Raw genomic sequence first — 55341 nt, forward strand, 5'->3', positions numbered from 1 at the left:
CCCGCGCGGCGCTCGACCGCCTCGCCGCCCTCTCGCTGGTGCGGCCGTCGCCGGACGGCGGACCCGGCCGGGCCGTCGATCCCGAGGTCGGCCTGACGTCGCTGCTCATCGACCAGGAGGCCGAAGTCCTGGAGCGCCAGCGGCAGATCACGGCGAGCCGCCTCGCGGTGACCCGGATGGTCGCCGACATCCGCGCCTCCAACAGCGGGGCCGCCGAGGTGCACAAGCTCCGGAGCATGGACCAGATCCAGTCGAGGATCGAGCACCTCGCCGACACCTGCACCACCGAGATCGCGGCGTTCGTGCCCGGCGGCGGGCAGAGCGAACGGCACCTGGAGGCCGCCCGCCCGCTGGACCTGGCCGCCGCCGACCGGGGCGTGCGGCTGCGGTACGTCTTCCTGGACAGTGCCCGCAACTGCCCCGCCACCCGGGCGTACGCGCAGTGGCTCACCGGACGCGGCGGCCAGGTGCGCACCGTGCCGCGGCTGCCGCCGCGGATGCTGATCTACGACGGTGCCACCGCGATCCTGCCGATGGACCCGGCCGCCGCCGATCTGGGCGCCCTGGTGCTCCACGGCACCGGTGCGGTCACCGCCCTGATGACCCTCTTCGACCAGATCTGGCAGCAGGCGTGCCCGCTGGGCGAGGCCCTCGCGACGCGGGCCGACGACGACCGGCCGTCGCCGCCGGAGCAGGCCGTGCTCGGACTGCTCGCGGAGGGGATGACGGACGACGCGATGGCCCGCCAGCTGGGGGTGTCGGTGCGTACCGTCCGGCGCATCACCGCCGACCTGATGCAGCGTCTGGGCGCGCGCAGCCGGTTCGAGGCGGGCGTGCTGGCACACAGCAAGGGCTGGGTGCAGCGCTGACGTCCCGTCCTGCATGCCCGGTCACCGTCCCGTTCTCCTCGTGCGGCCGCGTGCCCATGGTGTCAGCGGTTCCTACTTTTCCTCTGCACCGGCCAACTGCAGGGTCTCCCGGTCGGCCCCGGCCTGCCCGCGGAACCATTCGATCGTCTCGATCAGACCGCGCTCGGTGCCGAACTCGGGTGCCCATCCGAGCTGTTCGCGTGCCCGCGTGATGTCGGGCCGCCGGACGGAGGGGTCGTCGACCGGTCTGGGCACATGGGCGATGCCGGAGGTGGACGCGGTCAGTTCGCGGATCCACTCGGCCAGCCTGAGCACCGGGATCTCCTCCTGGTTGCCGAGGTTGACCGGTCCCGCGATCCGCGCGTCGGTCATCCGCACCAGGCCGTCGACGAGGTCGGACACGTAGCAGAGCGAGCGTGTCTGCGAGCCGTCGCCGGCCACGGTGATCGGCTGCCCGGCCAGCGCCTGCCGGATGAAGGTGGGGACGGCACGGCCGTCGTGGGCGCGCATCCGGGGACCGTAGGTGTTGAAGATCCGCACGATGCCGGTGTCGACACCGAGGCTCCTGCGGTACGCCATGGTGAGGGCCTCCGCGTACCGCTTGGCCTCGTCGTACACCGAGCGCGGGCCGACCGGGTTGACGTTGCCCCAGTAGCTCTCCGGCTGGGGGTGCACCAGCGGGTCGCCGTACGTCTCCGACGTGGAGGCGAGCACGAACCTGGCGCCCTCGGCGCGGGCGAGGTCCAGCAGGTGCCGGGTGCCCTCGGACCCCACGCGCAGCGTCTGCAGCGGGAGTTCGAGGTAGTCGATGGGTGAGGCGGGCGACGCCAGGTTGAGTACGGCGTCGACCCTCCCCGCGATCTTCGGCGCCCCCTCGACGATGTCGGCCTCGATCAGCCGGAACCCGCTCTCGCCGGCGAGATGGGCGACGTTGCGGGCGCTCCCGGTGACGAAGTTGTCGACGCACACGACCCGCCAGCCGTCGTCGAGCAGCCGCTCGCACAGATGCGAGCCGACGAACCCCGCGCCACCGGCCACCACCGCTGTCCTGGTCATTCGGATCCCTCCCTGAATCCCTGCGGAATATCCGTGTGCAGGGCTGCCCGTGATACTCGCGGGGGAATTCGGTGAAGCCCCCGGGCGTCTCGGTATTTGACCGCACGGGGAATTCTGGCGCAACGCTGGGTTCTTCACGGACGACGGCGGTGTGAGTTCCTCATGCCGGGGGTGAAGAACTCATGCCGGACGCCGGATGGTTTCTTCATGTGAAATCGGTGAGGCAAGCACTACCGAATGTGCGGGGCCGCGTCACAGAATCGGTGCACCGACAGCGGCAGAAAAGGATCCGGGTCACCGGACCGTTGGATGGAGATCCGGCCGCACGCCACACGAGGAGCAGCCCGCATGACGCAGAACGCGATCACCGCAGCGAACGTCGAAGAGCTCATCGCCAAGAACATCACTCAGCGGTTCGACAACGACCACGAGGTCCTCAAGCTCTCCCAGCACTTCCGCCGCGAGGGTTACGTCAAGCTGCCCGGCCTGGTCTCCGAGGAGGTCTTCGAGGCGGTCGCCGCCGAGACCCACCAGCTGATCGACACGCACCAGAAGCGCATCGACATCCGCCTCAAGGAGACCGGCGACTCGCCGCGCTTCATGTCCACCGTCGGCCAGAAGGCGATCGCCACCGACGGCTCGCTGATCCCGGCCGTCTACGAGTCGCCGGCGCTCAAGGGCTTCCTCTCCCGCCTCGCCAAGGAGGAGGTCATGGACTGCCCGTGGGACGAGGAGAAGTACATCATCACCCGCCAGCACCAGAAGGGCGACACCCACGGCTGGCACTGGGGCGACTTCAGCTTCACGGTCATCTGGCTGATCGAGGCTCCCTCCCTGGAGTACGGCGGCATGCTCCAGTGCATTCCGCACACCGACTGGAACAAGGACGACCCGCGCGTCGAGGAGTACCTGCAGCAGCACCCGATCCGCTCGTACGGCCACGCCCGGGGCGACCTGTACTTCCTGCGCTCGGACACCACGCTGCACCGCACGGTCCCGCTGAACGCCGACAGGACCCGCATCATCCTCAACACCTGCTGGGCGAGCCGCAACGACAACCAGAAGGCGACCACCCACGAGACGATGAACGCGATGTTCGACTGATTCGCCGAGGACGGGAGGAAGAGCGGGGAGCGGAGGATGACCAGAATGCCTGCCATGCTTTCCATCACCGCGATGGTGCCCTGTTACAACGAGGAGGAATGCATCGAGCGGGCATATCTGGAAATCAGCAGGGAGATCTACAGGTACGAGGATTCAGAAATCCTCTTCGTCGACGACGGAAGCACCGACGGGACGCTCGACATCATCAAGCGGATCGCCCGCGAGGATCCACGCGTCCGGTACCTGTCCTTCGCTCGGAACTTCGGCCTCGAATCCGCCTTCACCGCGGGCTTCGCGTACGCGTCGAAGGAGTGGACCGTGCAGCTCGACGCCGACCTGCAGTCCCCGCCCGCCGAACTCCACAAGCTGGCGCAGCGGGCCGTGGAAGGCGGCTACGACGCGGTCTTCGCGGTCCGCGCCGGCCGGCAGGACCCCTGGTACCGCCGCCTGGGAACCTATGGCCACCAGGCCGTCGCCACCCGCATCCTGGGCATCGAACTGCCCGTGCGCGCCTCGGTGTTCCGCGTGGTGCGCACCGTGGTGGCCCACAAGGTCGCCGACTGCGAGGTCAGCACCCCCTACTTCCTCGCCACCCTGCCGCTGATCGGCGCCCGCTACACCACGGTGGAGACGGCGCACGCGGCCCGGGTGGCCGGGCGGGCCAAGTGGTCGCTCGGCAAGCTGTTCCGGCACGCCGCCGACCTCTTCGTCGGCTTCTCCTACCGGCCGCTCTCCCTCGTCTACCTCGCGGCGGCCGTCGCCGCGGTGGCGGCCGGGGCGCTGACGCTGCTCCAGGGCGACGTGCGGCTGCTCGCCACGGCGTCCGTGCTGCTGCACGCCTTCGGCCTGGGAGCGCTCGCGCTGCTCGCCCGCTACCTGGTGCGCATCATGCGCGGGAGCGAGGGACTCCCCCGCTACCAGATCCGGGAGGCCAACGTGCCCGTGCGGCCGCGGGACGACCTCTACGCCCACCGCCACGCACCCACCGGCCGGGCCGTGCCCGCGCCACTGCCGCAGACAGGGAACCTGCCATGACCAAGCCCCACATCCTCGTCCTCGGCGGGGGCGAGGACCAGCTCCCCGCCTACCACGAGGCCCGCCGCCTCGGTTACCGGGTCATCGGCGTCGACCAGCGGCCGGAGGCGCTGGGCGCGGCGGCCGCCGACCTCTTCCTGTGCATGACCACCCGGGCCCCCGAGGAGATCGCCGCCAGGATCAGCCACCTCGACGTCGCCGCGGTGATCTCACCGGCCAGCGACGCCGCGCAGGAGGCGGTGGCCGCACTCAGCCGCATCCTCGGCACCCCGCACCAGCCGGCCCCGGACGCGGTGCGGGCCTCCGTGGACAAGGGCTGGTTCCACAGCGTCCTGGAACGCGTCGGCCTGCCCGGCTACGGCCACCTGCGGTCCAAGGACCCCGTCGAACTGCGCCTCGCCGCGGCCACGCTGCCGCTGCCCGTCATCGTGAAGCCGAACGACTCCTCCGGCAGCAAGGGCGTCCAGGTCGTGGCCGACCCGGCGGCCCTGCCCGCGGCGCTGGCCGAGGCACGGGCGCACTCCTTCTCCGGCGAAGTGATCGTGGAGGAGATGCTGCTGGGCAAGCACCTGTCCGCCGAAGCGTTCCTGCGCGACGCGAAGCTCGCGACCATCGCGGTCACCGAGCGCGCCACCACCGGCGCACCCCACATGATCACCACGGCGCACACGGTGCCCGCCGAGCTCACGCCCGCCACCGAGATCCGGCTGCGCTCCATGATCATGGACATCTGCGTCGCGCTCGGCCACACCGACGGCCCGGTCAACTTCGACTTCGTGGTCGACCGCACCGAGGAGATCCGCTTCATCGAGATGGGCGCCCGGCTCGGCGGCAACGGCATGCCGCTGCTCGTCCAGCACGCCTACGGCATCAACACCTACGAGGCCGCCCTGCGCCTGGCGCTCGGCCAGGACTTCGACCTGGCGCCCCGCCACGACAAGAAGACGGCCCTGCAGATCCTGAGCACCGACACCGACGGCACCCTGCGCACCGTCGAAGGCGCGGACGAGGTCCGTGCGCTGCCCCAGACCGCCGAGCTGAGGCTCTTCGCGGGCCCCGGCAGCCAGGTCCGCCGCTACACCCAGGCCGGCCGCAAACTCGGCTACCTCCTGCTCGTCGCGGACAGCTACACCGAGCTCCGGGCGGCACAGGCGAAGGCCCGTGCCCTGCTGCGCTTCGACGTGGAGCCCGCCGCGCCCGCCCCGGCCCGACGCCCCGAATCCCTTACGGAGAACGTTCGTTGAACACCGTACGGCGCAATGCGCCCTTCCTGGTCCTCGCCGCGCTCGCCGCGGTCTTCGCGGGCATCGTCTGGTTCGCCATGCCCCACGACCGTGAGGTCAAGAACCTGGGCGTCCTGCTGTTCAAGCTGGTGCCCTTCGTGCTCGCCACCGAGGCGATCGCCCAGCTCGACCCGGCCTGGGCCCAGCGGATCCGCCTCCACCTGGTGGTCCCGGTCTGCTTCCTCGTCTACTTCCTCTACTTCGTGCCGAAGATCTTCTTCGTCGCCGAGAACCACCCCGAGCTCTACTACTACGTCCTCACGCTGACCCCGTTCGTCATCCTGAGCCTCGTCCTCGCCTTCCGCATCGGCGGCGGCGCCTCCGACCTGGTGCGACGGCTCTCCTACGCGATGATCCTGCTGATGCTGTCCGGCCTCGAGGACCTGGCCTTCCTCACCGTGAACGAGCACACCGACCCGGCGTGGCAGACCATCCCCGAGGTGTGGACCTGGGCCTCGCACATGACGGTCCGCCTCGGCCACCCGGCGAGCAAGTACGAGGCGTTCGCCTTCATCGCCGTGCACGTCGTGCTGGCGCTGTTCGTCCTGCTCGCCCCCAAGCGCTGGTTCGCCCCCGTCACCCGGGTCTTCCGCCGCACCCCCGTCCAGGCCCCCACCGCCGGCTGACCAGCGAAGGACCGCAGAAGATGTTCCTCCGAGAGGCGCTGTACGTCCCCGTCTCCTGCGTCCGTCAGTACGGCACCCGTGCCGCCCTGCGCCGGCGCCAGCTCACCGGGCTCAACCGGATGCTGGCGCACGCCAGGGCCGAGGTGCCGTACTACCGCGACGACCCCGCCTACCGGACCGGCCCGCTGCGCTCCCTCGACGAGGCCGCGAAGCTCCCGGTCCTGAGCAAGGAGGTGCTGCGCAGCCGCCCCCTGGAGGAACTCCTCGCCGACGGAGCCGATCCGGCCCGGCTGCCCACCTTCCGCACCAGCGGCTCCACCGGCCGCCGGGTGACGGTCGTGCACGACCACCACAGCCACGACTACCACATGGCCGCCTGCGTCCGCCGGTTCCTGGCGACCGGGCGCTACCTGCCCACCGACCGCCTCTCCCACATCAGGCCCTTCGCACCGCCCTCGCGGCGCTTCGAGCGGTTCGGGCTCTTCCGCCGCCACGTCCTGCTCACCGACCGCCCGATGGACGACATCAAGGCCGAACTCCTCGCCGCGCGCCCCCAGGTGCTCATCGGCTACCCGGTCCACCTGCGCGCCCTGCTGCGCGCCCTGACCACGGCCGAACTGGCGCTGCTGCGCCGCACCCTGCGCCTGGTCATGACCGAGTCCGAACTCCTCGTCGACGCCCACCGGGCGCTTTTCGAGGAGGAGTTCGGGGCCCCGGTGCACGACGAGTACTCGGCCTTCGAAGTACTCAACATCGCCTACGAGTGCAGACACGGGCGGGCCCACCTCGCCGAGGACCGGCTCCTCGTGGAGATCCTCGACGCGGACGGCCGGCCGCTGCCGGACGGCGCCGAGGGCCGGGTGGTGGTGACCGCGTTCATGGAACGCGCGATGCCCCTGATCCGGTACGACCTCGGCGACGTCGGCCGGATCGAGCCCCGGCCGTGCCCGTGCGGGCGGCGCTTTCGCACACTGCGGCTCACGGTGGGCCGGGTCAACGACTCGGTGCTGCTGCCGACCGGACGCCAGCTCTACCCGGACACCTTCCTGCACCTGGCGGCGACCTTCCCGGGAATCGCCGAGTGCGCCGTGCACCAGGACCGCACCGGAGCGGTGCGCCTCGACGTGGTCCCCTCCGGACCCCTGGACCGGGACGGGTGGGCGACGGTGGCCGAGGCGGTGCGGGAGCACCTGCACACCGTGGCCGGCTGCGCCTTCCCGCTGGAGGTCGTCCAGGTGGACCGGGTGGAGATCACCGCGGGCGGCAAGGGCCGCTTCGTCACCTCCGAGATGGCGGCGGCGCAGCCCGAACCGGCAGGGCCGGCGTGAGAACGGCGCCGGCCACCGGGGCGGCGACGTCCTGGCGCCCCGGCCCCCGCCGCCTCGCCTCGCTCCTCGCCGGGCGCACCGCCTTCCGGCTCACCCTGCTCGGCGCCAACACCGCGCTCCTCGCGGCCTGGGGCCAGGGACCGTACGAGCGGTACGCGGCGGCCATGGGCACGGCCCAGGTGCTCACCACCATCACCTCGCTCGGCATCGAGAAGTCCGCGCTCAAACTGGTGCCCCGGGCCCGCCGCACCGGACCCCAGCTGATCACCGTCTTCCTGGGCTGCGCGAGCCTGCTCACCACCGCCGTCGTGCTCTGGCTGGCCGGCACGGCGCTGCTGAACCCCCCGCGGGACGGCGCGGTGGCGCTGCTGGCCGGCCTGTACATGGCGCTGCTCGGCCTGAACACCGTCCTGGTCGGGCTGTGCCGGGCGCTCGGCCGTGACCGCGCCGACATCGCCAACTTCACGGCCCTGTCGCTCGTCGTGGTGACCGGAACCGGCGGGGTGACCCTGCTCGGCTGGGGCCCTGAGGGCTTCACCGGCTGGATCCTCGGCGGCACCGCGCTGCTCAACCTGGTCCACGTCCCGGCCCTGCTGCGCTCCGCCGCCCGCCCCGTACGCCGGGGCACGGCCGTGCCGGCGGTGTCCACCTCGGCACTCATGGCCTGCGGCGACGTGGCCGCGGCCGGCACCGTCAGCGTCCTCTTCGCCCTGCTCGGCGCCTCCCGGCACCACGAACAGACCGGCCACCTCTACCTGATGGTCCTCGCCTCCTCGGTGCTGCTCAACGGATTCGGCTACGTCCTGCGGCTGTTCCAGCCGCACGTGTCGCTGACCCTGCGGACGCTGGACGCCGCGACGCTCGACCGCCGGGTGGTGCGCCGGCTGCTCCCGCTGGCGGTGGCGGGCACCGCGTGGACCGGCGCCGCCCTGCTGCTCGCCCGCTTCACCCAGGACTCCGGCCTCCTGCCGCCCCCCGTCGTGGTGCTGCTCCTGTACGTCCTGTGCATCCCCCTCGTCTTCGCGATGGGGAGCCTCAACTACCTGCTCGAGAACGCCGGCGCGCACACCCTGCGCGCCACCGCCGCCGGTGCCGCCGCGGGCCTGGCCTGCGCGGTGCTGGCCGGGATGTTCCTGGTGCCCCTGCTCGGCGCGATCGGCGCGGTCGGCGCGCTCGCCGCGGGCGAGGCGGCCCACGCGCTCGCCGCCTGGCTGCTGCTCGGACCCCCCTCCCGCACCCGGCGTCCGCCGGCACCGGCCACGCCGACGGCACCCGTCGCGCCTGCCACGCCGAGGACGCCTGCCGCGCCGACGGCACCCGCGGCCCCCGGCGCACCGGCCGGATCCGTCGCGCCTGCCACGCCGAGGACGCCTGCCGCGCCTGCCGCGCCGACGGCACCCGCGGCCCCCGGCGCACCGGCCGGATCCGTCGCGCCTGCCACGCCGGCCGCGCAGGCCGGACCCGCGGTCCCCGCCACGCCGACAGCACCCGCCGCGCCGGCCGAACGCGTCGCACCCGCCCCGGCCCCCGACAACCTGGGAGTCCCCCGATGAACGACGACCGCACCCGCCGCACCGGACCTCCCGCCTGGCGCGGCATCGTCTACCCGCTGCTGATCTCGGCCGTCGCCCTGGGCGCCCTCCTCGCCGTGCTCGGACTCGGCATCGGGGCCCCCGATCCGGTCGCGACGGAGACGGCGCGCGGCGGCGCCCCGCCTGCCGCCGCCGCGCACGCCGGTGAGACCGTCCTCAGGGTGGTGGCCGCCATCGCCGCGGTCGCCGCGGTCGCGGTCGGCGGCGGTCTCCTCGCCCGCCGCCTCGGCCAGCCGCCGGTCATCGGCGAGATCGCCACCGGCCTGCTGCTCGGCCCGTCGTTGCTGGCCGGACTGTGGCCCGCCGCGACCGAGCTGTTCTACCCCGAGTCGGCGGAGCCCGTGCTCGGCCTGCTCGCCCAGGCCGGTCTGATCCTGTTCATGTTCGCGGTCGGCTCCGAGTTCGACGCCTCCCAACTGCGCCGCAGCGGCCGGGTGGTGGGCGCCGTCAGCCAGGGCAGCATGCTCGTCCCGTTCGCCCTGGGGGTGGTCTCCTCGGGCCTGGTGTACCGGGAGTTCGCCGCCGACGGGATCGGGTTCGTCCCCTTCGCGATCTTCCTCGGTACGGCGATGAGCATCACCGCCTTCCCGGTGCTCGCCCGGATCGTGCAGGAGTCGGGCCTGGCCCGGCACCCGCTCGGCACCATGGCCATGACCTGCGCGGCCGCCTGCGACGTGATCGCCTGGTGCGCCCTGGCCACGGCCCTGGCGGTGGCCGGAGCCGGCAGCGTCTGGGGCGCGGGCGGCACCGTGCTCCTCGCGGCGGCGTTCGCGGTGGCCGTGCTGGTGCTCGGCCGGCCGCTGGCGCGGGCCGCCGACCGCTGGGCGGACCGGGTGGGAGTGCCGTCCACGGCCCGCCTGATCGCCCTGCTGCTGCTCGCCTTCTCCCTCGCCCGGGTCACCGACCTGATGGGCGTCCACTCGATCTTCGGGGCGTTCCTCGCCGGGCTGCTCGTGCCGCACCGCTCCGGCAGTGAGCTGACCGCCGTGCAGCTGCGCCTGGACACGCTCAACCGGCGGCTGCTGCTGCCGCTGTTCTTCGTCTCCGTCGGCATGACGGTCGACCTCACCCGGGTGACGGCGAACGGCGCGCTGCTCGTCGCCGGGGCCGTCGCCATCGTCACGGCCGTGGCCGGAAAGCTCGTCGGGACCGGCCTCACCGCCCGTTCCTGCGGCCTGTCCTGGCGGATGTCGCTCGGCCTCGGCGTGCTGCTCAACGCGCGGGGCGTCACCGAGGTCGTCGTGCTGCGCGCGGGGCTCGACGCCGGACTGATCAACCAGAACGCCTTCACCGTCCTGGTCGTCATGGCCCTGCTGACCACGGTGATGACCGGCCCCGCGCTCCATCTCCTCAAGGTGACCCGGCGGCAGCCGGCAGCCCCCGTCGCCCCCCTCCGCTTCGCCGCCTCCCCCCAGCGGGAGCAGTTGGAAAGGAACTCCGCATGAACACCGTGACCCCCGCCTCCCCCGTCTCGCTCGTGACCGGAGGGGCTGGTTTCATCGGCTCCCACGTCACCCGCGAGCTCCTGGCCCGCGGCCACCGCGTGATCGTCCTCGACGACCTCAGCGGCGGCACCGCCGCCAACGTCCCGGACGGCGCCGAGTTCCGGCACGGCAGCGTCTGCGACCCCGAGGTCGTCGACGCCGTCTTCGCCGCCCACCGCATCGACTACGTCTTCCACCTCGCCGCCTACGCCGCCGAGGGCCTGAGCCACTTCATCAAGCGCTTCAACTACATGAACAACGTGGTCGGCAGCGTCAACCTGATCAACGCCGCGATCAACGCGGGCACCGTGAAGTGCTTCGTGTTCACGTCGTCCATCGCGGTCTACGGCGCCAACCAGCTCCCGATGAGCGAGGACCTGGTGCCGGCACCGGAGGACCCGTACGGCATCGCGAAGTTCTCCGTGGAGCAGGAACTGCGGGTCAGCCACGAGATGTTCGGCCTCCCGTACGTCATCTTCCGCCCCCACAACGTCTACGGCGAGTACCAGAACATCGGCGACCGCTACCGCAACGTCATCGGCATCTTCATGAACCAGGCGCTGCGCGGCGAGGAGTTCACGGTCTTCGGCGACGGTGAGCAGACCCGGGCCTTCAGCTACATCAAGGACGTGGCGCCGGCCATCGCCCGCTCGGTGGAGCTGCCCGGGGCGTACAACGAGATCTTCAACATCGGCGGCGACCAGGTCTACAGCGTCAACCGCATCGCCGCCGCGGTCTGCGAGGCCATGGGGGTGGAGCTGCGGGTCAACCACCTCCCGGAGCGCAACGAGGTGCGCGACGCGTACGCCACGCACGAGAAGGCGAGCAAGGTGTTCGGCACCCCCGGACCGCCCGTCGGCCTGGAGGAGGGCATCGGGCGGATGGCCGCCTGGGTCAAGGAGGTGGGCCCGCAGGAGCCGTCGGTGTTCTCGGGCATCGAGGTGGTCCGCAACCTGCCCCCGTCCTGGCGGGCGGCCCTGGAGGAGCGGCGCACCATATGAGCGCGGCGGTGCGGTCGTGAAGGGGACCCCCCTTCACGACCGCACCGCCGGGGGCCCGCGTCAGTCCTTCCCCCCGGCCAGCACCTTCACGATCTTGATCTTTCCGTTGGGTTCCGGGGTGATCTCCTCGACCCGGTGGACCACCACGTCGAAGTCGGGCACCGCGTCCTGCACCGCCCGCCGGATCCGCCCGGTCACCGAGGCGTCCGCGCCCGGCGCGAGCACCGTGCGGACGGTGACCTGGGCGGGCCGCTCCTGCACCAGCTGCATGCGGGCGACCTCGGGGAAGTCCTGCACCTTGTACGTGAGGAAGTCGGCGTAGAACTCCCGGCCGTCCCGGCCCCGGAACCGGTCCTGGCTGCGGCCCTGCACCCGCTCGACGACCGGGGTGCGGCGTCCGCAGCCGCACGTGTCCGGACCCACCGCCACCCGGTCGCCGAGCCGGTAGCGGATCAGCGGCATCGCCTCGCTGTGCAGCCGGGTCACCAGGATCTCGCCCTCCACCCGGCCGCTGCCGTCGGCGAGCACGGCGGTGCCGTCGTCCTGCTCCAGCTCGACCACCACGTCCGCGGAGCGCAGGTGCAGCGCGCCGCGGCGGCAGGTGCGGGCCACCGTGAACACCTCGACGGAGGCGTACACCTCGTGGAAGCGGGCGCCCAGATGGCCGAGCACCCGGGCCCGCGCGGTCGGAGTGAGCCGCTCACCGCCGAACAGCACGTGGTGCACCCCCCGGTGCCGCTCCCCCCGCCGCTCCAGCTCCTCCACCACGGAGGCGATCACGTTGGGGAAGCCCACCAGGAACGTGGGGCGGGCCGCGAGGAACGCCTCGACCTGCTCGTCCAGGGTCCCGCTCGTGTCGATGTGGAAGGTGCGCAGCAGACCGAACCGCTCCAGCGGGTGACGCAGGAACGGATTGACCCGGAAGTAGGCCATCCGGTCCCAGGGCCGCAGCCCCGACGCGAGCATGTCGTACAGGTACGAGGCACGCAGGTACCCCAGGTCCCGCTCCGAGTTGCGGACGGTGATCGGCACACCGGACGAGCCGCTGGTGGTGCCCGCCTTGGTGTTCCGGGTGGTGAACCCCTCGGCGAGCAACCGCTCGGGGGCGCTGTCGTGGAACTCGGTCCGGTCGAGCACCGGCAGCGCCGGCAGGTCCTCCGGCCCCCGGAACGCGGCCGCCGTGCCCGGTGCGATCAGCTCCCGGTAGCGCGGCACGTGCGCCTGGGCGTGCCGGACCAGGCGCACCAGGAGCCGCCGCTGCTCGGCGGCGAGCCGGGCGGCACCGGCCCGCTCCAGGCGGTGGGCGCGGAACAGGCTGCGCAGCACGGGGGCCAGGCGCATGACGGGGGAGACGGACGAGGTGGTGGAGGTGGTCGAGGTCATCGTGCCTCCCGGACCGGCCGCAGGACGGGGCTGCCGTGGCGCGGACAGCGCTCCGGACGGAACGCCCCGCCGCCCTCCGGCTCGGCGTGGACGAACGTGGGACGGCGACGCCTCAGCAGGGTCAGGACGGTGCTGCCGTCCAGCGGGCGGGCGTGCACCCGGGCCGTGTCGATGTGCAGCTCGCCGCAGCCGGCGGCCACCGCGCCCAGGTAGCCGAGCCACGGCTCGTACCAGAGGGAGCCCGGGGCCGGCGGGGCGCCGGCCGCCGCCGCGAGGCTGAACCGTGCCACGGTCACCACGCCGTCCGGCCACGGGCCGTCCGCCCGCCCCGGGTCACCGACCACGAGCGCGGGCCCCCCGGGCAGCGCCCGCCGCCCCGGCCGGCCGTCGGTCTCGGCGGTGGCGTCCAGCAGCACCCGCCAGGTGGTCCCGTACGCCCTCACCGGGTCCCGCAGCGCCCGCGTCACCTCGTACACGTCGACGCCCCGGACGGGGTGCCCGGCGATCCGGAGCGCCTCGCGCAGCTCGGCGACATGGTCGCGCGGCGGGCGGCCGGGGTCCCGGCGCGGCAGCAGCGCCGCGTCGAGCGGCATCAGCAGGTGCCGCCGCAGCCGCGCCTCGTCGCGGGTCAGCGGCGGCAGCGTCCCGGTGGCGGCGTACCGCTCGCGGTAGTGCGGCACCGTGCGCAGGGCACGGTGCACGGTGCGGTCGTACGGCTGGGTGATGCGCATCTCAGCACGAGGTGTTCTGGTCGTGGACGAGCAGCCACTCCTCGCCGCAGCGGGCGAAGACCAGGCTGAGCAGATGACGCAGCGCGTACGGCCGGCCCTCCGCGTCCAGGTCCCGGTAGTCGACCGCGAGGACCACGACGGCGGTGTCCGCCAGCTCGAGGGTGCGGACGGTCTCCGTCGTCATGCTCCAGTCGGGGTCCTGGAACCAGCCCTTGTGGAAGGACCGGATCTCGTCGGTCCCGGTGACCGTCTTGCCGTTGGGCAGGATGAGCGTGGCGTCGGCGTGCACGGTGCGCACGTAGCCGTCCAGGTCGCGGTCGCGGATCGCGGTGAGATGACGGTCCAGCGCGGTGGTGAAGTCCATGGTGCTCTTTCTCGTTCGTCGGTTTTCCGGACGTCCCGCGGGCGCGGGGTACGGAGCGGAGAAGCGGTGGTGCGGGAACAGCGGTGGCGCGGGGGAAGCGGTGGTGCGGGAGGAAGCCGTGCTGCGGTGGCGCGGGTCAGAACGGGGCCGCCACGGCGTACCGGGCGACGGCCGCCGCGCCGAACGACTCCTTGAGCCGGGCCATGCCGGGGCCGAGTTCGAGCGCGGGCACCCGGAGGGCGATCATCCGGTCGATCTCCCGCAGGTACAGGTCGAAGTAGAGGTCCCGGGCGCCGTCCGAGCCGGTCACCGTCGTCGCCCAGCCGCCCGGTGTCCGAAGGACCAGGTCGAAGGAGACGGGCAGGCCGCCCCGTCCGTCCAGGTGGACGAAGTAGGAGGCGCCCGGATGCGCGTTGAGCCGTTCGAAGTACACCGGGAGCAGGGGCACGACCCCGGCCGGACGCCCGGTGTGCTTCATCCGGGTCAGCTGGTCGAGCCGCCCCGCCCGTACCGGGTCGATCGCCGGGACACCGGCCTGGACCGTCAGCCCGGCGTCGTCGTCGATCCGTTGCCGCAGCGCCGTCAGACGGCGGCGTCTGGCGCGCGGCAGCCCGGCGAGGTAGGCGTCCGTCGACCCCCAGCGGTTGTGCAGGACCATGCCGGGCGCGGTGGGGCGGGTGAGCCGCAGCGGGCCGCCGAGCACCCCCAGCTCCCGGGCCTCGGCGTCCAGGTGCAGCACACCCAGGCAGCGCGCCCCGAGCCGGCGGCGCAGGGCCCGCTCGAAGGCCCGGGTCGCGGCGCGCCGGCCCCCGGCGTCGAGCCCGGGGGCGTACAGCCGTCCCGCGCTGAAGCTGTTCGGCAGGTGGACCTGGAACCAGCCCGGCGTCAGGGCCCGCCCGGCGGGCCGGTACCGCGGCAGCACCGGCCGCACCCCGAGCCGCCCGCAGAACGCGGCCACCGGTTCACCCGCGTCCCGCACCAGAGCGCCGTACACGGGCCGCGGGCTGCCCAGCGCGGCGGCCTCGAGCAGTGCCCCGTCCCACAGCGCGGGCCCTCCGAGGGAGCGGACGAAGGCGTCCCAGCCGTCGGGCACGGGCCCGCCGCCGGGCGTGAAGATCTCAACCCGCACGGACCACGACCTCCTGTCGCACGGACGCGGACCGCGACGGAACGGCATGCCCCGCGGACGCGAACAGGCGCGCCCTCAGCGGCCGTTCACCCCTCTCGCGGTAGGCGGTCAGCGCGTCGGCGACGGCCTCGGCGGTGAGCGCGTCGACGAGTGTGTCGAGCCGCGGCCCGCGCTCCGTGCCGAACAGCGCCCGGTAGATCTCCCGGAACTCCCCGACGGTGCGGTCCGCCCGGGGCGCGCCCGGACCGGTGTGCGCCCGCAACTGCTCGATGAGCACGTCGACGGCGCGGCCCGGCGTCGCGGCCGGACCCGCCTCGCCCCCGTAGCGGCCGGCTCCGTGCGTGGCCAGCCAGGCGCCCGCGTGCGCGACCCGCTCGGCCAGCAGCCCCCGGTCGCAGCCGCGGTGCCGCCGCGTCAGGTGGGCCAGCGCCCGCTCCGGGGCGCCGCCGTGGGCGTACAGCGCCCCGACGACGGAACGCATCCGGGGCAGGGCGGCGCGGTGCGCCGGATCCTCGTCGCTCAGCAGCTCCCACAGCGCCCGGGCCCGCCCGTCACCGGGCACCGCCCGCAGGAACCGGTCGAACGCGTCGTACGCGCCGAAGAACACGTCCGCCCCGAACCCGATCCGCAGGTCCGACAGGCAGTTGCGGTGCGCGTACAGCCACAGCACCATCGGCGCCGGATGCACCGCGAGCAGGTCACGCACGTACGGCCCGTCACCGCTCGATCCGGAGATCTTGCCCGTGCCGCGCTCGCCGCGCACCAGGCCGTAGGGGACGATCACCGGCTGCGCCACGCCCAGGTACCCGTCGTAGACCGGCCGGGTGCGGTCCATGGTGCTGCCCGCGCTGCAGTGGTCCTGGCCGGCCGGCTCGCAGTCGATGCCCTCGTGCGCGACCCGCAGCGTCCAGTCCAGGGCCCAGGACGGTTTGACCCGCTCCGGTCCGGTCAGGGTGACCCGGGCGTCGCAGCACCGGCAGTGGTAGTGCGCCGACGCCGCGCCCAGCCGGTGGATCTCGGTGGTGCCGCGCCCGCACTGCACGCAGTACACCGCGAACAGGTCCCGGCCGTCCGCCCTGCCGAGCAGTGCGGCGAGCCGCCCCGCGTCCCGCTGGTAGCGGCGCTGGATCTCCCGGTAGACACCCGCCCGGTACCGCTCGTACTGGTAGTGCGTCTCCCACGCGCCGCCCGGCGGCATCCGGCCGTCCACGTCGGCCCCCTCGGGCAGGATGCCCACCGCCCGCAGCTCGGCGACGTAGGCCCGGCAGATCCGGGCGGCCCGCTCCCGGTGCGCCGCGAGCGGCCGCCCGCCGTGGCCGGACAGCTCCGGGTCCCGGACCGCCTGGCTCTCCCGCACCGGGTCGTAGTCGTCGAAGCTGAGCAGGATCGCGGACCGGCGGCCCATCCGGGCCAGCGCCCGGTGCACCAGGTGGGCGCAGACGGTGTCCCGGAAGTTCCCGACGTGGAAGTAGCCGGTCGGCGACATGCTGGTCTGGATCAGGATGCGGTGGTCCGGCGGATGCCGGTCGGCGAGCCGCCGCGCGTAGTCGAGCGCCCAGTGCGGCGCGGTACGGTCCTGCGCGTGAAGGTCGCGACGGCGGCCCGCCCCCTCGGCGACCGCGTTCCGCCCCCGCACCCGTCGTGTCCTTGGCATGGCGCCAGTAGAGCCCGCCCCCCGATAAACGGCCTATACGGCACCGCCCGGCTCAGGCCAGCCAGCCGTTGTCCCGGGCGATGCGCAGCGCGTCGACCCGGTTGCGGGCGCCGAGCTTGTTCACGACCGTGGTGAGGTAGTTGCGCACCGTGCCCACGGAGAGGCTGGTGGTCGCGGCGATCTGCGCCGTGTCGGCCCCCTCCGCCACCCGGGCGAGCACCTCGACCTCCCGCTCGGTGAGCGGACTGTCGCCGATCTCCCAAGCGGCCATGGCCAGTTCGGGATCGATGACCCGACGGCCCGCGCCGACCCTGCGCACACCGTCGAGCAGCTCGTCGGGCGAGGCGTCCTTCGGCAGGAACCCGGCCACCTGCGCGTCCAGGGCCCGCCACAGCGTGCCGGGCCGCGCCATCCCCGTCAGGATCAGCGTGCGGCACCCGGGCGCCTGGTCCCGCAGCAGCGCGGCGGCGGCGATCCCGTCCATCCCCGGCATGTCGATGTCGAGGACCGCGGTGTCCGCCCCCGTACGGAGCACCGCGGGCAGCACCTCGCTCCCCCTGCCGACCTGCGCCACGACCTCCAGGTCCGGCTCCAGATCGAGCAGCGCGGCGAGCGCCACCCGGATCATGTGCATGTCCTCGGCCAGCACGATCCGCTGCACGGATTCCCCCTCCCGTCGCACGGCTCCCCCTCCGTCCCGGGGCCCCGCGCCCTGTCTACCACCGCGCCGACGGACCTGCCGGGCCCGTATAGCTCAGTGATAGCGGGCAGGGCGAAGCTCCCCCGGGAAAGCCGCGTCAGCCGTGCACGCGGCAGAACGGGGGAGACATGCCCAGGGCATCCGAGACCGCGGCGGCCGCCGTCGTGACCGATCCGCGCCGCATCGTCGTACGCGAACGGCTGCGCTTCGCCCGGGACCTGCACGACCTGCTCGGCCCGCGCCTGTCCGCGATCACCCTCCAGTGCGAGCTGGCGCACCGTCACCTCGACGGCCGCCCGGACACCGCGCGCGACCAGCTGACGCAGGCACTCTCAGGACTGCGCGACATCATCGAGGAGACCCGGCGGGTGGCCCACGGCTACCACTGCCTCTCCCTGGAGACGGAACTCGCCTCCAACCGGGAACTGCTCCAGTCGGCCGGCGTCGAGACCGAGGTCACGCTGCCGGAGACGGCGCTGCCCGCCCCGCTCCAGACGGTCCTCGCCACCACCGTCCGCGAAGCCGTCGCCAACGTCCTCAGACACAGCCGCGCCCGCCGCTGCCGCCTCACGGTCGCCACCGGGCACGGGGCGGTACGCCTCACCGTCACCAACGACGGCGCCCCCCGCACCACCCCGCCGACCGCCCCCGGCCTGGGCCTGCGCAGCCTGACGGAACGCATCACCGCGGTAGGCGGCACCCTCACCCACACCCGCGTCCCCCCGGCGCACTACCTCCTCGAGGCCCACTTCCCCCTGCCGTGAACCGCGGTGTGCCCCGCGGGAGGTACCGCCCCGGCGCGCGGGTGCGAGGCACTCCCGTCGACGGCATCGGCTCGCCCCGCACTCCCCGAGGGCACGACAGCGGGACGGGATGATGCCGGGTCAACACCAGGCGCTGCCGTCATGGCTGGCCGTGACCTCCAGGCCGTACTCGTGAGGGCTGTCCCCGAGATCGCCGGGGAACCACACGGAGAGATGGGCGGTAGTGCCCGCGACGGGCTTTTCGAAGCAGAGCGCCGAGGTGTCGATCGCGAGGCCGTCGGGTGCCGGGGATGGTGCGGGATCGGCGCCCTCGAGTCGCCAGCCGTCCTCCGCGGCGGCCTGGCGATAGAAGGCCAGCACGTCGGCACGGGAGATCGTGAGCCGGTAGTTCTGCCCGGCGTAGGCGAATCCGTCGTCCTCGTCGCATCCGGAGTACCGCTCGTCCTCGGGCTGCGTCCGGCTCGGGTGCGCGTCGAGGACGGACAGGGATGCCAGTGTGGGGGCGAGCTCTTCGTCAGCCCGGGTGCAGCCGTAGAGCCCACCCGACAGTGCCCACACACCGGTTGCCGCGATGACGGCCATGCCGCCCGCGCCGACGGCGATCACTGTGGCCGCTGCCTTCAGCTTCATGGCGCGGAGCGTAGCGCAGTGGATCCGGCCCTCTCATGGGGAACCCTCCGTGCCGGAGACCCTCCGCAGCAGCCCCTTCTCCATCGCCACCACCACGGCCCGCGTACGGTCGTTGACGTCGAGCTTGGCGAACAGGCGGAGCAGGTGGGTCTTCACGGTCGCCTCGGCGATGACGAGTCGCCGCCCGATCTCCGCGTTGGTCAGGCCGTCCGCCACCGCGTTGAGGACGTCCGCCTCGCGGGCCGTGAGCGGGGCCTGGGCGGGCTGCCGCATCCGGGCGACGAGTCTCTCGGCGACCCGGGGTGCCAGCACCGTCTCACCGCGGGCCGCCGCGTGGATCGCGTCGGCCAGCTGCTCGCGGGTGGTGTCCTTGAGGAGGTAGCCGATGGCCCCGGCCTCCACTGCGCGTTCGATCTCCGCGTCGGTGTCGTAGGTGGTGAGGATCAGCACCCGGGTGGCGGGAAAGCGCGCCACGATCTCGGTCGTCGTGGCCACGCCGTCGAGCACCGGCATCCGCAGGTCGACCAGGGCGACGTCGGGCGCGTGCCGTTCGACGAGGTCGAGGGCCGCGCGGCCGTCGCCCGCCTCGCCGACGATCTCGATGGTGTTCTCGGAGGTGAGGAGAGCCACCACTCCCGCCCGCATGACGGTGTGGTCGTCCACCACGATGATGCGGATCGCCTCACCGGTCACTCCCGCGATGCGCCGGCCGGTCACGTCTCCGCCCCGCTCTCTCCCGCCACCGGCATGGGGGCAGCCAGGGGAATCCACGCCAGTACGCGCGTTCCGTCACCCAACGAACTCGTCACCGTCAGTCTCCCGCCCAGCTCCGCCAGCCGTTTGCGCATTCCGTCCAGGCCGAAGCCCGCCGACTCCCCGAGCACGAATCCGGTCCCGTCGTCGGTGATCTCCAGTTCCACCCCGTACGCCTGCCGCGCCAGCACCACGCCGACCGTGGAGGCGCGAGCGTGCTTGCGTACGTTGGCGAGGGACTCCTGGGTGCAGCGCAGCAACGCGATGCGGGTCTGCTGGTCGCACACCACGTCCCGCAGATCGGCGTCGACGGTGAGCCCGGTGTCCTCCGCGAAGCGGTCCAGGGTCCGGCGGAGCGTCTGCGCCACCGAACCCGCGGCGGCCTGTCCCGGCTGCTGCGCCGAGCCGACCAGTTCCCGGGCCTCGGCGAGGTTCTCCCGCGCGGTGGACTCGATCGACCGCAACTGCTGGGCACTGCGCGCCGTGTCGGAGTGGAGGCCCGCCCGGGCCGCCTCCGCGAGCACGACGATCGAGGCGAATCCCTGGGCGAGCGTGTCATGGATCTCCCGCGCCATCCGCTCCCGTTCGTCCGCCGCTCCCTGACGCTGGTGCGCCTCGGACAGCTGCGCCTGCGTCTGCTCCAACTTCTCGATGAGCCGTGCCCGTTCGGTGCTCTGCGCGACCACCGAGTGCGCCCACAACCCGATGAGCACCCCCACGGCGACGACGATCAGCGTGGACACGAGCGTCTCGCTGAAGAACTCCACCGACCAGCCGTCCTGCCGCAGGACGCTCCCGATCAGGGTGCCGGCCGTGGCGAGCCCCAGGAATCCCATCGACGCCCTCGGCGTCCGCCCGAACATCCAGTAGTGCGGCAGCGTCACCATGAACAGCGCCGCGTAGTTGCCGCGCAGGTACGCGAGCCCGCCCAGCGCCACCACCAGCACCGAGAGGTACACGTACGGCCGTACGACGGGGTTGTCCGGGAAGCGGTCGAGGACCGCGTAACACAGCACCACACCGCCCAGCAGTGCGAGCGCGGCGTACTTGCTCCCGCCGGGCCGGTCGATGGCGGCGAGCCCGACGGCCATCACGGCGAACAGCAGCCAGCACACCGTGTTCCAGCGTCGCAGTGACGAGGCCCAGAAGGCGTCGGCGGTGGGCCCGGCGAGAGCGGTCATGCCGATCAACGTACGTCGGCCACCAAGCGCGGGCCCGTGTTTTCTCCGGGGTCGTCCGGCGGGGTGGCCGCCGCCCGCCGCACACCGCGCGTGGGCCACCAACTCGCCTCGCCCAGCAGCAGCATCGCCGACGGCAGCACCATGATCCGGATGACGAAGGCGTCGAGCAGCACGGCCGCCGCCAGCACGAAGCCGATCTGCTTCATCTCGATGATGTGCAGGAAGACGAAGCTCGCGAACACCGTCGTCATCACGACCGCGGCGCTGGTCACCACGCTCGCCGAGCCGCGGATCCCGTCGAGTACCGCCTGACGCGTGGGGACCCCGGCCAGGGCGGCCTCCCTGATCCGGCTCACCACGAACACCTGGTAGTCCATCGAGAGCCCGAACAGGATCACGAGGAGGAAGAGCGGGACGCGCGATCCGATCGATCCGGTGGAGTGGAAGTCCAGCAGCCCCTCGGCCCAGGTCCCCTGGAAGACCAGGACGAGCAGTCCCAGCGCCGCCGCCGCGGACAGCAGGTTCAGCACGACGCCGATCAGGCCGAGCACCACCGAGCGGAAGGCGTACACGGTCATCGCGAACGTCACCAGGAGCAGCGCGCCGAGGACCATCGGCAGTTTGCCGTTCTGGTGGGCGGGATAGTCGGCGTAGCGGGCGACGTCGCCGCTCACACCGAACTCGGCTCCGTCGACCCGGCCCGCGGTGGCGGGCAGGTAGTCGTCCCGCAGGCGGTCCAGGGAGTCGTACGCCTGATCGGAGTTGCCGAGGTGGGGCACCTTCAGTTCGAGGACGCTGGTGCGGCGGTCGGCCGACGTCCGTATCGGTGAGGCGCCGGCGAACAACCGGTCGGCTTCAGCGAGTCGGGCCGTCTCGCGCAGGGCCGAGGCGACCTCCGCGGCCTGCGAGGCGTCGGCCCGTACGACGACCTGGTGGGTGACCCGCTGCTCGGGGAAGGCGTCGTTGAGCCGGTCGTACACGCGCATCGCGGGGATGTCGCGGGAGTGCGTGTCCCGGCTCATCTCCGTGATCTTCAGTCCGGCGAGCGGCGTGACGAGCGCCAGCAGACCGAGGACCGAGACGCACAGGGTGGCCAGGGGATGCCGGGTGGCGGGCCGCAGCAGCACGGCCCACATCCGGCCGCCCGCTTCCCGCCCCTTCGGCCGGCGGACCGGCTTCCCGCTCCGTGCCCGCCGCAGTTCCCTGCGTTCCGCCTGCTTCCCGAGCGCGACGAGGAGTGCGGGCAGGGCCGTCAGCGAACTGGCCACCGAGACCAGGACGACGACGATGGTGCCGGTCGCGAGGGAGGAGAAGATCACGTCGGAGGCCAGGTACAGCGTCGCGGTGGAGGCGACGACCGCGAGCCCGGAGACCACGACCGCCCGGCCCGAGGTGGCGGCCGCCAGTTCCACCAGCGCCTCCGAGCCGAGCCGGCCGCCGGAGCGGGCCCGCTCCTCGCGCTCGCGCTTGAGGTAGAAGAGCGTGTAGTCGACGCCGACCGCGAGGCCGATCATCAGGATGACGTTGGTGCCGACCCCGGCGTCGGGGGAGAGGTGCGAGACGACCATGGACAGCCCGATCGCCGCCGCGATCGACGACAGCGCCAGCAGCAGCGGCACCCCGGCCATGGTGACCGACCCGAACACCACCAGCAGCGTGATCAGCGTGACCGGAAAGGTGATCGCCTCGGAGAGCGCCAGGTCGTCGCTGCGCTGCCGGTCGACCCCCTTGCTGATGGAAGGGCTTCCGGTCTCCTCCAGGAGCAGACCGGGATGGCTCCGCTGCACCGCCGAGGTCTGCTCCACGAGCGCGTCGACCTTGTCCTTCGCGTCCCGCTCCTCGCCCTTCAGCGACACCTCCACCATGAGGATCGCGCGGTCGTCGGAGAACAGCGGGGCGGCGACGCCCGCGACGTCGGGCAGCCGCTTCATCCGGGTGGTGAGGTCCGACGCGGCGGCTCGTGCGGCGGCAGGGTCGAGGGCGCCCGACCTGGCGGAGATCAGCACCTGCTCGGTGGATCTGCGCTCCAGGTGTCCTTCGGCGGCCAGGGCCTCGGCGCGGCCGGCCTCACCGACCCGGTAGTCCGCGGTCTTCGCGCTGTTCGTACCGACGGCGCTGCCGACTCCCAGGCACAGCGCCACGAACACCAACCAGCCGGCGATCGCCCACCAGGGGTGTCGCGCACTCCAGCGAGCCATGCTCACAGAGATTGTCTTCATGCCCGAGAGCCTTGTTGAACGGGCCGGTCACCGGACAGAGGTACTCGGTTGAACCCGTTGTCCACCACTCGGTGGACAGCGCCCCTGGGGCGAACCCCACACGCGCGGTTTCCCGACTCCCGCCGAGTCGTCGCGACCCCCCGGCTCCATGCCATCCGATGACGTGCGGGACCCCGACCCGCGGACGGCGGCCCGGACCCGGGTACGGGGTGGGGCCCGTGGGGGCCCAGGAGCCTACCGAACGGTCAGCAGTTGTCCCATCGCCGCCAGCACCGACGGCTCGACCCGGTAGTAGACCCAGGTGCCGCGTCGCTCGGAGGTGAGCAGTCCGGCTTCCTTGAGCTTCTTCAGGTGGTGCGAGACGGTCGGCTGGGAGACGCCGACGTCGGAGATGTCGCACACGCAGGCCTCGCCGCCCTCGTGCGAGGCGACGGCCGAGAACAGTCGCAGCCGTACCGGGTCGCCGAGGGCCTTGAACATGCGGGCGGTCCGCTCGGCCTCCTCGGCGGTGAAGGGGCGCTCGCTCAGCGGCGGGCAGCACGGCACCGCGGCGGTGGGGGCGTCGGACCGTTCCACAAGCGGCAGTGCCTTGACGTTCGACATACGTCTATGTTGACACACGTCGAACCAGAGCGGCCAGGGTCGGCGAACGGCAGGCCGGGCAGGGGGCTGTGGGCCGCGGGGGAGAAGAGGCTGAGGCTGTCGTAGTGGCGCGGCTGTGATTTCGATGAACGTCTATGTTGACGCTCCTCGAAACAGGTGCCATGCTGGCAACGCAAGGGATCGACAGATGTCGAAGCAAAGGGGAGTGTCGCCGCCGTGTCCGACTCCAGCGCGTCCACCACCGACCACCAGCGGCCCGTCGTCGTCATCGGCGCCGGCCCCGTCGGCCTGGCCGCGGCCGCGCACCTCGTCGAGCGCGGCATCGAGCCCCTGGTGCTGGAGGCCGGCCAGTCCGCTGCCACCGCCGTGCGCGAGTGGGCGCACGTCCGCCTGTTCTCGACCTGGGCCGAGGTCACCGACCCGGCCGCCGAGAAACTGCTCGCTGGCATGAAGTCCTACGGCCGCGCCCCCACCTTCCTCGCCCTGACCGGCTACGAGCAGGTCCGCTCCATCACGGCCGCCCTCGCCGGCGACCACGAGGCGGCCGAACGCGTCGAGCTGACCCTGCCGGAGACCGGCGTGTGCGGCGGCGCGGGCCTGCTCGACGAGCCCGACACCGCACAGGGCGGCGGAGGCGGAGGTTGCTGCGCCGCCCCCGCCACGCTGCAGATCGGCACCGGCGCACCGGCCGCCTCCGGTGGCTGCTGACACACCGACCCCGCTCCCAGGAGGTTCACCATGTCCCGCGTGCAACTCGCCCTACGGGTACCGGATCTCTCCACATCCGTCGCCTTCTACACGAAGCTCTTCGGCGTCGGGCCCGCCAAGCTCCGCGACGGTTACGCCAACTTCGCTATCACCGAGCCCCCGCTCAAGCTCGTCCTCATCGAAGGCGAGGCGGACGCGGCGACGCGCATGGACCACCTCGGTGTCGAGGTCGACAGCACGGAAGCCGTCCACGCCGCCACCACCCGGCTGAGCGCGGCGGGGCTGGCGACGGCCGAGGAGAACGACACGGCCTGCTGCTACGCCCTGCAGGACAAGGTCTGGGTCCACGGCCCCGGCCAGGAGCCCTGGGAGGTCTACGTGGTCAAAGCCGACGCCGGCACCCTGACCAAGCAGAGCACGAGCACGGGCCCCGCCGACACCGACGCCGAGGATACGGCTGACGCCCCCGGATGCTGCTGATCCGCCGATGACCCACCTGAAACACCAGCGAGCCGTGACCGGAACAGGGGACCGGTCACGGCCTCGCGCCGCCCTGCCGGCCGCGGCGATCGCCTCTGGCGGAGTGCTCGCCGGACGGCTTCGGCGTCGAGTCGACGCCCCGGTGGTCAGGCCCGGCGGGTGGGCGCCGCGGCACTGGGCGGCACGGGGATCCTGGCGGCTTCCGCCCGCCAGGCGTCGGCGAGTTCGGCGGGAAAGCGTCGGCCGCTGCGGGTGAGGACGACGCCGGGTGCGAGTTCGACCTCGTCGCCGGGGCGGAAGGGACGGTCGGTCTGCGGGGGAAGCTTCTCCCAGGGGCCGAACGCGCCGCGCCGGCCGGCGCGGCGCATCCGGGTGCCGTAGCTGCTGATGTCACGGATCAGGACGGTGCCGCTCCGGGCGGAGACGGCCACATGCATGCGGCTTACCTGCCGGGCGATCTGCGGGGACAGCAGGCTGTGCAGGGCGATGCCCGCCTGCCCCGGCAGTCGGCCGACGTGCGCCTCGGAGCCCTCGTCGAGGGTGTACCGGGCCACGCAGGTGCCGTCGATGACGGCCTTGAGCTGGGTGGTGCCCAGGCGCGGACCCTCGTCCTGGAGAGGTGTGCCGTGAAGCTCGCAGGTGGGAACACCGCGCCGCATGCGGGGCAGCAGGATCCGGTCGCCCTTGCGGATGTCGTAGAGGGAGCAGCGGGGCTCCGGGCAGCGCCAGGTCCGCATGATCACCTCGGTCAGCGGCGTCCGCGAGGGGCCGAGGAGGCCCTGCTTCTTCAGTGCGGACAGTTCCATCCTGCGGGAGATCTCCGCGGCCGAGTGCACACCCATGTCCATCGGCACGAGAGCGACGGACCCGTCGGGGCGGCCTTCCGGTTTGAGGAACTGCCAGGTGTTGCCCTGGATCCACGGGTGTTCGACGCGGTGGTCGACATACCGGTCGCCGGTGACGACCGGGGACGCGGTCATGCGGGCCAGTTCGAGGACGCGCTCATCGGCGTCGTCGACCTCCTCGACCAGCCCGTCGGCCACCCAGCGGCGCAGCCGCCGGACCTCGGCCCGATCGCCGAACTCGCGGTGCCCGCCCAGCAGGCTGGTGTCGGCGACCAGGTAGACGGAGACATCGGGGTCCCCGGTGAGCTCCATCAGGGCCCTCAGGACCAGACCGAGGCGGCGCAGGGACCGCGGGCCCTGTCGGCCGAGGGAGGTGTCGCGTACGACGTTGGAGAGCTCCACGAGGTAGTCGGCTCGCTCCGCCGACGCGGCCAGATGATGTTCCACGGACGCCTCGCTGTCCGACGGCAGGGGGTGTCACTCTAAGGCCGCCCGCCAACATCCGTCATCAGGGCGCGACTTCCCGACTCTCCGGAATCTCCGCGAAGTCCGCTGATCTTCCTTGATCTCCTCAGATGTCTACCCCTGACGCGGGCACGTCGGTACGATCACGCCGGTGACGGAAGGGTCGAGACCTTTGAACAGCACTGGGAACGATGACCAGTTGAGCCCGCTGGACCCCGACGATCCGCGAGAGGTGGCCGGTTACCGCCTGCTCGCGAGGATCGGCGAGGGCGGCATGGGATGCGTCTACCTCTCCCGCACGCGCGGCAACCAGCCGGTCGCCCTGAAGGTGATCCGTCGCGAGTACGCCCAGGACGAGGAGTTCCGCCGCCGCTTCGAGCAGGAGGCGACCTCCGCCCGCCGGGTGCAGGGCTACCACATCGTCCCCGTCGTCGACCACGACACCACCGGCTCGCAGCCCTGGCTGGCCACCACCTACGTCCCCGGCCTCGCCCTGGACCAGCTGCTCGCCAGGCACGGGATGCTTCCGCTGACCACGGTGCTGCAGCTGATCGGTTGCGCGGCGGAGGCACTGCACGCCGTGCACAAGGCCGACGTGATCCACCGCGACATGAAGCCGAGCAACATCCTCATCGGCTCCGAAGGCCCCTGGATCATCGACTTCGGCATCGCCCGGGCCGCCGACTCCACCCAGCTCACCCGTAGCGGCGGGTTCATCGGCACTCCTCAGTTCATGTCGCCGGAACACGCCAACGGCCAGGACCTCACACCGGCGACGGACATCTTCTCGCTCGGTTTGATCGCCGCCGTCGCCGCGACCGGCCGCCACCCCTACGGTGACGCCGGATCCATCACTCTGGCCACCAAGATCGCCAACAGTGAGTTCCGCCCGCCGGACCTGACGGCGTATCCCGACCCGCTGCGTGCCGTCCTGGAACGTACGCTGGCCGCCGAAGCGGCCGCCCGCCCCACGCCCTCGGAACTGGCGGAGCTGTGTCATGAGCTGAGCGGGCGGCCGCTGCGCGACTTCACCGGCTGGCTGCCCGCGCCCGTCGCGGCGGACATCGCCCGCCGGGAGCAACTCGCCCGGCAACAGGCCGGGACCGAGCCCGGAGCGGCTTCCGGGGCCGCGACCGTGCCCCCACCCTCCGCGGCGGGTGCCGCGACCGTGCCCCCACCCTCCGCGGCGGGTGCCGCGACCGTGCCGCCGGTTGCCGGGGCGTCCGGCGGATACACACCCACCCATGCTCCCCGGCCCGGTGAGCAGCCGCACCACGGCGGGGCGCAGCCGCCGACCGGATCCCCTGCCCCGTTCCCGCAGGGAGCACCACACCCCCCCGGCCCGCCGTCAGCGGCCCGCAGCCGCACCCCGTTGACGGTCGGCGCGGCCGTGCTGGCCCTGGTGGTGGTCGCGACGGCCGCCTATGTCTTCACGCGCGACGACGACACGGACGACACCCAGGCCGGCGGCGGACGGACGACCTCGTCACCGACCGGCGCCTCCCGGGCTCCCGCGAGTACCGCGCCGGGCACCGGCGGCGCGTCGCCCACCGCGAACGCGGTGCCGGACGGCTACACGGAGATCTTCAAGGACAGGCCGCTCACCCTGCGCGCCCAGCTCACCTCCAACCGCCTCTCCTACACCAACGTCGACTTGGACGCACCGAAGATCGACGCGAACGCCCTCAGCAACGGGCAGGGGAACGAGCTGCAGTACGAGGAGTTCGGCGGCACCTACGTCCTGCACTTCCTGACCACCATGGGAAAGAGCGCGGGGACCTCGCCGGAGGAGTGCGCCGAGGGCGCCGCGGCCGACGCGCTGCCCTCCGAGCTCGACAGCGACGCCCAGGGCGAACACCTGACCCCGGGTACGGTGCTGTGCACAGTCACCGACGAGGACAACCTCGCGATGCTCAGCATCAAGGACGTCGCCGCCCGCAAGGACAAGGACTCGGGCTTGAAGGCGCGCGACTACGTCACCGAGCTGACCCTCTGGAAGGCGCCCTGACCCGTCCACCGGGCAAGAAGGACACGCCCCGACCGAGCTGAACCCGAGGGCGCTGTCGCGGCCGGCCTCGGGCGCGACGGCCTCGCGCGGTGCGTGACCCCCAGGGCCGCGGTGCGTGGCCCTCAGGGCCGCGGTTCGTGAGCGCGGGCTCGTCCGCTCATGGCGCGCCGGGGAGGCCGGTGCCGCTCGTCGGCGACCGGCCGAGCCACGTGACGGCCCGGTCGCCGGTTCCTGCCGTGCCTGGGCGGCAGGCTCCCGGCAGTGCTGGCACATGCCCCGTGGGACCGACCCGGGCAGGGCACCGATGTACTGCGAAGCCGCCCGGCCGCAACGCCGCGCACAGGCGCGGGAGACCGACGAACGTGGCCCGCGGGGGCTGGCGCGGGCGGATTCCGTGCGCGCAGACGCCCGTTATGTTGATCGGAACATCTGACAGGCGGAGCTGGCATGCAGACAACAGAAGAACGGGCTGGGGAGGACGAGACCGCCGACGCGGTCGGAGCGGTGGAGGACGACGCCACCCCCGCCTGGCTCCGGTTCTGGCCGCTTCTGTTGCTGGGCGCGGCCACGGTTCCCGGAGCGGTGCTCTACCTCGGCGGCCGGTACCTGGACACGCCCATGGTGCAGGCGTGGCGGACCATCTGTCTCGCCGTGACCGTCCAGGCGCTGCCCTTCCTCCTGCTGGGGACGGTCCTGTCCGGCGCCATCAACGCCTTCGTGCCGGCACGGGTGTTCAACCGTGTGCTGCCCCGCCGGCCGGTGCTCGCCGTGCCGGTGGCCGGTGCGGCGGGCGTCGTGCTGCCGGGCTGCGAGTGCGCGTCGGTTCCGGTGGCGAACCGCCTGATCGGGCGGGGCGTCACACCCGCGGCCGCGTTCGCGTTCCTGCTGTCGGCGCCCGCGATCAACCCAGTGGTGCTGACGGCCACCGCGGTGGCCTTCCCCGGGAACCCGGCCGTGGTCGCCGCCCGGCTGCTGGCCTCGCTGGGGACGGCGTTGGTGATGGGCTGGCTGTGGCTGTGGCTGGGGCGGGCCGAGTGGCTGAAACCGGCCGTGCGGCGCGATGGGCATCAGACGGGTGGCAGCCGGTGGCGGGAGTTCCGGGCCGGCTTCCAGCACGACTTCCTGCACGCGGGCGGATTCCTGGTGGTGGGCGCGATGGCGGCGGCCACGTTCAACGTGGCGGTGCCCCGCTCCGTGCTGGACACGTTCTCCGGTTCGCCCTGGCTGTCCGTGCTGTTCCTGGCCGGGCTGGCGATCGTACTGGCGCTGTGTTCGGAGGCCGACGCGTTCGTGGCCGCGTCGCTCACCGGATTCTCACCGACCGCGCGGCTGACGTTCATGGTCGTCGGTCCGGTGGTCGACATGAAGCTGATCGCCCTGCAGGCGGGTACCTTCGGCAAGGCGTTCGCGATCCGGTTCTCCGCCGCCACCGTGGTCGTGGCGGTTCTGCTCAGCGTGCTGATCGGAGGAGTCCTGCTGTGAGACGTCCGCTCCAGGCGACCCTGCTCGTCCTCAGCGGCATCGGCCTGCTGCGCGTGTCCCTGTTCACCGACCTGTACCTGCGGTACGTCAAGGAGGGGATGCGCCCGATGCTCATCGCCTCCGGAGCCCTGCTGATCCTGCTGGGCGTGGCGGACGCGGTGTCGTACGCCCGACGGCGCGACGGCGACGGACACACGGACCACGGCGACAGCGCCCACGGGCACAGCCACTCCGGCGCACCTCGTACCGCGTGGCTGCTCTTCCTCCCGGCGTTGAGCCTGTTGTTCTACGCTCCGCCCGCTCTCGGCGCGTACACCGCCTCCCGCCAACCGCCCAAGACCGTCACGTACGAGGACGACTTCGCCCCGCTGCCCGCGACCTCACCGCTTGTGATGACCCTGTCGGACTTCACCCGCCGCGTGCAGCAGGACCGCACGCGGGCCATCGAGGGGCGCACGGTCCAGTTGACGGGATTCGTCACCTCCGGCGAGCGGGACGACCACTGGTTCCTCAACCGGATCGTCATCTCCTGCTGCGCGGCGGACGCCCAGTCCGTGAAAGTACGCATCCACCGCACCTCGGCCCCGCCGGCCGACACCTGGGTGACCGTCACGGGCACCTGGCACCCCGGTGGAACCCTGGGCACGAGCTCCGCCTCCGCCGCGCTCGACGCCCGTTCCGTGGAGAAGATCACCAAGCCGGCGAACGCGTACACCGACGCCCTCCCGCTCGACCCCACGAGATGAACCGGCGCCCTCCCGTGATCCGTGCAGGCCACCACCTGCTCGTGGTCACGCCGGGTCGTCCGCCCGCGTGGGCCATCCGGAAGAAGGAGTGGACCGTCTGTCAGACCTGCCTGGGAGGCTTCGGACATGGAGATGACAGTGCAGCTGACGATCGACTGCTCCGATCCACAGAGAATGGTGGCGTTCTGGGCCCGGGCCCTGGGCTACGTGCCCGAGCCCGCGCCGGACGGGCACGCCACGTGGCGCGCCTACTGGGAGGCGATGGGGGTGCCCGCGGAGGAGCTGCCGACCGGGGCCGGCGACGTTCCGGAGTCGATCGTCGATCCGGCGGGGCGCGGACCACGCGTGTGGTTCCAGCAGGTTCCGGAGCCCAAGACCGCCAAGAACCGGTGGCACTTCGACCTGAAGGTCGGTGGCGGCCGTGACGTCCCGCTGGACGTCCGCGCGCGGCGGGTCAGGGCCGCGGTGGACCAGCTGGTCGAGGCCGGTGCCACCGTGCTGAGGATCAAGGACGAGCCGGAGGCGGGGCTCTACGCCGCCGCCATGCAGGACCCCGAGGGCAACGAGTTCGACGTCGTCTGAGGACCTCGTAGCGGACCGCGCGCTTGCCGTAGCGCGTGGCGGCACAGGGGAGTGTCGGGTGTGGCTTCCTGGCCGTCATCGCACGGCAGATGCTGGCATCATGATGCTCATGACCTCGTACCGAAAGGCCGATGCCGCGTAGACGGCCCGGCGCGCTACGCGCTGAACAGTCTCCTCGTGTCCCTCGGAGCCTGCCCCCGGACCGGATCCACGGTCTCTCGTCCCGGACCAGCGTGGCGATAGATCGTGTAGAGAGATTCTCGGGCGACTACTACCTCTACCCCGGCGCTACCGACCGCGCGCTGCGGCGATACGAAGCGTTCCTGCACACACCGGGCCGACGACCCCTGTATCCGCAGGAGACGGGGTGTTCATGCCGTGGCTGTTCCTTCGAGGACGTCCGACACGCCCGCGATGTGCTTGAGGAAGTCCTGCGGCAGTTGCCCCCCAGGCCACTGGCCGAGCTCAGGGACCGAGTGCGTCCCCTGGACGTCAGGTATCTCGAGCGCACACTGCCGGATCAGTTCGCGGCTCATCGTCAGTGGCGCTCTGACCGCTGGTGGCGGCGCCGCCTGGCCGACGGTCCGGAAGGCCGGTGAGGAGTCGGGCTGAGCCCGCGCTGCGTCGGCAGGCTCGTGACCGCCCTGCGCCGCGAGGGAACGGAAGGGGCCCGCCGAGTCCGGCCGTGGAGCCTGCTGCGAGGCAATGCACTCGGCCGCGGTGATCTACCGACGCTCGTGTCAGGCGTAGTGGCGCCCCTTTCACATGGCTCGTCTCCTGCCGGCGGTAAAGGGACGATTCGCTCCCTGGCTCCAGGTGATCCACTCTAAACTGGGCCGAACAAGAATCACGCGCGCACGCATGCACGCGCCGAGATATACCTGACTGATCATCGGAGGTTCGGCATGCAATTTGCCGGAATAGCCATTTCCATCCTTGCGCTCGGAATCAGCATTTTCTCGCTCATCGATCGAAAGAGGCTCGACAGGAGAGACCTCACTCTCAAGCTGCACGAGACGCTCATCTCCCCCGAACTGCAAGCCGGCAGGCACATTCTCTTCAACCTCGACAGAGAGGTTTCGGAGCTCAGTCCAGATGAGTACCGGAGTGCCAATAGAGCATTGGCTACTCTCGACGTCGCTGGTTTCTACTGCGCCAAGGGGTACGTCAACGAAAAGGACTTCCTCGACCTTTGGTCGCCCTCTTTGGCCAAGCTCAAATACAAGGCGGCCCCTTTCTTGGCCCATCGGGACGCGGAGAGGTCAGCCGGACTGCCGGCTTGGCCTTATTACAGAAAGCTTGTCGACAAAGCCGAGATGAATCTGAGATCCCGCTGACGTCCGGCAATGCCCCAGACCGGCACGCGGACGAGGACCGGCAGCGTGAGGTCGCCGCCGGGCTGGACGACCTCGTGAGCAACGCCCGTGCGAAGCGCCACAGTGACGCCGTGCGCACCACACGGAGGAGCCGTCGGCGAGCCGGGTCGGTTCGCGCCGATGTCGACCGTGGGTGTCCGCTCCTACGGGCACGCCATGGGTAGGGGGCGCGACGACCGAGCCGACCCGATGCCGTGCCCCCGGCACGCGTCACCCACCGGTCTCCAGTCAGGGGGCGCCTTCGCACATGCGCAGAGCCTGAGCGGAACGGGGCAGCTTCGGGTGAAAGGGCGGCGCTCCCTTGGTTCACTTGCCGGCTGCGGGCCCGTACCACTGGAGCGCTTGGCCGGTGACGGCGGCGATGCACTCGAAGTCCCGGTCGCGGTGGAGCAGTGTCAGTCCCTGCAACTCGGCCGTGGCGGCCACCACGAGGTCGACGGCGCCGGCGCTGCGGTGCTGCCCGCGCTGAGTGAGGACCTCCTGGACCCGTCAGGCGCGATCGTAGGCGCGATCGTCGACCGGCACCCGGCCGAAGAGCAGGCGCATGTCCTCGATGCCTGGTGTGCGGTCGGCAGTGGAACGCGTGCTGTAGAAGAACTCCGGCTCGGTGATGGGGCAGGTGGCGACGAGCCCGGCGGCTGCCGCCTGGTCCCAGCCGTACTGCTCGGCGTTCACCGGCGGTAGTTCCTCTTGTCCTCGAAGAGATCGAGGTCGAAGGCGCCCTCCTCCGCCGACGCCCGCAGACGGGTGAGCGCCAGGGCCCGCCGCCGGTTCTCCGCTCCTACCAGGCGACTTGCCTTGCCATGTTGCGAACGCCCTTTCCTGGCATCGCTCCCGCAGATCGGTCCAGGCCGCATCCTCGCGTTCCGGTCCGGGAACGGTCCTGACTCCCGGCTCACGGCAGAGTGCCTGCTCACCGGCCATCCCTGTGATCAACTCCGTTTGTTCCATTGACATTTCACTCATCGGGCCTACCGTTGGGAGCGCTCCCATTGCAGCTTGCCACTGGAAGGAGTTCCCCCCACATGCGCAAACAAAGTTCGTCGACCGGGCGTTCGCGGTCGCCCCTCCGCCGGCCTCTCCAGGTGCTCGTCATGCTGTTCGCCGTAGTTGTCGGCGCACTGACCTGGTCGGCCCCCGCCCAGGCTCACGGCACCGTCGTCGGCCCCGCCACCCGCGCGTACCAGTGCTGGAAGACGTGGGGCAGCAACCACACGAACCCGGCCATGAGGACCGAAGACCCCATGTGCTGGCAGGCTTTCCAGGCCAACCCCGACACCATGTGGAACTGGATGAGTGCGCTCCGCGACGGCCTCGGTGGCCAGTTCCAGGCACGGACCCCCGACGGGACGCTCTGCAGCAACAACCTCTCGAGGAACGCCAGCCTGAACACGCCCGGGCAGTGGAAGACCACCACCGTCGGCAACAACTTCTCGGTCCACCTGTACGACCAGGCGTCCCACGGTGCCGACTACTTCAAGGTCTACGTCAGCAAGCAGGGTTTCGACCCCAAGACCCAGACCCTGGGCTGGGGCAACCTCGACTTCATCACGCAGACCGGCCGTTTCGCCCCGGCTCAGAACATCACGTTCCCCGTCCAGACCTCGGGCTACACCGGACACCACATCGTGTTCGTGATCTGGCAGGCCTCGCACCTCGACCAGGCCTACATGTGGTGCAGCGACGTGAACTTCGGCTGAGCCGGGAAGCGCCGCCCACGGCACCGGCCTCTGCCAGAAGCCGGTGACCCGCCGCCCGACCGAGCCCCGTCGGGACGGGGGACCCATGTGGTCACCCTGCCCCGACGGGGCTTCCTGCCCTCCTTGCGCTGTGACCGGGAACCCTTGCCGGACCGCTCGTTGTGCTGGATGTCAGGACGGCGTGGGGCAGGGGCGGGCAGGGCATCACCGGTGAGGGCCCGCGGGGCTGACCTGGAGGGGCCCGTCACGACCGCGTACACCGGAGCCGACATGTGGACCGGTCGATGTTGATGGGAGCACCGCCGAAGCGCCGTAAGCGACCCGCTCGATCGGCCGTCCGGTCGGTGCGCTTTCCCGACCGGTCCCCCGGGCGGATCAGCGCAGTCCGGCGAAGAGATCATTCTCGGGCAGGGCCGCGCCGGTGGCGTCCTGGACACGTACGAAGGTCTCCGTGCCCATCAACTCGCCGAACCTCTCCTTCCCCATCCTGAGGAAGAAGATGTTCTCGCCCTGACTGGCATGCGCGGCCAACGCGTCGAACTTCTGACCGCTGAACGCTGTGGTGTCCACCCACGTGGTGACCTCATCGTCAGGGAGGCCGATCTCGGCCATCGCGGCGGCCTCGGCGGGGTCCGGCTCCGGCATGTCCGGATGGAACTCGCGCATGATCTCGCCGAACCGCTGCATCCCCGAGCGGGGCATCGTGGTCCAGTACACCTTCGGTGTCAGCGCGGTCATCTCCAGCGCCGCCATCGTGATGCGGTGGGCCTGGATGTGGTCGGGGTGGCCGTAGAAGCCGTTCTCGTCGTAGGTGACGACCACATCAGGCCGGTAGTGCCGCATGAGTTCCGCGAGTCGGGCCGCGCCTTCCTCCACGGGGGTCTGCCAGAAGGATCCGGGGGCGTCGTTGCTCGGCCAGCCCGCCATCCCGGAGTCGGCATAGTCCAGCATCTCCAGATCGCTGACCTCCAGGACGTCACAGCTCGCTTTGAGTTCTTGACGACGCATCAAGGCGACCGCCGCCGGGTCGTGCCCGGGATCGCCCGGCTTGACACCCCCCGGCCCGTCACCGCAACCACCATCGGTACACGTCACGAGAACCGTGCGGATGCCTTCCGCCGCGTACCGCGCCAGGACACCTCCGGTTCCGGTGGCCTCGTCGTCGGGGTGGGCGTGTACTGCCATGAGCGTCAAGGGCCGGTCAGTCATGAAAAGTCCTCCTGCTGGTATGACCCGAGTACGCGGCGGGCGTGCCGCGACACTGGAGCCCGGATCCTGGTAGGGCGGATGACCTTGCGGCCTCAGTGCTCCCGCCGTCCGGCGCCGGCCCCTCGGTCGGTGCAACCGCGCCGGACGCACCGGCTGTTCCCCGCGCGGCCACTTCGCCTTCGAGCGTCGGCGTTCCACGCGACCGCGGAGAATCGAACTCGCGCTCTCAGCTCGGGAAGCGACGGCGCTTGGGCGGCCATCGGCTTCTGACCTGCAGTCTCGCGGAGTGCGACCTGTACCGCCGGTGCCGGGACTCACCGCTGCGGACCGTGATTGTCCGTCTGTACGGGCACGCGGCTCGGCGGCCCGCTGAGGAGATGGCGGAGTGCTTCGAAGCGTCTGTTCCGGGCCGGGGAGTGGGCGGGGCGTAGGAGCCCGGTTGCGGCTGCGCACGGTCTGTCCTGGACGTCAGACGTCCCGGATGATGACGCGGTCACCGCAGAGTCTGGTCCAGTCGTCCCTGTCCGAGGTGAGGACGAGGGCCGGGGCCGGGGAGCGCAGGGCCATCGCGGCCACCAGGGCGTCGATCGCGTACTTGTGCCCGTGCAGTCCCCCGGCCTCCTTCAGCAGCTTCACCGCCTCGAGCGAGTCCTCCGGTGTCACGGCTTCGAGCCGGAGGCGGGAGAGGTACCAGTGCAGGCGAGGCATGTCGGTCTTGCCGTGCGCCGCCTCGACGACGGTCAGCGCCGAGACGCGGACGGGCAGACCCGCTCTGCGGGTCGCCTCGATGCGGGCCGTCATTGCGCGGTCGCTGCGCAGGAGCAGCGACAGCGCCTGCGAATCGAGGACGACCGAGCGGACGGCGCCCTCCTTCACGCAGCGTGCCTTCCTTCGCTTCCGGCGTCGCCGAAGAGCTCCCGGGCCGCGGCTTCGATCTCCGCCTCGGTCAGAGGACCGTGCTCGGACTCCTGAGCGACGACGATCTCCGCCAGGCCGTCCATCTCGAGCTGATGCCGGACAGCCTCCGTGATGTAGGAGGACAGTCCGCGCTTCCCGGTCCGCTCCCGCAGCACGGCGAGCAGGTCGGCAGGCAGGGAGACGGAGACGTTCTCGGTGTTTCCCGCACGCTGGGTAGCCATGGCTGCAATGTACGACAGCAAGTAATACAGCGTCCATCGTAGGGGCGGCCTGGCCTACCGTGCGCCCTGGGGCCCACCCTCATTGGTCCGACAGCCACGGCAAGGGGTGCTTGCGTATCGGCAACCTTCTCTTTCCATCTCGGAAACTCTCCGCCACGCTTTCCGGAGGGAAACAAACGCGGCGCGAAACATGCCGGAGCAAGCTCGTGCCGCCTTGACCGACGCCGATCGGATCCGGGTCTCGACCGAGGCGTTGTCGGCCACTCCAAGGCCGACCTGGCTCTTCGTCTCGCTGACGCTCTACATCGCCGCGATTCCGATCTGTGTCGGAGGCGCCAGGGCCAGCAGGGAATGGTTGCTTTCGCGCTTGGCCTGGATGGGCGTGCTGGTGGCGGTCATCACTGTGCACGGAGGGCTTCAGGCTGTCGCGACGCGGGCCTGGCGTGACCGTACGGGGGTGGCGCTGCGGCTGGACGTGCTGCCGAGGCGGGCGATCGTTCCGATCGCGGCCGGCTTGCCCGTGCTGATGGTGGGGGCGCCGTTGGCCTTTCGCGTCACCGGCCGCCCGATCTGGCTGATCGCGGCCTCGCTGACCGGCGTCGCCGTCTCCGTTGGCTGTCACCTCGCATTCGTGCGCCTGCACCGCAATGCCGCGGGAGTGCCGGAGGACGCGAGCTGATGGAGGGCTTCGACGTGGTTGTCCATGCCCCCAACCGGTTGCGCGTCTGCGCCCTGCTGGACGCCGCAGGCGAGGCCGAGTTCGGTCTGGTGCAGCAGCAACTGGGCGTCTCCGCCTCCGTACTGAGCAAGCATGTCGGCGTGCTGATGGACGCCGGCTACGTCGAGCAGCGCAAGGCCCTCCGTGACACCCGGCAGCGTGTGTGGCTTCGGCTGACCCGGCAGGGCGAGGACGCGTATCGCGGCCACCTCGCGGCACTGCGGGCGATCGTGGGCCCGCCGGGTACGACTCTCTGATCACCGACGAGTGCCGATCGATGTGCGCGGCACTGCACCGAGCCGGTCACCCAGGTCGACGTTCGTCTGGAGACCGGACGACGGGAGGTCAACGGCGCCGCCCGGGTCGCCCTTTGTCTTCACCGTCGCTCGGCCCGAGTCGTTCTCGTCGTCCTCAGGGCACGCGGAGGGCGCGGTGCCCTGAAAATGGTCTAGACAAACAACAAGTCCCGGGTCGCTGACCTGGGGCTTCACCATGGAGCGGGTGACGAGAATCGAACTCGCGCTCTCAGCTTGGGAAGCGACGGCGCTTGCGCGGCCGCGTAGCTGCTGACCTGCACGGATTCGTATCGCGACTGTAGGCGTGAGTGCTTGGTGGCACCGCTGGTGACCGTGGTTGTCCACTCTTAGGGCACGCTGTGGGCATGGGAGCGACCAGTAGCCGGGCCGCACAGCGCTCAATGCCTGCACCGGACGGACCGCATCGTCTCTGAGGCTGGTCTGGAGGGCCCGTCGCGACTGCAACACCGGGAGCCGACATGTGGACGGCGAATGTTGGTGACGTATTCTTCTATGTACATCACCAACATTGTGCGGGAGGCGTGATATGTCCGTGACCCAGATCGACATCGACGACGACGCCCTGGAGCGAGTCATGGCGCTGGCCCACGTCCGGACCAAGAAGGAGGCGGTCAATCTCGCTCTGAACTTCTACGCCGAGCAGCAGGAGCGTGCGGCGCGCATCAGCCGTCACTTCGAGCGTGCCCGCGAGTGGGGTGCCGTCGAGGACGCCGAGCGTCTGCACAGGGCGGAGAAGCACAGCCGGTGATCTACCTGCTCGACACGTCCGGCCTGGTCCGGCTGCTCCGCGATCCGAAACTGCAAGTGGCCTGGTACGACGCGATCGATGCCGGGGCCATCGCATCCTGCTACGTGCAACGCACCGAGTTCCTGTACAACGCTCGGAACCGCCGCGAGTACGACGAGATCGCGGAAATGTTCTCCGACCTCTATCCCGATGCGGCGGTGCCGAAGAACGCAGGGCGTTGGATCAGCGCGGTGCAACACCGTATGGCTCAGGCCGGGGAGCATCGCAGTGCCTCGGCAGTAGACCTCGTCATCGCAGCCACTGCCGCCCACCATGGCCTGGCTGTCCTCCACGACGATGCCGACTACGGCACTGTCGCCCGGCACGCATCCGACCTGACCGAGCACAACATCCACGACATCGTCTGACGTGCCTTTGCCGCCTGACAGGTGGTGTTCCGGGTGGTGAGGGGCTGTCGTAAGGACGGGTGAATCCGCTGATCGGACCGGGTTCGGCAGGAGTGCGAGCCGTCCGCATCCCAGCGGGCGAACCGCTCGTAGACGGTCTGCCACGGCCCGAACCGGTCGGGAAGATCCCGCCACGGAGCCCCGGTCCGCAGCCGCCACAGCACCCCGTTGACCACCTGCCGGTGATCACGCCACGGACGGCCCCGTCCGTCCACCTGGGGCAGAAGGGGCTCTATCCGCCTCCATGCCGCATCCGTCAACTCACCTCGACCTGCCACAAGATCAATTATCAGACCGGCTATAGAGTCCTGCCCGTGGCGAATCATCTGGACGAGACCAGGACGGCCTACGAGGGTGTCGTCGAGCTGTACGCATCGCTGTTCGCAAACCGGCTGGAAACACAGCCTTTCTCCCGGGCCATGATCGGCACCTTCGCCGAACTGGTGCGCGCGACGGGCAACCTGCGGACAGCGGACGTCGGGTGCGGGCCCGGACATCTGACAGCCATGCTGCACGAACTCGGCCTGGACGCCTTCGGACTAGACCTTGCCCCGGGCATGGTCGGCCACGCCCGGCAGGCCCATCCGGCGCTGCGCTTCCAAGAGGCGCGGATGGAATCCCTGCCGATCGAGGACGCCGCGCTCGGCGGCGTGCTGGCCCACTACTCAATGATTCACACCCCTCCGGGGGAACTACCGGAGCTGCTCGCCGAACAGGTACGCGTCCTGGCACCGAACGGTCTGCTCCTGGTCTCCTTCTTCGGGACCGACGGACAAGTACCGGTCCGGTTCGACCACAAGGTGGCGCCCGCCTACAGCTGGCCGGTGGATCGCCTCGCCGAACTGCTGGGCGATGCTGGGCTCGATCCCTTCGCCCGGCTGATCCACGATCCATCCTCTGATCGGGGCTTCCTCGACACCCATCTACTGGCCCGCCGTTCGTAGCCACTGCCCAGTCCCCCCAGCCGATCGGCGCACCTCCGGATTGCCAGCTCAGCCGAATCTCGCTGATCAGACCGGAATTGTCAGACACCCCCTAGTTGACCGGCTGAAGGGATCGGAATTGCATCACCTCAAGGAGCTGAGGCCGGGGTCAGGTGGCCGGTCCGAGATCCGGATCATCTTCGCCTTACCCCGCAGGACTGGGAGACCCTGGAGCAGGATCTGTACTCGGCCGGTGTGGATCCCGCTGAGGTGGAAGCCGGTTCACCTCGACTGCTGGCGGAAGCCCGTGGTCATCAACTCGCTGAGACGCGCGAGCAGTACGGGCTGGCCCAGAGGGATGTGGCTGCCCGTATGGGTGTGAGCATCGCTCGCGTGTCCCAGATCGAGCACGGCGAGGGCGCCACTCTCGATGTCATCGCACGTTACGTCGAAGCGCTCGGTGGCAGGTTGGACCTGGTTGCCGACTTCGGTGATCACACGCTGCGGATGCCGGCAAGTGGTGGTCAGGGCAGTGCGGCGGCGTAGCCGGCCCGAAAGCTTTGTGTGCGGTGCATGCGACGCACCGTCCGGCAGCATTTTCCGGGGAACATCAGGCTGAGGGCTCTCCCCGTTCGATCTTGCATAGCTTGACGTGAAACCGCAGGTCAGCAGTGTGCACTGACGTGAGGAGCAGTGGTTGACGGGCCTCAACTGAGTATCCGTTCCCTCCGTGTGCCCCATCTTCGAGTGCATGAGGGTACGAAAAGCACCGAAGAGTCAGAGAACGCTTCTCATCCTGTGGCTCGCGGGCGATGACGGCTGACGGTCGGGGGCCGTGACGCGGCAGGGCTCCTGGTCGTTGCGGCTGGTGATCTCACTCGCCAACGCCTCGGCACCGGAGCCCTGTTGGTCCCGTATCGGGTCATGCCCGACGTCCCTCACGAGGTCGTTGAGCACGTTTCCTGGCTCATCTGCGCCCGAAGGTGCGAGCTGAACTCCCGCCGGCGCAGGCTGGGCTGCTTCCGGCAGGCTCTGCTGGTCGTGGTGCACCTGCGCAAGAACGAGACCCCGGCCCAGGTCGCCGCGGGGTTCGGCGTCTCCACCGCCACCGCCGGCCGGTACGTGAGCGAAACGGTCGACATCCTCGCCGAACGCGCCCCGAGTCTGCACGAAGCCCTGCGCGAACCGCCGCCGGAGGGGTTCGTCATCCTCGACGGCACCCTGATCCCCACCGACCGTATCGCAGCGGACGAGCCGCACCACTCGATGAGGCACCGCCGCCACGGGATGAAGGTGCAGGTCGTGGCCGCCCCGGACGGAACACCGCTGTGGTTCTCCCGGGCTCTGCCCGGCCGCACGCACGACCTGACCGCGGCCCGCGCACACAGGGTGATCCAAGCCTGCCCGTCCCGCCGGCTCCTCGTCCTGGCCGACCGCGCCTGCCAGGGCGCCGGCGCCACTGTCCGCACTCCCTACTACCGCCACCACGAACTTCCCGAGCACTACCAGCGGTACAACCGCCACCACGCCCGGCTGCGAGCGCCGGGCGAACGCGCCTTCGCCCGCCTCAAACAATGGCGGACCCTCCACAAGGCCCGGTGCACCACCAATCGCATCGGCCGCACGGTCGCCGCCATTCACGCCATCGACATCGCCTGGCGCTCAGGATGAGAAGCGTTCAGAGACGAAGAATAAACCCCAGGTCGCTGACCTGGGGTTTCTCATGGAGCGGGTGACGAGAATCGAACTCGCGCTCTCAGCTTGGGAAGCTGATGTTCTACCATTAAACTACACCCGCGAAAGATCCAGACCCCGCCGTACGAGCGGTGTCCGGACGCTCGCTCACTCTACCCCATGGCAGGCTCCCGGTGTTCAAGGCCCGGGGGCCTGATGGTGTTTCAGGGATTGGAAGCGGCTGCGGGGGGCAGTCGTCGGGGCGTACGGTGGAGCGGCGGTGTGGGTGCGGGGTGCCGCCTGGAGGGTCGTTCCTTTGATCCCGTAACGTGGCTTTTGTCGTCAGGGCAGCAAGCCAGGCGCGGTTCTTGGGGAAGGGACTCTTGGACTTGATGGAGCGCACCGTCGTCCGCTGTGCCGATGGGCACGTGTTCACCGCCACCTCGTTCCCGATGCAGCAGGCCGAGCGACTCGGCCCCGGCCGGCTCTTGCGGTGTCCGCGCTGTGCGCGGCTTCGCAGTGTCGTGCCGGTGAGCCTGCAGAGGCAGTAGGACCGGCGGAACAGGCAGAAGGCGCGGGCGCGCGGGGCGGCCGGTGGTGGGCGTTCCGCGCGCCTTGCGTATTCTCGGGGCGTGCTTCTCTCAGACAAGGACATCCGGGCCGAGATCGACGCCGGGCGGGTGCGGATCGATCCCTACGACGAATCCATGGTGCAGCCGTCCAGCATCGACGTACGCCTCGACCGCTTCTTCCGGGTGTTCGAGAATCACCGGTACCCCCACATCGACCCGTCGGTGGAGCAGTCGGACCTGACGCGGCTGGTGGAGCCGGAGGGGGACGAGCCGTTCATCCTGCATCCCGGTGAGTTCGTGCTGGCCAGCACGTACGAGGTCATCTCGCTGCCGGTCGATCTGGCGTCGCGGCTGGAGGGGAAGAGCTCCCTCGGGCGGCTCGGGCTCGTCACGCACTCCACGGCCGGGTTCATCGACCCCGGTTTCTCCGGGCACGTGACGCTGGAGCTCAGCAATCTCGCGACGCTCCCCATCAAGCTGTGGCCCGGGATGAAGATCGGGCAGCTGTGCATGTTCCGGCTCAGCTCGCCGGCCGAGCACCCGTACGGCAGTGAGCGGTACGGGTCCCGGTACCAGGGCCAGCGGGGGCCGACGGCCTCGCGGTCGTACCTCAACTTCCACCGGACCCAGGTGTGAGCGGCGTGCGGGAGAACCTCAGCTACGAGCAGTTCGGCGTCGCGGTCCGTGAACTCGCCCAGACGATCGCCGACGACGGGTACCAGCCGGACGTGGTGCTGAGCATCGCGCGCGGTGGGGTGTTCGTGGCGGGCGGGCTCGCGTACGCGCTCGACTGCAAGAACATCCACCTGGTGAACGTCGAGTTCTACACCGGGGTCGGCACCACGCTGGAGATGCCCGTCATGCTGGCGCCGGTGCCCAACGCGATCGACTTCACCGACAAGAAGGTGCTGATCGCCGACGACGTCGCCGACACCGGCAAGACGCTCAAGCTCGTCCGCGACTTCTGCCTCGACGCCGTCGCCGAGGTGCGCAGCGCGGTCATCTACGAGAAGACGCAGTCGCTGGTGAAGTGCGAGTACGTGTGGAAGCGGACCGATGAGTGGATCAACTTCCCGTGGAGCGTTCAGCCGCCGGTGGTGCGGCGGGACGGGCAGGTGCTCGACGCCTGAGGGCGGCGGCAGGACGAGAAGGGGCTCCCCGCGGTGCGGGGAGCCCCTTGTCGCTGTGGCCCGGTGGGTCAGAAGGTGCCGAGCTTCACGATCGACAGCAGGGCGATGAGCTGGATCGCCGAGGCGCCCAGGGCCTTGGGCCAGGGGAGGTCGTGGGAGCGGCTGACCATGACCGTGAGCAGGGCGCCGGCCGCGACCCAGGTCGCCCAGCCGAGGAGCTGGACGAAGGAGGCGTCGCCGCCGGCGAACATGGCGACGACCAGGCGCGGCGCGTCCGTGATGGACATGATCAGCATGGAGAGGCCGACCGTGGGCTGCCAGGCGCCGGTGCCGCCGAGCTGGCGGGCCAGGGTGTGGGTGACCACGCCGAGGATGAAGGCGCTGAGGACGAGGGCGACGGCGGTCGTCAGGACGATCGGGACCGCGTTCGACAGGGTGGCGTTGATGGCGTCCTCGCGGGCGCCGTCGAAGCCGAAGACGGCGAGCAGGCCGTAGAGGAAGGTGACGACGAGGGCGGGGCCCCACATGGCGTAGTCGCGCATCTGGAGGAACGTCTGCGCGGGGGACAGGACGATGCCCTTCAGCAGGTCCTTCCAGCGCAGGCGGGGGCCGACCGGGCCGGGGGGCGGGGCGGAGCCGGCGTGGTAGGTCTCGCCCTGGGTGTAGGGGTCGTCGTTGATCGAGAAGGCCTGGGTGTGGCCCGGGTTGTTCGCGGCGTACGGGTCGTGGGGGGCGCCGTGGGAGCCGGGAGGGTAGGCGCCGTCGCCGAAGTACTCCGGCTCGCCGTAGCCGCCCGGGCCGCCGTGCCCGTGTGCGCCGCGGCCGCCGTGTGCCTGCGGCCAGGGGCTGCCGCCCCCGCCGCCCGGTCCGTACGACGGCGGCTGTGGCGCCTGCGGGTAGCCGTACGACGGCCCCGGCGGCGTCTGCTGCCCGTGCGGGGGGTGTTGCGGTCGCGCGTTGGGAGCGCCGTTGTTGTTCCGGCCGCGTCCGATCCTGAATCCAGCCACGTCGTCGAACGTACCTGCTCCCGGGCTGTCGCGTGCCGGGCGCAGGCGTTCGGGCGGGGCATTGCGGCCGAGCTGTGACATCCCCTAAGGGGTCGTCAGCCGGGGTGTCCGTCGTGCGGAGGGGGCGGGGAGGAGCGTGTCCTCCGGGCGAGGGACAGCCGGAGAACACGGCGGGGAAGGGTGGGGCGGACACGGCGAGGGAGGGCCGGGGGTGGACACGGCGAAGGGGCCGTCCGGTCGGACGGCCCCTTCGCTTCACTCACCCGCCGCTACTTCACCGGCTCGGGTTCGGGAGCGGGCTCGCTCTCGTCCTCGCCGGCCGGGTCGACCGGGGTCTTGACGGACTCCAGCAGGAGCTGGGCGACGTCGACGACCTGGATGGACTCCTTGGCCTTGCCGTCGTTCTTCTTGCCGTTGACCGAGTCGGTCAGCATGACGAGGCAGAACGGGCAGGCGGTGGAGACGATGTCCGGGTTGAGGGCGAGGGCCTCGTCGACGCGCTCGTTGTTGATGCGCTTGCCGATCCGCTCCTCCATCCACATCCGGGCGCCGCCGGCGCCGCAGCAGAAGCCGCGCTCCTTGTGGCGGTGCATCTCCTCGTTGCGCAGGCCCGGGACCTTGCCGATGATCTCGCGCGGGGGCGTGTAGATCTTGTTGTGGCGGCCCAGGTAGCACGGGTCGTGGTAGGTGATGAGGCCCTCGACCGGGGTGACCGGGATGAGCTTGCCCTCGTCCACCAGGTGCTGCAGCAGCTGGGTGTGGTGGATGACCTCGTAGTCGCCGCCGAGCTGCGGGTACTCGTTGCCGAGGGTGTTGAGGCAGTGCGGGCAGGTGGCGACGATCTTCTTCGCCGACTTGGGCTTCTTCGACTCCTCGGTGACGTTGCCCTCGTCGTCCGTCTCCTCGCCGAAGGCCATGTTCAGCGCGGAGACGTTCTCCATGCCGAGCTCCTGGAACAGGGGCTCGTTGCCGAGGCGGCGGGCGGAGTCACCGGTGCACTTCTCGTCGCCGCCCATGATGGCGAACGTGACGCCCGCGATGTGGAGGAGCTCCGCGAAGGCCTTGGTGGTCTTCTTGGCGCGGTCCTCCAGGGCGCCGGCGCAGCCGACCCAGTACAGGTACTCGACCTCGGTGAGGTCCTCGATGTCCTTGCCGACGACCGGGACGTCGAAGTCGACCTCCTTGGTCCACTCCAGGCGCTGCTTCTTCGCCAGGCCCCAGGGGTTGCCCTTCTTCTCCAGGTTCTTGAGCATGGTGCCCGCCTCGGACGGGAACGCGGACTCGATCATGACCTGGTAGCGGCGCATGTCGACGATGTGGTCGACGTGCTCGATGTCGACGGGGCACTGTTCGACGCAGGCGCCGCAGGTGGTGCAGGACCACAGGACGTCGGGGTCGATGACGCCGTTCTCCTCGGCGGTGCCGATGAGCGGGCGCTCGGCCTCGGCGAGGGCCGCGGCGGGGACGCCGGCGAGCTGCTCCTCGGACGCCTTCTCCTCGCCCTCCATGGTCTTGCCGCCGCCGGCCAGCAGGTAGGGGGCCTTGGCGTGCGCGTGGTCGCGCAGGGACATGATCAGGAGCTTGGGGGAGAGGGGCTTGCCGGTGTTCCAGGCGGGGCACTGCGACTGGCAGCGGCCGCACTCGGTGCAGGTGGAGAAGTCGAGAAGGCCCTTCCAGGAGAACTGCTCGACCTGGGAGACGCCGAAGACGTCGTCGTCACCGGGGTCGGTGAAGTCGATGGGCTTGCCGCCGGAGGTCATCGGCTGGAGGGCGCCGAGGGCGGTGCCGCCGTCGGCCTCGCGCTTGAACCAGATGTTCGGGAAGGCGAGGAAGCGGTGCCAGGCCACACCCATGTTGAGGGTGAGGGAGACGACGATCATCCAGACGAACGAGGTCCCGATCTTGATCGTGGCGACCAGGTAGACCAGGTTCTGCAGCGTCTCGACGGACAGGCCGTCGAAGGCGAGGACCAGCGGGTACGAGGCGAAGTACGCGGCCTCGTAGCTGTCGACGTGGTGCAGGGCGCCCTCGAGGCCGCGCAGGACGTAGATGGCGAGGCCGATGGTGAGGATGACGGTCTCGACGAAGTACGCCTGGCCGGACTTGGAGCCGGTGAAGCGGGACTTGCGGCCGGGGCGGGTCGGCAGGCTCAGCAGCCGGATGACGATGAGGACGGCGATGCCGATGACGGTCATGACGCCGATGAACTCGATGTACATCTCGAACGGCAGGAAGCCGCCGATGACGGGCAGCACCCAGTCGGCCTGGAAGAGCTGGCCGAAGGCCTGGGCGAGGGTCGGCGGCAGCGTCAGGAAGCCGACGGCGACGAACCAGTGGGCGATGCCGACGATGCCCCAGCGGTTCATGCGGGTGTGGCCGAGGAACTCCTTCACCAGGGTCACACTGCGCTGGTAGGGATTGTCGGTCCGGGCGCCGGCCGGGACCGGCTGGCCCAGCTTGAAGTACCGGACGAACTGGCCGATCGCGCGTGCGAGCAGCGCAACGCCGATCACGGCCAGGACCAGCGACACGATGATCGCGGCGAGTTGCATGGGGGCTCCTCGGGCCTGCGAGGGTTTCGAGAGGGATTCCGGGTGGTCCCGGGGCTCCAGTACGGCTTCCCCGAGATTACTAAGCGGTAACTTATGCAGTCCGTTCGAGACTACCCGTATCTCCGGCCGCACTGTAGCCGGGCACGGGGTGATCTGAATCGCTGAGGGTTGCCTACCCGGGTGACCTCGGAAGGTGGCCTGGCGGGCGCCCGGGCGGGTGTCCCGGATGGCGTCCGGGATCTGATCGTGTTATTCGCGCCAAATCGGTCCATATGCCCCTAACGTATATCTGTGCTCTACGGGATCGCCGCCGCCGCCACCGCCCTGCTGCTGTCCGCCCTCTTCACGGCGGTGCTGCGGGCCCCCGCCCTGCGCCTGGGACTCCTGGACCGCAGACGCCGGCAGGCGCTGCCGCTGTCCGGGGGAGCGGCCGTCGCGCTGGTCACCGGGCTGGTCGCGGCCGTCGGTGACGCGGCCGGCCTCGCCCCGCTCGGCACCGGGGTCGGGCGCCTGCTGACCGCCGCCGCGTGGGTGGGCGTGCTCGGACTGGCCGTGGACGTGTGGCGGCTGCGGTGGTGGGTGCCGCTCGCCGGTACGGCCGTGGCGGCGGTGCTCGTCGTGCCGTACGGGGAGACCGGGGCCGCGGGCGGGGTGCTGGCCGCGGTGTGGATCGTGGCGGTCGCCGCCGCGTTCCGGGGGCTGGACCACGCCGAAGGGCTCGCCGGAGGTGTGGGGACGGTGACGGCGTTCGCCGTGGCGGCCTGCGCGGCGGCCGAGCTGATGGACGGCGTCGCGGTGCTGCTGAGCGTGCTGGCCGCCGCGCTCGCCGGGTTCCTGCTGCACAACTGGCACCCCGCGCGGGCGGGTCTCGGGGCGGGCGGCTCGCTGTTCACCGGTTTCACCATCGCCTCCGCGGCGGTGTTCGTCCGGGCGGGGCAGGAGGCCGGCGCCACCGCGGGCGTGCTGTTCGCGCTGACCGCCGTGGTGTGCGCGGACGCCGCCCTGGTGCTCCTCGGCCGGCGGCTGGCCCGGTGGCCGCTCACGCGCGGGCGGCCGGACCACGTCGGGCACCGGCTGCGCCGGCTGGGGGTCGCTCCCCGCGCGGTGGCGGTCCTGCTCGGTGTGGCCTCGCTCGGCGGGGTACTGGTCGGGGTGGGCGTGCACACCGGACGGATGTCCGGGGGTGCGGTGCTGTGGGTGGCGGCGGCCGTCGTCGTGGCCGTCGTGACGCTGGTGCGTCTTCCCGTCCCCCCTGCTTTCCGGGCCCGTCAACGCTCCTCCAGTGAATCCGCGCAGGTCACGGGGCGGTTGCGCGTAAGGAACGGATAAGAGTTGAGTCCGGTGGGCTCAGCTCTGTTGACCCTGCGGCGGGCGTCATGCATGCTTGAGTCTGTTCCACTCAAGTCAGCTGGAGGAATCACCATGGCACGTGCGGTCGGCATCGACCTGGGCACGACTAACTCCGTCGTCAGCGTTCTGGAGGGCGGCGAGCCCACCGTCATCACCAACGCCGAGGGCGCCAGGACCACGCCGTCCGTCGTCGCCTTCGCCAAGAACGGTGAGGTGCTGGTCGGCGAGGTGGCCAAGCGTCAGGCGGTCACCAACGTCGACAGGACCATCCGGTCGGTCAAGCGTCACATGGGCACCGACTGGAAGATCGAGCTCGACGGGAAGCCCTTCAACCCGCAGCAGATCAGCGCCTTCGTGCTGCAGAAGCTGAAGCGCGACGCGGAGGCGTACCTGGGCGAGAAGGTCACGGACGCGGTCATCACCGTCCCGGCGTACTTCAACGACGCCGAGCGTCAGGCGACCAAGGAGGCCGGCGAGATCGCCGGTCTGAACGTGCTGCGCATCGTCAACGAGCCCACGGCCGCCGCCCTGGCGTACGGCCTGGACAAGGACGAGCAGGTCATCCTGGTCTTCGACCTCGGTGGCGGTACGTTCGACGTGTCGCTGCTGGAGATCGGCGACGGTGTCGTCGAGGTGAAGGCCACCAACGGTGACAACAACCTCGGTGGTGACGACTGGGACCAGCGTGTCGTCGACTACCTGGTCAAGCAGTTCCAGTCCGGGCACGGCGTGGACCTGGCCAAGGACAAGATGGCGCTCCAGCGTCTGCGCGAGGCCGCCGAGAAGGCGAAGATCGAGCTGTCCTCGTCCACCGAGACCTCGATCAACCTCCCCTACATCACCGCCTCCGCCGAGGGCCCCCTGCACCTCGACGAGAAGCTGACCCGCGCCCAGTTCCAGCAGCTCACGGCCGACCTGCTCGAGCGCTGCAAGACGCCGTTCCACAACGTCGTCAAGGACGCCGGCATCCAGCTGTCCGAGATCGACCACGTCGTCCTCGTCGGCGGTTCCACCCGTATGCCCGCCGTCGCCGAGCTCGTCAAGGAGCTGACCGGCGGCAAGGAGGCCAACAAGGGTGTGAACCCGGACGAGGTCGTCTCGATCGGCGCCGCGCTCCAGGCCGGTGTACTCAAGGGCGAGGTCAAGGACGTCCTGCTGCTCGACGTCACCCCGCTGTCCCTCGGCATCGAGACCAAGGGCGGCATCATGACCAAGCTGATCGAGCGCAACACCACGATCCCGACGAAGCGCTCGGAGATCTTCACGACGGCCGAGGACAACCAGCCGTCGGTGCAGATCCAGGTCTACCAGGGCGAGCGCGAGATCGCGGCCTACAACAAGAAACTCGGCATGTTCGAGCTGACCGGTCTGCCGCCGGCGCCGCGCGGCGTCCCGCAGATCGAGGTGTCCTTCGACATCGACGCCAACGGCATCATGCACGTCACGGCGAAGGACCTCGGCACCGGCAAGGAGCAGAAGATGACCGTCACCGGTGGCTCCTCGCTGCCGAAGGACGAGGTCGACCGGATGCGCCAGGAGGCCGAGAAGTACGCGGAGGAGGACCACGCCCGCCGCGAGGCCGCCGAGTCGCGCAACCAGGGCGAGCAGCTCGTCTACCAGACGGAGAAGTTCCTCAGCGACAACGCCGACAAGGTCCCCGGTGACGTCAAGACCGAGGTCGAGTCGGCCGTCGCCGAGCTGAAGGAGAAGCTCAAGGGCGAGGACGCCGCCGAGATCCGCACCGCCACGGAGAAGGTCGCCGCCGTCTCCCAGAAGCTGGGCCAGGCGATGTACGCCGACGCCCAGGGCGCCCAGGCCGCCGGTGGCGCGTCCGCCGGTGCCGGTGAGGCGAAGGCGGACGACGACGTCGTCGATGCCGAGATCGTCGACGAGGACCGTAAGGACGGTGCGGCGTGACCGAGGAGACCCCGGGCTTCGACGAGCAGTCGCAGCAGCCCGACGTCCCCTCCGACGAAACCGAGCCGAAGGCCGCCGCCGCTCCCTCCGAGGAGGAGGCGGCCCCGGCCGGGGACGCGGGTGAGAGCGCCGCCCTGGTGGCGCAGCTGGACCAGGCCCGCTCGGCGCTCGGCGAGCGCACGGCGGACCTCCAGCGCCTCCAGGCCGAGTTCCAGAACTACCGCCGAAGGGTCGAGCGGGACCGCGTCGCGGTCAAGGAGGTCGCCGTGGCGAACCTCCTGACCGAGCTGCTGCCCGTCCTCGACGACATCGGCCGCGCCCGTGAACACGGCGAGCTGGTGGGCGGCTTCAAGTCGGTCGCCGAGTCGCTGGAGTCCACGGTGGCCAAGCTGGGCCTCCAGCAGTTCGGCAAGGAGGGCGAGCCCTTCGACCCGACGATCCACGAGGCGCTGATGCACAGCTACGCGCCGGACGTCACGGAGACGACGTGCGTGGCGATTCTCCAGCCGGGGTATCGCATCGGCGAGCGCACCATCCGCCCCGCGCGGGTGGCCGTCGCCGAGCCCCAGCCGGGCGCGCAGACCGTCAAGCCGGCCGAGGAGAGCACCGAGGCGCAGGACGGTTCGGAGAACAAGGAGAGCGGTGGCCCCGAGGAGGGCTGACGCGGAAGCTGACGCAGGGAAGGAGGGACGTCGGGGATGAGCACCAAGGACTTCATCGAGAAGGACTTCTACAAGGTCCTCGGCGTCCCCAAGGACGCCACCGAGGCCGAGATCAAGAAGGCGTACCGGAAGCTCGCCCGCGAGTTCCACCCGGACGCCAACAAGGGCAACACCAAGGCGGAGGAGCGGTTCAAGGAGATCTCCGAGGCGAACGACGTCCTCGGTGACCCCAAGAAGCGCAAGGAGTACGACGAGGCGCGCGCGCTCTTCGGCAACGGCGGGTTCCGTCCGGGGCCGGGCGCCGCGGGCGGCGGCTCCTTCAACTTCGACCTGGGTGACCTCTTCGGGGGTCAGGGTGCCGGCGGCCAGGCGGGCGGCGGCTTCGGCGGCGGCCTGGGTGACGTCTTCGGGGGCCTGTTCAACCGCGGCGGCACGGGGACCACGCGTACCCAGCCGCGCCGCGGCCAGGACATCGAGTCCGAGGTGACGCTGAGCTTCACCGAGGCGATCGAGGGTGCGACGGTCCCGCTGCGGATGTCGTCGCAGGCGGCCTGCAAGGCCTGTTCGGGAACCGGCGACAAGAACGGCACACCGCGCGTGTGCCCGACCTGTGTCGGCACCGGGCAGGTGGCGCGGGGCTCCGGCGGCGGCTTCTCGCTCACCGACCCGTGCCCCGACTGCAAGGGCCGCGGGCTGATCGCGGAGGAGCCCTGCGACATCTGCAAGGGCAGCGGCCGGGCCAAGTCCTCGCGGACGATGCAGGTGCGCATCCCGGCGGGGGTCAGCGACGGCCAGCGGATCAGGCTGCGCGGCAAGGGAGCCCCGGGCGAGCGCGGCGGACCCGCGGGCGACCTGTACGTCGTCGTGCACGTCGGCGCGCACCCGGTGTTCGGCCGCAAGGACGACAACCTCACCGTCACCGTCCCGGTGACGTATCCGGAGGCGGCTCTCGGCGGGGAGGTGCGGGTCCCCACGCTGGGCGGCCCGCCGGTCACGCTGAAGCTGCCGCCGGGCACGCCCAACGGCCGCACCATGCGGGCGCGGGGCAAGGGCGCGGTCCGCAAGGACGGCACCCGCGGGGATCTGCTGGTCACCGTCGAGGTGAGTGTTCCGGGGGACCTGTCGGGGAAGGCTCGTGAAGCGCTGGAGGCGTATCGCGAGGCGACCGCGGAGGAGGATCCGCGGGCGGAGCTGTTCCAGGCCGCGAAGGGAGCTTGATTTCAGATGGACGGCCGTCGACGCAATCCGTATGAACTGACCCAGGACACCCCGGTCTACGTCATTTCGGTGGCGGCCCAGCTCTCCGGCCTGCACCCGCAGACGCTGCGCCAGTACGACCGGCTGGGTCTGGTGTCGCCGGACCGCACGGCGGGCCGGGGCCGGCGCTACTCGGCGCGCGACATCGAACTGCTCCGTCAGGTGCAGCAGTTGTCGCAGACCGAGGGCATCAACCTGGCCGGAATCAAGCGCATCATCGAGCTGGAGAACCAGGTCGCGGCCCTCCAGGCCCGGGTGGCCGAGATGGAGGCCGCGCTCGACGGCGCGGCGGCGGCGATGCGTCAGCGGGAGGCCGCGGTGCACGCGTCCTACCGCCGCGACCTGGTGCCGTACCAGGAGGTGCAGCAGACCAGCGCGCTGGTGGTGTGGCGGCCGAAGCGGCAGCAGCCGGACTGATCGCGCAGGTCAAGTGGCCCAAGGGGTCCGGGGGGTTGGTGAACCTCCGGGCCCCTTCTCTTATGCGCGAACACGTTTGTGATTATGGTATGGCTGCGTGTCCCGATGATCCTTGCCGGGTGTCCGCAGGTCTTCCACGAGGTCAGCGCATGGTGTCGTGTCCATCTCGTTAAGTGGTTGACCTTGACTCCGGTGGGGCTGAAGCGTTGGCTTTTCAGTCACATGGGCCGCAAAGCTGTGCCCACGTCCAAAACGCACCTGAAGTGAGCCCTCGCATGCGTCGTATCGCCATATCCGTGGCCGTCACCTCGATGTCCGTCATGCTCGCCGGCTGCGGCATGCTCCAGGCGACGGACAGCAGCGACGACGCGAGCCCGGCCAGGGGGGACGACATCACCGTCGGCCTGCTGCTGCCGGAGAAGGCGAACGCCCGCTACGAGCAGTTCGACTACCCCATCTTCAAGGCGAAGGTGGAGGCCCTCACCAACAGCAAGGGCAAGGTCGAGTACGCCAACGCCGAGTCGAAGGCCGACAAGCAGGCGAGCCAGATGCAGCGGATGATCGACGACAAGGTCGACGTCATCGTGCTGGACGCGGTCGACTCCAAGGACATCGCGGGCAGCGTGGAGAAGGCCAAGGAGGCGGGCATCCCGGTCATCGCCTACGACCGGCTGGCCGAGGGCCCGATCGACGCGTACATCTCCTTCGACAACGCGCTCGTCGGCGAGGTGCAGGCCCGTTCCCTGCTGGAGTCGCTCGGCGAGGACATCAGCATCACCGACAAGATCGTGATGATGAACGGCTCGTCGACCGACCCCAACGCCAAGCAGTTCAAGGCGAGCGCGCTCTCCGAGCTCAAGGGCAAGGTGACCATCGCCAAGTCCTACGACACCAAGGACTGGGAGCCGGAGAACGCCAAGGCCAACATGGCCGAGGCGATCGAGGCGATCGGCGCGCAGAACATCGACGCGGTCTACTCCGCCAACGACGGCATGGCGGGCGGCATCGTCCAGGCGCTGCGCGCGGCCGGCGTGACCAAGATGCCCCCGGTCACCGGCCAGGACGCCGACCTCGCGGCGGTGCAGCGGATCCTCGCCGGCGACCAGTACATGAGCGTCTACAAGTCCTACCCGGACGAGGCCGAGAGCGCCGCGGAGATGGCCGTGGCGAAGGTCCAGGGCCGGGACATCCAGTTCGACTCGCTGACCCGTGACCGGGTGGACAGCCCCACCGACAAGGACATCCCGGCGCAGCTCGTCCCCGTGGTCGCCCTGACGAAGGACAACATCGGGGACACCGTCGTCGCCGACGGGATCTACGAGGTGTCCGACATCTGCACGGCGGACTACAAGGCGGCCTGTGCGGCGATCAAGCTGAAGTAGTCCCGCACCCCTCGCTTTTCGGCCACTCGCCGGTCTCCCGGCCGGCGGGTGGCCTTCGTCGTTGCGCCGGGACGCGTCCCGTGCGGCCCGGGGCCCACGTTGCGGAGCCGGGGCGGTCCGCGCATAGTTGCGCTGCGGAAGCGCGAGCGCTCCGAGGCGGACCGACACGGCCGAGGGGCTGGGACCGGGGGTGGGACGGGCGATGGCCGGGCACGGGACGGACGGGCATCCACATGGTGCTGACCGACTGTGCGAGGCCGGGGATCGGGTGTATTCCCGGGCCGTACGGCGCGGACGGCTGCCGCGCCGGGACGCGGAACCGGTGCCCTGCCTGCTGGAGCTGGCCCTGCTGCACCCGGACCCCGACGACATGGAATGGCTGGTGCCGACCGCCCCGCAGGAGGTCATGACCCGGCTGCTGCGCGCCATGTACGACGAGGTGAGCGCGAGCCAGCGCCGGGTCGGCTCGGCGGTGGAGGCCTTCGAGTGGTACGCCGGCCTGGGCCGTCAGGTGCCCCCCGCGCCGGCTGCGGCGGAGGGCCCGGCGATCCGGGTGCTGGACGGGCTCGCGCGCATCCAGGCCGCCATGGACGAGGCGACCCAGGCGTGCACCACCGAGGTGCTCACCGTCCAGCCGGGCGGCATCCGGCGCGAGGCGGAACTGTCGGAGGGCCTGCACCGGGCGACGGCGCTGCGCGGCCGGGGCGTGCGCATGCGGGACCTGTACACGCATGTCGCCCGGCACGGGCACGGCCTGCTGTCCTACCTGGAGCTGATGGGGGACGCGGTGCAGGCGCGCACGCTGGACGAGGTGATCGAGCGGCTGATCCTCTTCGACCGCACGGTCGCCTTCATCCCCGCCAACGCCGAGCGCACCATGGCGCTGGAGCTGCGGCACCCGGCGCTGGTGGAGTACCTGGGCACGGTCTTCGAGCGGCTGTGGCGGCTCGCCATCCCGCTGACCGCCCCGCTGCCCGACACCGGTATCGAGGGCATCTCGCACCGGGAGCAGTCCATCGCGGCGCTCCTGGCGGAGGGGCACCAGGACGCGGTGATCGCGGAGCGCCTGGGCATCAGCGTGCGGACCTGCCGGGCGCACATCGCCCGCCTGTCGGAGACGCTGGGAGCGGCGAGCCGTACGCAGCTGGGGGTGCGGATCGCGCAGACGGGGCTGGACGGTTTCCGGGGGGCGGCGGTCACTCTGCCCGGTCGAGGATCCCCGAGCGCCCGATGAGGTAGCCGAGCTGGGCGCGGCTGTTGCTGCCCAGGGTCGCGGCGAGCTTGGCGATGTGGACGCGGGCGGTGCGGATGTTCATGCCGAGGCGGTCGGCTATGACGGCGTCGGTGTGGCCCTCGACGAGGAAGCGGGCGACCGCGCGCTGACGGGCGGTGACGCCGCCCAGGGAGGGCGGCTGGACGGCCCTGGGGTGCATGGGTGTGGCCAGTCGCCAGAAGCGGTCGAAGACGTTGACCAGGTAGGTGATGATGGTCGGCTGGCGGATCTCCAGCGCGATGCTGCGCTCGCCGCCGCCTGTGCCGGGGATGTAGGCGACGGCCTCGTCGATGACGATGAGGCGACCGGCGATCTCGTCCAGGGTGCGTGCCTCGGCGTCGCCGTCCAGCTGTTCCCAGCGGGCGACGACCAGCGGGATGTGGCGCTGTGTGTGCGGGTACAGGGTGCGGATCCGGCCGCCGCGGTCGAGGAACATCTGGTCGCGCACCATCGCGTCGGCCTGGGCCGCTCGTGCGGCCTCGGAGCTGTGGTAGTTGCTGTGCGGCTGCATGCACAGCAGTTCCTCCTTGCCCTCCGCCAGGGCCTCCGTGATGGCGTCGTTGATCCGTTCCCTGCCGCTGAGGACGCGGAGCGAGGGGGTGAGCGTCTCCTGCGTGGGGAGCGCGCCGGCCCGCATCAGCGGCTGGAAGGCCGCCGCCAGCCGTTCCTCCCGCCGGCGCTCCGCCGCGACGCGTTCCCCGGAGAGCCGCAGCAGCCGGTGCAGTGCGACCGCCGGGGGGACGGGCACCAGGCGTCCGGGATCGTCG

Annotated in this window: 53 protein-coding genes, 1 tRNA gene and 6 pseudogenes (2 of these 60 only partly in view); 37 read left to right on the forward strand and 23 right to left on the reverse strand. The window is 70.9% G+C overall.

Annotation, left to right across the window (positions count from 1 at the left end; all coding sequences use genetic code 11):
• On the forward strand, positions 1 to 869 hold the 3' portion of the coding sequence (locus ACZ6A9_RS10025) for a LuxR C-terminal-related transcriptional regulator (RefSeq protein WP_468981883.1). It extends 118 nt beyond the left edge of the window; 869 of the gene's 987 nt are visible here — the last part of the coding sequence; its start codon lies off the left edge, out of view; it ends in the stop codon at positions 867 to 869.
• 72 nt (positions 870 to 941) lie between these two features.
• On the opposite strand, the gene ACZ6A9_RS10030 is transcribed toward ACZ6A9_RS10025, so the two are convergent.
• Positions 942 to 1925 carry a UDP-glucuronic acid decarboxylase family protein gene (locus ACZ6A9_RS10030; protein WP_468981886.1) on the reverse strand — a complete coding sequence of 328 codons (984 nt, stop codon included), beginning with the start codon at positions 1923 to 1925 and terminating at the stop codon, positions 942 to 944.
• A gap of 348 nt (positions 1926 to 2273) precedes the next feature.
• On the opposite strand from ACZ6A9_RS10030, the gene ACZ6A9_RS10035 reads away from it, so the two are divergent.
• Genes ACZ6A9_RS10035 through ACZ6A9_RS10070 form a run of 8 tightly spaced genes read left to right on the forward strand, consistent with a single transcriptional unit; the run spans position 2274 to position 11378 of the window.
• Complete coding sequence (locus ACZ6A9_RS10035) at positions 2274 to 3029, forward strand: HalD/BesD family halogenase (RefSeq protein ID WP_468981891.1); 756 nt, start codon at positions 2274 to 2276, stop codon at positions 3027 to 3029.
• Positions 3030 to 3083: 54 nt separating this feature from the next.
• The gene (locus ACZ6A9_RS10040; protein ID WP_468981893.1) at positions 3084 to 4064 is read left to right on the forward strand and encodes a glycosyltransferase family 2 protein; all 981 of its coding nucleotides are present in this window, start codon (positions 3084 to 3086) and stop codon (positions 4062 to 4064) included.
• Positions 4061 to 5308, forward strand: a complete 1248-nt coding sequence (locus ACZ6A9_RS10045) for an ATP-grasp domain-containing protein (protein ID WP_468981895.1) — start codon at positions 4061 to 4063, stop codon at positions 5306 to 5308. The genes ACZ6A9_RS10040 and ACZ6A9_RS10045 overlap by 4 nt, the downstream gene beginning before the upstream one ends.
• Positions 5305 to 5973: a hypothetical protein gene (locus ACZ6A9_RS10050; protein ID WP_468981898.1), complete on the forward strand. Its 669-nt coding sequence runs from the start codon at positions 5305 to 5307 to the stop codon at positions 5971 to 5973. Before ACZ6A9_RS10045 ends, ACZ6A9_RS10050 begins: the two co-directional genes overlap by 4 nt.
• A gap of 20 nt (positions 5974 to 5993) precedes the next feature.
• Positions 5994 to 7301 (forward strand): phenylacetate--CoA ligase family protein, encoded by a 1308-nt coding sequence (locus tag ACZ6A9_RS10055; RefSeq protein ID WP_468981901.1) that lies wholly within the window; start codon positions 5994 to 5996, stop codon positions 7299 to 7301.
• A complete protein-coding gene (locus tag ACZ6A9_RS10060; protein ID WP_468981904.1) occupies positions 7298 to 8854 on the forward strand; it encodes a hypothetical protein in 1557 nt (518 codons plus the stop codon). Before ACZ6A9_RS10055 ends, ACZ6A9_RS10060 begins: the two co-directional genes overlap by 4 nt.
• Positions 8851 to 10338: a cation:proton antiporter gene (locus tag ACZ6A9_RS10065; RefSeq protein ID WP_468981906.1), complete on the forward strand. Its 1488-nt coding sequence runs from the start codon at positions 8851 to 8853 to the stop codon at positions 10336 to 10338. The genes ACZ6A9_RS10060 and ACZ6A9_RS10065 overlap by 4 nt, the downstream gene beginning before the upstream one ends.
• A complete protein-coding gene (locus ACZ6A9_RS10070; protein WP_468981910.1) occupies positions 10335 to 11378 on the forward strand; it encodes an NAD-dependent epimerase/dehydratase family protein in 1044 nt (347 codons plus the stop codon). Before ACZ6A9_RS10065 ends, ACZ6A9_RS10070 begins: the two co-directional genes overlap by 4 nt.
• A gap of 60 nt (positions 11379 to 11438) precedes the next feature.
• Here ACZ6A9_RS10070 and ACZ6A9_RS10075 read toward each other — a convergent pair whose 3' ends face one another.
• The 6 genes from ACZ6A9_RS10075 to ACZ6A9_RS10100 form a co-directional block, all read right to left on the reverse strand.
• Complete coding sequence (locus tag ACZ6A9_RS10075) at positions 11439 to 12761, reverse strand: phenylacetate--CoA ligase family protein (RefSeq protein WP_468981913.1); 1323 nt, start codon at positions 12759 to 12761, stop codon at positions 11439 to 11441.
• Positions 12758 to 13492, reverse strand: coding sequence for a hypothetical protein (locus ACZ6A9_RS10080; RefSeq protein ID WP_468981917.1), 735 nt, complete (start codon positions 13490 to 13492; stop codon positions 12758 to 12760). The genes ACZ6A9_RS10075 and ACZ6A9_RS10080 overlap by 4 nt, the downstream gene beginning before the upstream one ends.
• A 1-nt stretch (position 13493) precedes the next feature.
• Entirely contained in the window at positions 13494 to 13856 is a 363-nt protein-coding gene (locus tag ACZ6A9_RS10085; protein ID WP_468981921.1) for a YybH family protein, read from the reverse strand.
• Positions 13857 to 13992: 136 nt separating this feature from the next.
• Positions 13993 to 14985, reverse strand: a complete 993-nt coding sequence (locus ACZ6A9_RS10090; protein ID WP_468981923.1) for a hypothetical protein — start codon at positions 14983 to 14985, stop codon at positions 13993 to 13995.
• Positions 14975 to 16639, reverse strand: a complete 1665-nt coding sequence (locus ACZ6A9_RS10095; RefSeq protein WP_468981926.1) for a nucleotidyl transferase family protein — start codon at positions 16637 to 16639, stop codon at positions 14975 to 14977. The genes ACZ6A9_RS10090 and ACZ6A9_RS10095 overlap by 11 nt, the downstream gene beginning before the upstream one ends.
• Before the next feature lie 52 nt (positions 16640 to 16691).
• On the reverse strand, positions 16692 to 17300 hold the full coding sequence (locus ACZ6A9_RS10100) for a response regulator transcription factor (RefSeq protein ID WP_468981928.1): 609 nt from the start codon (positions 17298 to 17300) through the stop codon (positions 16692 to 16694).
• A 167-nt stretch (positions 17301 to 17467) separates the two neighbouring features.
• Between ACZ6A9_RS10100 and ACZ6A9_RS10105 the strand changes: the two genes are divergently transcribed.
• The gene (locus ACZ6A9_RS10105; protein ID WP_468981930.1) at positions 17468 to 18103 is read left to right on the forward strand and encodes a sensor histidine kinase; all 636 of its coding nucleotides are present in this window, start codon (positions 17468 to 17470) and stop codon (positions 18101 to 18103) included.
• 120 nt (positions 18104 to 18223) lie between these two features.
• Here the strand turns inward: ACZ6A9_RS10105 and ACZ6A9_RS10110 are convergent, their stop codons facing one another.
• From ACZ6A9_RS10110 to ACZ6A9_RS10130, 5 genes are all read right to left on the reverse strand, one after another.
• Positions 18224 to 18733: a hypothetical protein gene (locus ACZ6A9_RS10110; protein WP_468981933.1), complete on the reverse strand. Its 510-nt coding sequence runs from the start codon at positions 18731 to 18733 to the stop codon at positions 18224 to 18226.
• Positions 18734 to 18766: 33 nt separating this feature from the next.
• Positions 18767 to 19426, reverse strand: a complete 660-nt coding sequence (locus tag ACZ6A9_RS10115; RefSeq protein ID WP_468982912.1) for a response regulator — start codon at positions 19424 to 19426, stop codon at positions 18767 to 18769.
• 20 nt (positions 19427 to 19446) lie between these two features.
• Entirely contained in the window at positions 19447 to 20667 is a 1221-nt protein-coding gene (locus tag ACZ6A9_RS10120; protein WP_468981936.1) for a sensor histidine kinase, read from the reverse strand.
• Between the two features lie 5 nt (positions 20668 to 20672).
• Complete coding sequence (locus ACZ6A9_RS10125) at positions 20673 to 22886, reverse strand: MMPL family transporter (protein ID WP_468981939.1); 2214 nt, start codon at positions 22884 to 22886, stop codon at positions 20673 to 20675.
• A 234-nt stretch (positions 22887 to 23120) separates the two neighbouring features.
• Positions 23121 to 23489, reverse strand: coding sequence for an ArsR/SmtB family transcription factor (locus ACZ6A9_RS10130; protein WP_468981944.1), 369 nt, complete (start codon positions 23487 to 23489; stop codon positions 23121 to 23123).
• Between the two features lie 216 nt (positions 23490 to 23705).
• Between ACZ6A9_RS10130 and ACZ6A9_RS10135 the strand changes: the two are divergent.
• The 3 genes and pseudogenes from ACZ6A9_RS10135 to ACZ6A9_RS10145 all read left to right on the forward strand — a co-directional run.
• Positions 23706 to 23804, forward strand: a pseudogene (locus ACZ6A9_RS10135) (hypothetical protein); the annotation flags it as partial.
• Positions 23778 to 24197 carry a hypothetical protein gene (locus tag ACZ6A9_RS10140; RefSeq protein ID WP_468982917.1) on the forward strand — a complete coding sequence of 140 codons (420 nt, stop codon included), beginning with the start codon at positions 23778 to 23780 and terminating at the stop codon, positions 24195 to 24197. The pseudogene ACZ6A9_RS10135 and the gene ACZ6A9_RS10140, both read left to right, overlap by 27 nt.
• A 30-nt stretch (positions 24198 to 24227) precedes the next feature.
• On the forward strand, positions 24228 to 24677 hold the full coding sequence (locus ACZ6A9_RS10145; protein ID WP_468981948.1) for an ArsI/CadI family heavy metal resistance metalloenzyme: 450 nt from the start codon (positions 24228 to 24230) through the stop codon (positions 24675 to 24677).
• Positions 24678 to 24823: 146 nt separating this feature from the next.
• Here the strand turns inward: ACZ6A9_RS10145 and ACZ6A9_RS10150 are convergent, their stop codons facing one another.
• The gene (locus tag ACZ6A9_RS10150; RefSeq protein ID WP_468981952.1) at positions 24824 to 25969 is read right to left on the reverse strand and encodes an FHA domain-containing protein; all 1146 of its coding nucleotides are present in this window, start codon (positions 25967 to 25969) and stop codon (positions 24824 to 24826) included.
• Between the two features lie 217 nt (positions 25970 to 26186).
• Between ACZ6A9_RS10150 and ACZ6A9_RS10155 the strand changes: the two genes are divergently transcribed.
• From ACZ6A9_RS10155 to ACZ6A9_RS10180, 6 genes and pseudogenes are all read left to right on the forward strand, one after another.
• Positions 26187 to 27995, forward strand: a complete 1809-nt coding sequence (locus ACZ6A9_RS10155; protein WP_468981956.1) for a serine/threonine protein kinase — start codon at positions 26187 to 26189, stop codon at positions 27993 to 27995.
• Between the two features lie 447 nt (positions 27996 to 28442).
• On the forward strand, positions 28443 to 29477 hold the full coding sequence (locus ACZ6A9_RS10160) for a permease (protein WP_468981958.1): 1035 nt from the start codon (positions 28443 to 28445) through the stop codon (positions 29475 to 29477).
• Positions 29474 to 30223 (forward strand): TIGR03943 family putative permease subunit, encoded by a 750-nt coding sequence (locus tag ACZ6A9_RS10165; protein WP_468981960.1) that lies wholly within the window; start codon positions 29474 to 29476, stop codon positions 30221 to 30223. The genes ACZ6A9_RS10160 and ACZ6A9_RS10165 overlap by 4 nt, the downstream gene beginning before the upstream one ends.
• A 126-nt stretch (positions 30224 to 30349) precedes the next feature.
• Positions 30350 to 30805: a VOC family protein gene (locus ACZ6A9_RS10170; protein WP_468981963.1), complete on the forward strand. Its 456-nt coding sequence runs from the start codon at positions 30350 to 30352 to the stop codon at positions 30803 to 30805.
• A gap of 608 nt (positions 30806 to 31413) precedes the next feature.
• A pseudogene (locus tag ACZ6A9_RS10175) lies at positions 31414 to 31500 on the forward strand (IS5/IS1182 family transposase); the annotation flags it as partial.
• A gap of 210 nt (positions 31501 to 31710) precedes the next feature.
• Positions 31711 to 32142: a hypothetical protein gene (locus ACZ6A9_RS10180; protein WP_468981966.1), complete on the forward strand. Its 432-nt coding sequence runs from the start codon at positions 31711 to 31713 to the stop codon at positions 32140 to 32142.
• 345 nt (positions 32143 to 32487) lie between these two features.
• Here the strand turns inward: ACZ6A9_RS10180 and ACZ6A9_RS10185 are convergent.
• Positions 32488 to 32856 (reverse strand): annotated as a pseudogene (locus tag ACZ6A9_RS10185) (PIN domain-containing protein).
• Positions 32853 to 32957 (reverse strand): annotated as a pseudogene (locus ACZ6A9_RS10190) (type II toxin-antitoxin system VapB family antitoxin); the annotation flags it as partial. The pseudogenes ACZ6A9_RS10190 and ACZ6A9_RS10185, both read right to left, overlap by 4 nt.
• A gap of 249 nt (positions 32958 to 33206) precedes the next feature.
• Here ACZ6A9_RS10190 and ACZ6A9_RS10195 point away from each other — a divergent pair.
• On the forward strand, positions 33207 to 33881 hold the full coding sequence (locus ACZ6A9_RS10195) for a lytic polysaccharide monooxygenase auxiliary activity family 9 protein (protein WP_468981968.1): 675 nt from the start codon (positions 33207 to 33209) through the stop codon (positions 33879 to 33881).
• A 375-nt stretch (positions 33882 to 34256) separates the two neighbouring features.
• On the opposite strand, the gene ACZ6A9_RS10200 is transcribed toward ACZ6A9_RS10195, so the two are convergent.
• From ACZ6A9_RS10200 to ACZ6A9_RS10210, 3 genes are all read right to left on the reverse strand, one after another.
• Positions 34257 to 35090: a PIG-L family deacetylase gene (locus ACZ6A9_RS10200; RefSeq protein WP_468981971.1), complete on the reverse strand. Its 834-nt coding sequence runs from the start codon at positions 35088 to 35090 to the stop codon at positions 34257 to 34259.
• Positions 35091 to 35558: 468 nt separating this feature from the next.
• On the reverse strand, positions 35559 to 35966 hold the full coding sequence (locus ACZ6A9_RS10205) for a type II toxin-antitoxin system VapC family toxin (protein ID WP_468981974.1): 408 nt from the start codon (positions 35964 to 35966) through the stop codon (positions 35559 to 35561).
• Entirely contained in the window at positions 35963 to 36229 is a 267-nt protein-coding gene (locus tag ACZ6A9_RS10210; protein WP_468981977.1) for a ribbon-helix-helix domain-containing protein, read from the reverse strand. The genes ACZ6A9_RS10205 and ACZ6A9_RS10210 overlap by 4 nt, the downstream gene beginning before the upstream one ends.
• A gap of 214 nt (positions 36230 to 36443) precedes the next feature.
• On the opposite strand from ACZ6A9_RS10210, the gene ACZ6A9_RS10215 reads away from it, so the two are divergent.
• From ACZ6A9_RS10215 to ACZ6A9_RS10230, 4 genes are all read left to right on the forward strand, one after another.
• Complete coding sequence (locus tag ACZ6A9_RS10215; protein ID WP_468981982.1) at positions 36444 to 36908, forward strand: hypothetical protein; 465 nt, start codon at positions 36444 to 36446, stop codon at positions 36906 to 36908.
• A complete protein-coding gene (locus tag ACZ6A9_RS10220) occupies positions 36908 to 37204 on the forward strand; it encodes a transcriptional regulator (protein WP_468981988.1) in 297 nt (98 codons plus the stop codon). The genes ACZ6A9_RS10215 and ACZ6A9_RS10220 overlap by 1 nt, the downstream gene beginning before the upstream one ends.
• Positions 37205 to 37790: 586 nt before the next feature.
• Entirely contained in the window at positions 37791 to 38012 is a 222-nt protein-coding gene (locus ACZ6A9_RS10225; protein ID WP_468981993.1) for a type II toxin-antitoxin system VapB family antitoxin, read from the forward strand.
• Positions 38009 to 38419 (forward strand): PIN domain-containing protein, encoded by a 411-nt coding sequence (locus ACZ6A9_RS10230; RefSeq protein WP_468981998.1) that lies wholly within the window; start codon positions 38009 to 38011, stop codon positions 38417 to 38419. Before ACZ6A9_RS10225 ends, ACZ6A9_RS10230 begins: the two co-directional genes overlap by 4 nt.
• Positions 38420 to 38514: 95 nt before the next feature.
• Here the strand turns inward: ACZ6A9_RS10230 and ACZ6A9_RS10235 are convergent.
• A pseudogene (locus tag ACZ6A9_RS10235) lies at positions 38515 to 38736 on the reverse strand (transposase); the annotation flags it as partial.
• 36 nt (positions 38737 to 38772) lie between these two features.
• Between ACZ6A9_RS10235 and ACZ6A9_RS10240 the strand changes: the two are divergent.
• From ACZ6A9_RS10240 to ACZ6A9_RS10255, 4 genes and pseudogenes are all read left to right on the forward strand, one after another.
• Positions 38773 to 39402, forward strand: a complete 630-nt coding sequence (locus ACZ6A9_RS10240; protein WP_468982004.1) for a class I SAM-dependent methyltransferase — start codon at positions 38773 to 38775, stop codon at positions 39400 to 39402.
• Positions 39403 to 39490: 88 nt separating this feature from the next.
• Positions 39491 to 39586: pseudogene (locus tag ACZ6A9_RS10245) on the forward strand (type II toxin-antitoxin system RelE/ParE family toxin); the annotation flags it as partial.
• Between the two features lie 65 nt (positions 39587 to 39651).
• Positions 39652 to 39927: a helix-turn-helix domain-containing protein gene (locus ACZ6A9_RS10250; protein ID WP_468982007.1), complete on the forward strand. Its 276-nt coding sequence runs from the start codon at positions 39652 to 39654 to the stop codon at positions 39925 to 39927.
• Positions 39928 to 40305: 378 nt separating this feature from the next.
• The gene (locus ACZ6A9_RS10255) at positions 40306 to 41052 is read left to right on the forward strand and encodes a transposase family protein (RefSeq protein ID WP_468982009.1); all 747 of its coding nucleotides are present in this window, start codon (positions 40306 to 40308) and stop codon (positions 41050 to 41052) included.
• 53 nt (positions 41053 to 41105) lie between these two features.
• Here the strand turns inward: ACZ6A9_RS10255 and ACZ6A9_RS10260 are convergent.
• A tRNA-Gly gene (locus ACZ6A9_RS10260) sits at positions 41106 to 41179 on the reverse strand.
• 508 nt (positions 41180 to 41687) lie between these two features.
• On the opposite strand from ACZ6A9_RS10260, the gene dcd reads away from it, so the two are divergent.
• Positions 41688 to 42263 (forward strand): dCTP deaminase, encoded by a 576-nt coding sequence (gene dcd, locus ACZ6A9_RS10265; protein ID WP_189557440.1) that lies wholly within the window; start codon positions 41688 to 41690, stop codon positions 42261 to 42263.
• Positions 42260 to 42757 carry a phosphoribosyltransferase gene (locus tag ACZ6A9_RS10270; protein ID WP_189557441.1) on the forward strand — a complete coding sequence of 166 codons (498 nt, stop codon included), beginning with the start codon at positions 42260 to 42262 and terminating at the stop codon, positions 42755 to 42757. The genes dcd and ACZ6A9_RS10270 overlap by 4 nt, the downstream gene beginning before the upstream one ends.
• A 68-nt stretch (positions 42758 to 42825) precedes the next feature.
• Here ACZ6A9_RS10270 and ACZ6A9_RS10275 read toward each other — a convergent pair whose 3' ends face one another.
• Together ACZ6A9_RS10275 and ACZ6A9_RS10280 are read right to left on the reverse strand one after the other, a co-directional pair.
• On the reverse strand, positions 42826 to 43845 hold the full coding sequence (locus ACZ6A9_RS10275) for a Yip1 family protein (RefSeq protein WP_468982016.1): 1020 nt from the start codon (positions 43843 to 43845) through the stop codon (positions 42826 to 42828).
• Between the two features lie 188 nt (positions 43846 to 44033).
• A complete protein-coding gene (locus tag ACZ6A9_RS10280; protein ID WP_468982021.1) occupies positions 44034 to 46316 on the reverse strand; it encodes a heterodisulfide reductase-related iron-sulfur binding cluster in 2283 nt (760 codons plus the stop codon).
• A 291-nt stretch (positions 46317 to 46607) separates the two neighbouring features.
• Here ACZ6A9_RS10280 and ACZ6A9_RS10285 point away from each other — a divergent pair, with 291 nt between their 5' ends.
• The 7 genes from ACZ6A9_RS10285 to ACZ6A9_RS10315 all read left to right on the forward strand — a co-directional run bounded on the left by ACZ6A9_RS10285 (position 46608) and on the right by ACZ6A9_RS10315 (position 54535).
• Complete coding sequence (locus tag ACZ6A9_RS10285; protein ID WP_468982023.1) at positions 46608 to 47645, forward strand: MraY family glycosyltransferase; 1038 nt, start codon at positions 46608 to 46610, stop codon at positions 47643 to 47645.
• A gap of 93 nt (positions 47646 to 47738) precedes the next feature.
• Positions 47739 to 49583 (forward strand): molecular chaperone DnaK, encoded by a 1845-nt coding sequence (gene dnaK / locus ACZ6A9_RS10290; protein WP_468982027.1) that lies wholly within the window; start codon positions 47739 to 47741, stop codon positions 49581 to 49583.
• Entirely contained in the window at positions 49580 to 50245 is a 666-nt protein-coding gene (gene grpE / locus ACZ6A9_RS10295; protein WP_468982029.1) for a nucleotide exchange factor GrpE, read from the forward strand. Before dnaK ends, grpE begins: the two co-directional genes overlap by 4 nt.
• Before the next feature lie 36 nt (positions 50246 to 50281).
• Complete coding sequence (gene dnaJ / locus ACZ6A9_RS10300) at positions 50282 to 51463, forward strand: molecular chaperone DnaJ (protein WP_468982032.1); 1182 nt, start codon at positions 50282 to 50284, stop codon at positions 51461 to 51463.
• A 6-nt stretch (positions 51464 to 51469) separates the two neighbouring features.
• A complete protein-coding gene (locus tag ACZ6A9_RS10305) occupies positions 51470 to 51919 on the forward strand; it encodes a heat shock protein transcriptional repressor HspR (RefSeq protein WP_468982035.1) in 450 nt (149 codons plus the stop codon).
• Positions 51920 to 52194: 275 nt separating this feature from the next.
• On the forward strand, positions 52195 to 53301 hold the full coding sequence (locus ACZ6A9_RS10310; protein ID WP_468982037.1) for a sugar ABC transporter substrate-binding protein: 1107 nt from the start codon (positions 52195 to 52197) through the stop codon (positions 53299 to 53301).
• A 202-nt stretch (positions 53302 to 53503) separates the two neighbouring features.
• Entirely contained in the window at positions 53504 to 54535 is a 1032-nt protein-coding gene (locus ACZ6A9_RS10315; RefSeq protein WP_468982041.1) for a helix-turn-helix transcriptional regulator, read from the forward strand.
• Here ACZ6A9_RS10315 and ACZ6A9_RS10320 read toward each other — a convergent pair.
• Positions 54498 to 55341: the 3' portion of a LuxR C-terminal-related transcriptional regulator gene (locus ACZ6A9_RS10320; protein ID WP_468982044.1), read on the reverse strand. Its footprint extends 146 nt past the window's final position; 844 of the gene's 990 nt are visible here — the last part of the coding sequence; the start codon falls outside the window, past its right edge; it ends in the stop codon at positions 54498 to 54500. The genes ACZ6A9_RS10315 and ACZ6A9_RS10320 overlap by 38 nt on opposite strands.

It is taken from the genome of Streptomyces sp. NPDC041124 (genome assembly GCF_055592385.1).

Excerpts from the sequence above, each read along its gene's own strand:
- ACZ6A9_RS10065 (WP_468981906.1), top strand. The coding sequence starts at position 8,851 with ATGAACGACGACCGCACCCGCCGCACCGGACCTCCCGCCTGGCGCGGC.
- ACZ6A9_RS10275 (WP_468982016.1), bottom strand. The coding sequence starts at position 43,845 with ATGTCACAGCTCGGCCGCAATGCCCCGCCCGAACGCCTGCGCCCGGCA.
- ACZ6A9_RS10040 (WP_468981893.1), top strand. The coding sequence starts at position 3,084 with ATGCTTTCCATCACCGCGATGGTGCCCTGTTACAACGAGGAGGAATGC.
- ACZ6A9_RS10055 (WP_468981901.1), top strand. The coding sequence starts at position 5,994 with ATGTTCCTCCGAGAGGCGCTGTACGTCCCCGTCTCCTGCGTCCGTCAG.
- ACZ6A9_RS10125 (WP_468981939.1), bottom strand. The coding sequence starts at position 22,886 with ATGAAGACAATCTCTGTGAGCATGGCTCGCTGGAGTGCGCGACACCCC.
- ACZ6A9_RS10120 (WP_468981936.1), bottom strand. The coding sequence starts at position 20,667 with ATGACCGCTCTCGCCGGGCCCACCGCCGACGCCTTCTGGGCCTCGTCA.
- ACZ6A9_RS10070 (WP_468981910.1), top strand. The coding sequence starts at position 10,335 with ATGAACACCGTGACCCCCGCCTCCCCCGTCTCGCTCGTGACCGGAGGG.
- ACZ6A9_RS10035 (WP_468981891.1), top strand. The coding sequence starts at position 2,274 with ATGACGCAGAACGCGATCACCGCAGCGAACGTCGAAGAGCTCATCGCC.
- ACZ6A9_RS10180 (WP_468981966.1), top strand. The coding sequence starts at position 31,711 with ATGCAATTTGCCGGAATAGCCATTTCCATCCTTGCGCTCGGAATCAGC.
- ACZ6A9_RS10080 (WP_468981917.1), bottom strand. The coding sequence starts at position 13,492 with ATGCGCATCACCCAGCCGTACGACCGCACCGTGCACCGTGCCCTGCGC.
- ACZ6A9_RS10170 (WP_468981963.1), top strand. The coding sequence starts at position 30,350 with ATGGAGATGACAGTGCAGCTGACGATCGACTGCTCCGATCCACAGAGA.
- dnaK (WP_468982027.1), top strand. The coding sequence starts at position 47,739 with ATGGCACGTGCGGTCGGCATCGACCTGGGCACGACTAACTCCGTCGTC.
- ACZ6A9_RS10105 (WP_468981930.1), top strand. The coding sequence starts at position 17,468 with ATGCCCAGGGCATCCGAGACCGCGGCGGCCGCCGTCGTGACCGATCCG.
- ACZ6A9_RS10200 (WP_468981971.1), bottom strand. The coding sequence starts at position 35,090 with ATGACTGACCGGCCCTTGACGCTCATGGCAGTACACGCCCACCCCGAC.
- ACZ6A9_RS10145 (WP_468981948.1), top strand. The coding sequence starts at position 24,228 with ATGTCCCGCGTGCAACTCGCCCTACGGGTACCGGATCTCTCCACATCC.
- ACZ6A9_RS10195 (WP_468981968.1), top strand. The coding sequence starts at position 33,207 with ATGCGCAAACAAAGTTCGTCGACCGGGCGTTCGCGGTCGCCCCTCCGC.
- ACZ6A9_RS10280 (WP_468982021.1), bottom strand. The coding sequence starts at position 46,316 with ATGCAACTCGCCGCGATCATCGTGTCGCTGGTCCTGGCCGTGATCGGC.
- ACZ6A9_RS10210 (WP_468981977.1), bottom strand. The coding sequence starts at position 36,229 with ATGGCTACCCAGCGTGCGGGAAACACCGAGAACGTCTCCGTCTCCCTG.
- ACZ6A9_RS10315 (WP_468982041.1), top strand. The coding sequence starts at position 53,504 with ATGGCCGGGCACGGGACGGACGGGCATCCACATGGTGCTGACCGACTG.
- ACZ6A9_RS10130 (WP_468981944.1), bottom strand. The coding sequence starts at position 23,489 with ATGTCGAACGTCAAGGCACTGCCGCTTGTGGAACGGTCCGACGCCCCC.
- ACZ6A9_RS10085 (WP_468981921.1), bottom strand. The coding sequence starts at position 13,856 with ATGGACTTCACCACCGCGCTGGACCGTCATCTCACCGCGATCCGCGAC.
- ACZ6A9_RS10310 (WP_468982037.1), top strand. The coding sequence starts at position 52,195 with ATGCGTCGTATCGCCATATCCGTGGCCGTCACCTCGATGTCCGTCATG.
- ACZ6A9_RS10220 (WP_468981988.1), top strand. The coding sequence starts at position 36,908 with ATGGAGGGCTTCGACGTGGTTGTCCATGCCCCCAACCGGTTGCGCGTC.
- dnaJ (WP_468982032.1), top strand. The coding sequence starts at position 50,282 with ATGAGCACCAAGGACTTCATCGAGAAGGACTTCTACAAGGTCCTCGGC.
- ACZ6A9_RS10225 (WP_468981993.1), top strand. The coding sequence starts at position 37,791 with ATGTCCGTGACCCAGATCGACATCGACGACGACGCCCTGGAGCGAGTC.
- ACZ6A9_RS10030 (WP_468981886.1), bottom strand. The coding sequence starts at position 1,925 with ATGACCAGGACAGCGGTGGTGGCCGGTGGCGCGGGGTTCGTCGGCTCG.
- ACZ6A9_RS10305 (WP_468982035.1), top strand. The coding sequence starts at position 51,470 with ATGGACGGCCGTCGACGCAATCCGTATGAACTGACCCAGGACACCCCG.
- ACZ6A9_RS10110 (WP_468981933.1), bottom strand. The coding sequence starts at position 18,733 with ATGAAGCTGAAGGCAGCGGCCACAGTGATCGCCGTCGGCGCGGGCGGC.
- ACZ6A9_RS10045 (WP_468981895.1), top strand. The coding sequence starts at position 4,061 with ATGACCAAGCCCCACATCCTCGTCCTCGGCGGGGGCGAGGACCAGCTC.
- ACZ6A9_RS10255 (WP_468982009.1), top strand. The coding sequence starts at position 40,306 with ATGCCCGACGTCCCTCACGAGGTCGTTGAGCACGTTTCCTGGCTCATC.
- ACZ6A9_RS10075 (WP_468981913.1), bottom strand. The coding sequence starts at position 12,761 with ATGACCTCGACCACCTCCACCACCTCGTCCGTCTCCCCCGTCATGCGC.
- ACZ6A9_RS10095 (WP_468981926.1), bottom strand. The coding sequence starts at position 16,639 with ATGCCAAGGACACGACGGGTGCGGGGGCGGAACGCGGTCGCCGAGGGG.
- ACZ6A9_RS10160 (WP_468981958.1), top strand. The coding sequence starts at position 28,443 with ATGCAGACAACAGAAGAACGGGCTGGGGAGGACGAGACCGCCGACGCG.